Raw genomic sequence first — 57,671 nt, 5'->3', positions numbered from 1 at the left:
CAAGATTGAAGTAGGTTTTCCCGAATTTACCCTTTTCCAGAAACCGGCTGTCCGTAATCACCCCATTGTCATAGGTATTATACGTGTCTCCGCCCAGAATACTGAAAGTAGACAGCCTTAAACCGTAATTCACGGTCAGCTTATCTGAGGCTTTAAAATCATCATTGATATACACTGCATTTTCCCAGGACTTTCTCGGATTTCTCGGAAAGCTGCTCACACTCGTACCGGAAGCACTGCTTGGCGTGATCGTATGGTGAATAGACTGAAGTCCGAAACGTACCGAATGCTTATTTCCGGCAAACCACGTAAAATCCTGCTTAAGGTTCCAGTCTTCGATCTGTGAATCCAGGCCAAATGTATTATCATTGCTTTTCAGGCTGATTTTATAATTGTAATTGCTGTAAATTAACGAAGTATTGGAAAATAATTTACTGCTGATGATACTGTTCCATCGGAGTGTAGCCGTTGTATTTCCCCAGTTTGTTGAGAATGTATCGCCCAATCCCAGAACATCTCTTCCGAAATATCCGGAAAGGTAAAGACGGTTGTTGTCATTGATCTGATAATTGGCTTTCAGATTCAGGTCATAGAAATACAGTTTGCTGTCCTTATAATCATCACTCGTCTTAAGAAACAGATCGGCATACGTTCTTCTTCCGGAAACAATGAATGAAGATTTTTCCTTCTGAATAGGTCCTTCCACACTCAGCCTGCTGCTGATCAGCCCGATTCCTCCGTTCACATTATAATCCTTATTGTTCCCGTCTTTCATTTTAACGTCCATCACAGAAGAAAGACGGCCACCGTACTGGGCGGGACTGTTTCCTTTGATAATACTGGCATCTTTCAGTGCATCACTGTTGAAGGTACTGAAGAAGCCCAACAGATGCGAAGCATTATAAACAGGGGCTTCATCCAGTAAGATCAGGTTCTGGTCCGTGGCTCCGCCTCTTACACTGAATCCGCTGCTTCCTTCACCATTGCTTTTGATGCCCGGCAAAAGCTGTATCGTTTTCATGACATCCTTTTCCCCGAATAAAACCGGCAGCTTTTCTATATTTTTGATGCTTAACGTTTCAGTTCCCATCTGGGCTGAGGTAAGGTTTTTATTTTTTTTGACCCCGGAAATAACAACTTCATCAATTTTTCCCACCTTTTCATCTCCTTTTTCTTCCTGGTCGAGTGGCAGATCCAGCTTGGTATTCTGTTCCACCTTTACCGGCAGTTCAAAATCACGGTAACCCGGATAGGAAACAATCAGCGTATAACTTCCTTCGGGAAGCGACAGTGAATAAAAGCCATATTCGTTGGCAACCACAGAAACAGACGGATCTTCACTTACTTTTACCGTAACTCCAATCAGCAGCTCTCCATTCTTGTGATCCTTCACAGTACCGCTTACTGAATATTTCTGCTGTGCCAATGCCATAGAGCTGAAACAGACTACAGCGGCGGTGACGGCAGTTTTAAAAAACAATTTTTGCATTGAGTTTAAATTTTAATGTAGTAGAAATCCTGTCAAATAGTACGTTTAAGTTAATTGATGTTAAGTGAATTGCAGAAAAAAGAATGAGACGGATGAAACTTTTAATGTTAGGTGAAATGGTACATAGTTTACTGTCAAACGTAAAAATTCAAGCGATAGTACTGACATTGAAAAATATTCTGCCAGATGCTAAAGCCGGAATAATTATTCCTCAACCTTTTACAGCAGATTGTTTCCTGAATATTCCGAAGAGATGGGAAGGTGTTTTTGAGACTGAATTGATCTCTTTATGGTCTTTTTTTCCTGTATAGCCAACAGGCAGCATTTGATTTCGGTTCATAGTTTTTGGTGTGGTTATCCTGAAAAGGTAAAAATCTCTCTTCCGGGAGTACAAAAATAGCAAAATACCGCTACCAGCCTTATATTTTATTGTCATCTTAATGTTAAATGATCATTTCGGGATAAAAAATGAGCGTAATTCCAACAGACTGTGAATGAAATCAATATATTTGTTCAATTATTATTCAGCAAAGTAAGACCATACATTTTCTGTATTACTTACAATAAGTGAAACGGCTTTGTATATCTTAAAAATCAAATGAATGCTTTTTAAAGCTTCGTTTATCTTTGCGTTTAATCTAATCCTTGTCCGAATTCAGGTTAAATAAATAACTATATAAAAGATGATTCCACTTCACGAGCTTTTATTCTTTATCCTGGCTGCCCTTGTTTTAGTGATAAGCCCCGGCCCGAATATGATTTACCTCATTTCGAAATCAATTACACAGGGAAAAAAATCCGGGCTTATTTCTCTGGCAGGCGTAATATGCGGCTTTATGTTCCATATCGTCATGGTATCTTTCGGGCTTACAGCGGTATTACTGGCAGTTCCGGTTGCTTATACCGTTCTGAAAACGCTTGGAACCGTCTATCTTCTGTATTTGGCGTACCAGGCAGTAAAACCAAAAAGCAGGAATATATTTGAAGTAGATAAAAACAGTCCGCATGATGGCACCAAAAAGCTTTTTACCGTTGGCTTCCTGACAAGTGCGCTCAATCCGAAGGTCGCTGTATTTTACCTGTCTTTTTTTCCGCAGTTCATTAAACCTGAATATGGCTCTGTTTTAATGCAAAGTTTTGAACTGGGAATTGTCCAGGTTATTGTAAGCTTCAGTGTTAACTTTATCATTGTGCTTACAGCCGCAAGGGTGGCTGCATTTTTCTCCGATAATCCATTTTGGGTGAAGATTCAGAAATGGTTTATGGCGGGTATACTTACTTATTTAGCGGTAAAAATGGCTTTGTCAAAAGCCAGATAAACTGAATTATATAAGTTTTTAACTCGCAAGGTTATACAAAGATTTCAATAAGCTTGCTTTAAAGTTTTAATAAACCAAAACAAAGACTTATTTTCATTAGTCTTACTTTGCTGAATGAAATGCCTTTGTGTATCCTAAAAAACAGACAGAGAGAAATATTTCTTTGTTTATCTTTGCGATAAATAAATAAATAAATAAATAAATGCTTTCAGCTTAATAAATCAGAATAATATCTCATCATCAGCTATTTTTCAATGAAGCAGTCCATTCCCACCTACGATTTAAACAGCATTACGCAGCACGGTATTCTGATCGAAAGGATTGAAAAGAGGACCATGAGTACGGACGGTAATCTTTTTGATAAAGGAATTCATCGCGACAGTCATTATATTTTTACCTATCTGGAACGTGGCCGGGCGAAAATGATGGTCGATTTTAAAATGATAGAAGCTCAGGATACAGCTGTTTTCTTTCTGCTGCCGGGACAGGTGCATGAAGGAATTCTGATGGATGATGTCAGCGGATGGTTTATTGCGGTAAAAGCAGATCTGCTGCCCGATACCTTACGGTCGGTTTTTGAGGAATCGCTGATCGATATACAGCCTGTCGTCATTGACCGGATTACGGCAGAAAAGCTCAGTTCCTGTGCCGAAATGCTGCAGATGTCCTGTACCGAAGAAATGCTGGCTACCAAAGAAGGTTTTCTTGTTGTTCAGTCTCTGATGAATGCCTATGCCGGATTGTATGCCCTGATTTTTCTGAAAGAAAACAATCCCGAAGTTTCGACCGGAAGCCGTGCTGTTCAGCTCGCCAGAAAGTTCAGAATTCTTGTAAGGAGAGAATTTAAAACCCTGAAAAGTCCATCAGCCTATGCCGGACTTTTAAATATTTCACCCGGTTATCTTACCGAGGTTATTCGTGAAGTAACGGGTAAATCTGCACAGCACCTGATTCATCAGGAAGTGTTGATAGAAGCCAAAAGGCTCTTATCCTTCACTCAGCTGAGTGTAAAAGAAATTGCGTATGAGCTGGGCTATGGTGATCATACCTACTTTTCCCGTTTATTTTCTAAGGTTGAAGGCTGCCCGCCTACAGAATTCCGCGACAGATACCGAAGCAGGCAGTAAACCACGAATTGTCCAACTAATACCCTGATACGGCTATCGGTCTGCATTTATTTTGAAGCTTCCTTTGCATTAAAAATTATTTATGCCAAGCTTACCAAAATGGATGAATGACACGTTAGAAAACGTCATGTCCTCCAAATTTAAAGATTGCACCGTTATTCATACAGAAGCTGTTTCAGAAGATCTCCGCCTTATCCGTTTTGCTTCCGGTCTGGAAGATGTTCATTTTGAGCCGGCTTACGCTATAGGAATAAGAGTCAATGAAAGGGATTACCGAAATTATTCACCCTTCAGTTTTAATAAGCATGCAGGAACTTTTGATGTGATTTTCCATCTTCATGATACGGATGCTGTAGGAAGCAGTTTTGCCAGCCGTCTTTCAGTAGGCGAAACTACAAAAATACTGATGCCAAGGGGAAAGCGTTTTTTTGAACCCAATGCAGAAATTCATTTTTCCATAGGCGATGCAACTTCACTGGGAAGCTCTCTGTCCATCAAAGAAGCAGCGGAAGAGATCGGCGGTACATTTGTATGTCTTCATGAGCTGGAAGATCCTTCGGTGCTGAAAAAACTGGGACTGTACGGCTATTACACTCCCAAAAACGATATCCAGAACATCATGGAAGCTTTAAACGATTTTTTAAAAGAAGAAAAACAAGCCGTTTACAACAGCGAAGCCGTTTTCTATCTTACAGGAAACGGAAATACCATGTCTGTGATCCGGAAATTTCTTAAGGCGAAAGGTGTGGAGGGGAAGTGTATCAGGTCGCAGGCGTATTGGATGGAGGGGAAGAGGGGGTTGTAGAACTATTCGTATTTTTGCCTCGGACACATCATCCATAAAATTTGTAAAAGGTATTCTTTATGATGGAGATGTACGAAAAATTGGGTGTAAATTACGGTGAGTAGATATACTACGGCTTAATATAAAATAGTACATTTTATTTGGTTGACTTCCAGATTATTTTTTCGTGTGTTTATATTTTAGAATTCTAGTAATTTTTTATAAAATATTGATAACATTAAAGGAGTCATTGGTGCTGCAATTCAAGCGCTATTAAGTTTATCCAATGGGTAAGATTTTATTAAATTAATGTATCTTTGAAGATTAAACTATTATTATTACCTCATAATAATGACACGAGAAAACCATATAGAAGAAAGTTTGATTAAAAAGCTTTCTGATTTAAAATATACCTATAGAGCTGATATTCGTGATAAAATTAGCTTAGAAAAAAACTTTCGTGAGAAATTTGAAACTTTAAATCGAGTTAGGCTTAGTGAAGCAGAATTTGCAAGATTAAGAGATGAAATTGTAAAGCCTGATGTATTTGCAGCTTCCAAATTATTGCGTGAACAACAATATTTCCAGCGTGAAGATGGAACGCCACTCCATTACACTTTAGTAAATATTAAAGATTGGTGCAAAAATGAATTTGAAGTAATCAATCAACTGAAAATGAATACTGATAATAGTAACCATCGTTATGATGTTATTATTCTGATTAATGGTATTCCTGTAGTTCAGATTGAATTGAAAACTCTGGACATTACTCCTAGAAAGGCGATGCAGCAAATTGTGGATTATAAAAATGATTCGGGGAATGGCTATACCAATTCTCTCCTTTGTTTTATGCAATTATTCATTGTCAGTAATAAAACCAATACTTATTATTTTTCGAATAATAGAAATCAGCATTTTGCTTTTAATGCAGATGAACAGTTCCTTCCTGTATATCAGTTTGCTGACGAGAAAAACAAAAAAATCACGCATTTAGATGATTTCTCAGATAAGTTTCTTGCAAAATGTACGCTTGGAGAATTAATCAGCAAGTATATGGTTTTGGTAGAAAGTGAGCAAAAACTTCTGGTAATGCGCCCTTATCAAATTTATGCGGTTAGAGCAATTGTTGATTGTATTCATCAGAACCGAGGAAACGGATATATTTGGCATACGACGGGAAGTGGTAAAACGCTGACTTCTTTTAAAACTTCTACCTTGCTCAAAGATAATCCGGATATAGAAAAATGTCTTTTCGTGGTAGATAGAAAAGATCTCGATCGTCAAACCAGAGAAGAGTTTAATAAGTTTCAAGAAGGGAGTGTGGAAGAAAATACCAATACGGAAAGTTTGGTTAGAAGATTACTTTCTACTGATTATTCAGATAAAGTGATTGTTACGACCATTCAGAAACTAGGTTTGGCGTTAGATGGAAATTTCAGAAAAGAAAATAGTCAAACCTATAAAGAACGATTAGAGCCATTAAAAAATAAAAGAATTGTTTTTATTTTCGATGAATGTCATCGTTCGCAGTTTGGAGATAATCATAAAGCGATTAAAGAGTTTTTTCCTAATGCCCAACTTTTTGGTTTTACGGGGACACCGATTTTTGATGATAATTCTACTTATAAAAAAATAGACGGAGAAGAAGCATCCTATAAAACAACAGAGGATATCTTTCAAAAACTATTGCACGCTTACACAATAACTCACGCTATAGATGATAGAAATGTTTTGCGTTTCCATATTGATTTTTACAAAGGACAAGGAACGGCAAATGCTAAACCAGGCGAAGCCATTGCCCAACAAGCTGTAACAGAAGCTATCTTGGAAAAACACGATCTGGCTACTCATTATAAAAGATTTAATGCCGTTTTCGCAACTGCTTCTATCAATAATGCAATAGAATATTATAATTTATTCAAGACATTACAGAATAAAAAGAAAGCGGAAAATCCAGATTATATTCCTTTGAATATTACCTGTGTCTTTTCACCTCCTGCACAATTGATTGCACAAAATGGAGATCAGCAAAGCCAGAAAAATGCGGCGGACGTAAAACAACTACAGGATGATTTGGAACAGGAAAAAGCGGATAACCAAATCAATCCGGAAGAAAAGAAAAGAGCATTAATCCAGATTATTGCAGATTATAACAAACAGTATAATACCAACCATAATATTAATGAGTTTGACAGCTATTATCAAAACATACAAAAAAGAATAAAGGATCATCAATACAGCAATAAAGATTATCCTCACAAAAACAAAATAGATATTATTATTGTCGTAGATATGTTGCTTACAGGTTTTGATTCTAAGTATCTCAATACGCTGTATGTAGATAAAAATCTGAAATACCACGGATTGATACAGGCATTTTCAAGAACCAACAGAGTATTGAATGACACCAAACCGTATGGTAATATTTTAGATTTCCGCTCACAGCAACAGCCGGTGAATCGGGCGATTGAATTGTTTTCCGGTGAAGGTAATGAGAGCAAAGCCAGAGAAATATGGTTGGTAGAGCCTGCTCCTGCAATTATAGAGAAATATCAAAAAGCAGTAGAAGCAATGGGTATCTTTATGGAAACTCACGATTTGGTAAATGAACCTCAAGAAGTTTATAATCTGAGAGGTGATGCCGCTAAAATACAGTTTGTAAAAACCTTTAAGGAAGTACAGCGTTTAAAAACTCAGCTTGACCAATATACAGATCTGGATGCCGGACAAAAAGAATTGATTGAAAAGATTTTGCCGGAAGATAACCTGCGCTCTTTCCGAAGCTCTTATCTGGAAACAGCTAAACAGCTGAAAGAAATACAGGAGAAAAAAGGAGACGAAGCACCGGAGGGTTTACAGCAGTTGGATTTTGAATTTGTCCTGTTTGCTTCTGCATTGATTGATTATGATTACATTATGGGATTGATTGCAGATAATACCGATCCAAAATCCCAAAAGCAGAAAATGAGCAAGGAGCAATTAATAAAATTGCTAAGTTCAAGTGCTAATTTAATGGATGAAAAAGAAAATCTGACTGAATACATCAACGGATTAGACTGGAGCAAAGGACAGGACGAAAAGCAACTGAAGCAAGGTTACGAAATTTTTAAAATTGAAAAAAACGAAAAAGAATTAGCTACCATTGCAAACAGACACGGTTTAGCAACCCAAGCATTAAAGTCTTTTACCGACGACATTATGAGCCGGATGATTTTTGACGGTGAAAAACTAACCGATCTGTTAGAGTCTTTGGACTTAAGCTGGAAAGAAAGACGCGTAAAAGAATTGGCATTAATGGAAGATTTAGTACCCCAACTAAAAAAAATAGGAGAAGGAAGAGAAATCTCCGGTTTGGCAGCGTATGAATAATTATGTAACAATGGAGAAAACTAGTAAATTAATACCCGAACTGCGTTTTCCTGAATTTTTGAATGATGGAGAATGGTATCCTAAAGAACTTAATGAAATTCTTGATTATGAAAGACCTGATAATTATATAGTCACAGATACTAATTATCAGAATGAAGGTATGCCTGTACTAACTGCGAATAAAAGTTTTGTATTAGGTTATACTAAAGAGGACTTTGGAATTTATAATAATTTACCTGCAATTATATTTGATGATTTTACTGTTGATAACAAATATGTAGATTTTCCTTTTAAAGTTAAATCATCAGCAATCAAGATTCTAAAAAATAAAGGTGATGATAATCTAAAATTTATTTATGAGTTAATAGCTCAAATTAAATTTAATGCTACAGAGCACAAAAGATATTACATTTCTGAATATCAAAATTTAAGCGTAAATGTTCCAAATTCAAATGAACAACAAAAAATAGCAAATTGTTTAACCTCTTTAGATGAACTCATTACAGCGCATAACGATAAACTAGAGGCTCTTAAAAACCATAAAAAAGGATTATTACAAAATCTCTTTCCACAGGAAGGAGAAACTGTTCCTAAATTTCGTTTTCCCGAGTTTATAAATGATGGAGATTGGGAGGAAATAGCATTGGGAAAATTAGCAGAAAATTTGGATTCAAAAAGAATTCCAATTACATCAAATCAAAGAGAAAAAGGAAGTATTCCTTATTATGGAGCATCCGGCATAATTGATTATGTTAAAGATTATATTTTTAATGAAATTTTACTATGTGTATCTGAAGATGGCGCTAATTTAATTGACAGAAACTATCCGATTGCTTTTACAATAAAGAATAAGACTTGGGTAAACAATCATGCTCATGTTTTGAGATTTCAGAATTATTATACTCATGTTTTAGTAGAGAAATATATTAATTCAATTAATGTTCAAGATTTTCTAACTGGAATGGCTCAGCCTAAACTTAATAGAGGAAAACTGGATATTATTCCGATACCTTTACCACGAAATCCAAAAGAACAGCAAAAAATTGCAGAATGTTTAAAGGAAGTGGATAATCTAATCATCGCACAAACCAAAAAAATAGAACATCTAAAAAACCATAAAAAAGGATTAATGCAAGGATTGTTTCCTAAACTAAAAAACTAATGAAAAATATTAAAGAAATAGCGGAACAAATCACTAAAACTCCTGAAACAATATGTTTGATTTATGCCTTCAATGCAACTGGAAAAACAAAATTATCAGTCGCTTTTAAGGATTTAACAAAAGAAAATAATCAAGGTAAACATTCTGGGGTATATTATAATGCCTATAGTGAAGATTTATTTGTTTGGGATAATAATGAAAAAGATTTTAATAAAAATATAAAACTAGATGTTATTTACAGCTCACTTAATAGACATCACTCACTAATATTAGATACTGATTTACTTGAAGAAAAGCTATCTCTTTATAACCCAAGATATAAGTTTAAACTTAATTTGTACGAAGATGATGATAGAGAAAAAGGTATAAAATCAATTACTTTTTATATTGATGAAAAAACTCAAGATCCAATAAAAATTTCTAGAGGTGAAGAAAGAATATTTGTATGGTGTTTTTTCTTGACACTTTTTGAAACAGATTCTTGGTCGGAGGAACAGGATGCCCATTTTTTTATTGATGATCCTGTTTCATCTATGGATGAGCATAATATCTTTACCACTGCGGAGTCAATAACAAAACTAATTGATGATACTTACCCTAAGAAGAAAATCATTTTAACCACTCATCATATTGGCTTATTTTCAATTCTTGCTGACAGAATGATGAAAGGGCAAAAGAGTGATAAGTATAAATCTGACACAGCTGTTTTTCTACTAGAAAGAAAAGGTAGTGAAGATTTGATCTTAAATAAAAGGGGAGCGTTTTTATTTCATCTTCATCTATTGAAGACCTTAGATGAAGCAGCGAAATCAGAATTGTTTTCTTATCATTTTGTTTTATTAAGGCAATTACTTGAAAATATATCTTCCTTTTTAGGTAAAGGTGGTATTGGATATGCCTTAAGTCAAATAGAATTGGACGAAGATCCAAATATAGTGGGAGATAGGATACATTCATTATCTCATAAAGACAGCTATAAAACTCAATCTAATAAAATGTCAGAATCAGAGGAAACTCTTTTTAAGGATATTTTAGAGAAAATTATTCTTAAATATAAATTTAAGTTTTAAAAATGACACTACAAGAACAACAAAAATTAGGAAAGACACTTTGGGCAATTGCAGACGATTTACGTGGCGCAATGAATGCGGATGATTTTAGGGATTATATGCTTTCTTTTCTGTTTTTAAGATATTTATCAGATAATTACGAAACGGCTGCAAAAAAAGAACTGGGATCAGATTATCCTGATAATACTCCAAAGGATGTAATGGCGAAGCTAAAAGTTACCAATCCTTTGGAAATCTGGTACAGAGAAAATCCAGATGATATTGTAGATTTTGAAAAGCAAATGCGCCGAAAAGTTCATTATGTAATAGAGCCGGATTATTTGTGGAGTAATATTTCAGAACTCGCAAGAACACAAGATGAAGATTTGTTAAGAACTTTAGATAAAGGTTTTCGTTATATTGAGAATGAATCTTTTGAAAGTACTTTTCAAGGTTTATTTTCTGAAATTAATCTGAATTCTGAAAAATTAGGAAAAACCTACACCGACCGGAATAAAAAGCTTTGTACCATCATTACTAAAATATCTGAAGGTATTGCTAAATTCTCTACTACTTCTGATATTTTAGGAGATGCTTATGAATATCTGATTGGTCAGTTTGCAGCTGGTTCAGGCAAAAAAGCAGGAGAATTCTACACCCCCCAACAGGTTTCTACGATACTTTCGGGAATTGTTACTCTTGATAGCCAAGATCCGACAACAGGAAGAAAGAAAAAACTGGATAAAGTTTTAGATTTTGCTTGTGGTTCTGGTTCATTGCTTCTTAATGTAAGAAGACAGTTGGAAGATAACGATGGATACATTGGTAAAATCTACGGGCAGGAAAAAAATATTACGACCTACAACTTAGCAAGAATGAATATGCTCTTGCACGGTGTAAAAGACACCGAGTTTGAGATTCATCACGGCGACACTTTAGATAATGACTGGAATATTCTGAATGAAATGAATCCGGCAAAAAAAATGGAGTTTGATGCAATTGTTGCCAATCCGCCATTTAGTTTACGTTGGGACCCGACAGAAACTATGGCAGATGATTTCCGGTTCAAAAGTTACGGTCTTGCTCCCAAGTCTGCTGCTGATTTTTCTTTCTTATTACACGGGTTCCATTTCCTAAGCGGGGAGGGAACAATGGCTATTATTTTACCACATGGTGTATTGTTCAGAGGTGGTGCAGAAGAAAGAATCCGTACAAAGCTATTAAAAGATAACAGTATTGATACAGTGATTGGTTTACCTTCTAATTTATTTTTTTCTACTGGGATTCCTGTATGTATTTTGGTTCTTAAGAAGTGCAAAAAACACGATGATGTTCTTTTTATCAATGCCAGTGAACATTTCGCTAAGGGCAAACGTCAAAATACATTGAGAGAAGGAGATAATGGAGAACCAAACGATATTGAAAATATTGTAAAAACCTATCAGTTCAGAGAAGAAATTCCACGCTATTCCCGAAGAGTTTCAATGGAAGAGATAGAAAAGAATGGGTATAACCTTAATATTTCCAGGTATGTTAATACTTCGATAGAAGAAGAGAGAATTGACCTAAAAAAAGTAAATGATAATCTAATTGATATCAATAAAAAAATTAAAGAAGCTACAGAAAAGCATAATGCATTCTTGAAAGAATTAGGCTTACCACCATTATAAAGCTAATTTCAAAGTATTATCTGATGTTTTTAAAACTTAGGTAAGGTTTTATCACAAATGATGATTTTGAAGACTTCCTTCTCAAACATTTACTAAATGATAAGGCCTAATTTCTTCTACTGCTAACATTGATGATATTTTATCTTTAGCATTATTTTTTATAGAATAATCGAGTAATCAAAGTACCAAAAACCAATTTTTCTCTATATTTGCAAGAAACACACCACCACTATGGAAAAGCTAAGAAATCTAAGAAAGCAAAAAGGCTTCACTCAGGAATATATGTCTAATATTCTGGCAACAGACGTTTCCAACTATTCCCGAAAGGAGAGTGGTGGCGTAAAGATCTTTGACGATGAGTGGGAAAAGCTGGCCAAGGCATTAGATGTTAAAGTAGAAGAAATAAAAGAAGAAAGGGAGGCGAATGTTATACAGAATCTAACTTTTAATGATAGCAGTTCCAATACTCAATCTGGTAATTATAACCAATATTGTAACATCCCGGAATACATATTAGAAAACCAGCAGGAATACATTAAAATTCTGAAAGAACAGATAGATTCCCTGAAACGGGAGGTGAAAACCCTTAAATCCAAAAAATAAATTGGTCCTTTCAAAGGAAATTATATGATATAAAATACTGCTTTTATGAGGCAGTATTTTTTTGTTAAGGACTAAGCTCCTGTTTAATAACAAGGGACAAAGGAGATCAGGATATGGTTTTTCTGGGTTTTTAATTTTCCACATTAATTCATGATTTTTTTCACTAAACAACTGGAAAAGCAAAACCTTATTATTTGTTTTTTATAATCTGGTTAATGAGCCTTGTAAATTTGATAACTGCTTATTTTTAAACGGCTTATACTCGCTATATTTGATTCTGTTAACAACCAAAACACAACAATTATGGCACTAGACAATTTAATCAGTTTAAGTTTTTCCAATGAAGAATTAACGGCCATTGATCAGGCGATTCAGGCAATACATACCGCGCTTTCAGGAAAAACGATCAATCTTACCCCGGAGCAGAGACAGCAGTACGGGAGGATCGCAGAGCAAAATAAACTTTTTGTGAACAAAACGAAAAGCTATATGGAACAGTATCCCGGGTTTGTTCCCGGATTTCTGGACAAGGCAGAATTCGACAGGGATTTTGCAGCCCGGGAACAGATAGAACAGCGGCTGCAGCGATTGGACTCACTGAACGAACAGCTATCTGACACTAAAGTACTGCTGGATCATGATAACTACCATAACGCCATCAGCTTTTACCGGAATATCAGGTTCCTTTCAGAAGAGAATGTACCGGGTACCAACGTAATCTATGAAGATATGAAACAGTTCTTTATAACATCATCTCAGACACCGGTAGCCCAGACCCCGCCTCCGGACAGCAGCCAGCCCGGATAACTTTTTATAATATAGCATTAGCACGTGAAGACGTGCTTTTGTTATAAATACCCAGAATTTTCAGGATAAGAAGTAAACGCAAGGGTAAACAAAGCTTTAAAAAGCATTCCCTTTTTAAGATAAACAAAGCCGTTCACTTAGGGGTAAGCATCCGGGGGATATATGGTCTTACTTCGATGAATGAAATGCCCTTGCTTTCCTTATTAGCAGACCAAAAATCTACTTTATTTTCTTTGCGATAAAAAATCAATTGTTTTCACGTATTTTCTTATCCCGAACTCAAAATATAAAGCCAGAAGTGGCTGTATATCCTTTATAAGTCCCTCCAGCCCTTTGTGTAAGGGGTTCTATACTCTTATTCAACGGTCTCCTACCTCTTTTGAAGCCCGCGGAACCCGTTACCTAACAGGCTTTACCCCCTTACCTAAGGGGGTAAAGACCGTTCATCAACAGGGTGAAGGTCGTTCGGAAGCCCTTCTGGAGGCTTGTTGGAGAGGCTGGAGCCCCTTTTGTAAGGGTCTGGTGATGAGTAAATGGTTGGTTAGATCTATTTTTGTTAAAAATTACGTTTTCCCGTAATGGGGACTTGTATATTTTCCTTATACTTGTGGGCAAGAAATATTAACCATGATTATATTACTCCTACCGGATATTCTTTCGGCTCACCTATCATCAAAATCCGATAGAGTTACTTTTCATTGCAAAAAACATTAATACAAGATTGAAATGACATATTGGAAATTAGGATGCAGATGGGGGAAGAAGAATGATGGTCTCCCTCTTTTTTATGATGTACTGCTAAAGCATGATATTGTGATAAGCTGGGTTAATAAAGACTTTGGTAAGGGAAATCTTGTACTTCTTACTGATGGTTTTACACCTTTGGCCATTGCTAAAACAAAATCATTTCGCAAATCAATATATGAGTTGCCACATGCTGAAAATGAATTTGCAGATAAAGATGTGCCTTATGAAGATAATCTTTTCTATTATGATGCTGAAATAATTCCGATAGACAGTGATTTTACATTTGACTATATAAAAGGTATTGCTCAAATTCATAATAAAAAAATAATTCAGAATATTAATCTTTACTATAATAATTCTTTAAAATATAAAAAGATGGAGGAAATAAAAAAACTGCTTCAATATAAGAAACAAATTATCCTGCAAGGTCCTCCCGGGACAGGAAAAACAAAGTTAGCTCAAGAAATAGCAGAAATAATAACAGGTTCCAATAAAAATGAACTGACGGAAGAAGATATCAAAAGTCTAATGATTACAGGTGATAAGTTTCCAAGTACAATCGGCAGGGAGAATTATTATACAGTTGTCTATACAGATGATGTTAAAGTACATTTAAGCTCTTCGGGAACACAAGATACTAATCAGGTCACTTTCTCAAAAATTTTAGCGCGAATTAAAGAGATTGGAAACAATATTGAGCCACAAAATAAAAATAGTCAGGATCCTTATGAAATAGCTTCTGCAAAATTTATATTAAAAAAACTGTACAAAAGTACAAATGATATTAAGCTGATTCAATTTCATCCCTCATATACCTATGAAGATTTTGTAAGAGGAATTGTTTCCAAACCAAATGATGAAGGAGATGGCATATTATATAAAGTTGAAAATAAGATTTTAGGGAAATTTGCGGCTAGTGCTCTTCATAATTACGAAGCATCACAGAATAGTAAATATGAGGTTACTAATGATGAGAATGATATATTCGATGCATTTATTGAGACCGTAAAAGATGAGATGGCTCAGAATGCAGAGCATAAATATATAATTACTGATGCTGTATATCTATTTTCAGCTGATGAGACCCGTTTTAAATATAAAGGTGACAACTGGGCTGCGCATCAAAAAGGCCTGAATATGAAGTATACCGAACTCAGAAAAATTATAGAAACAGGTGCGGAGACAAGACAGGATATTAAAAGAATGTCTGATGTAGAAGAATTAACAAGACAACATTCTACTTATTTTATAAAAGTAGTTGAGAAATACATGGTTTTTAAGAAGACTTATCAACCTCAAATATCTAAGGCAGAAAAAACGTTTTTGAAAAAATATGTACTTATTATAGATGAGATTAACCGGGCTAATTTATCCTCTGTGCTGGGTGAGTTGATCTATGCCTTAGAATATAGGGGAAAAGAAGCAGAAAGCATGTACAGAATAGAAAATGAAGAAAACAGACTTATCCTGCCTCCTAACTTATATATTATTGGAACGATGAACACGGCAGACAGAAGCGTAGGACATATAGACTATGCCATCCGAAGAAGGTTTGCATTTGTTGATATACTTCCAAAAGATCTGACACCTGAATTGCAGGATAAATTTGATGTTGGATTATTTACAGAGGTTTCCCAATTATTTGTGAAAGATTATAATCCTGAAAAAGTGTATTCAGATGGAGGAATTTTACGGTCAGAATATCTTTCTTCTGACTTCGACCCCAAGGATGTTTGGTTGGGGCATTCATATTTTATAAAGCCGGAAAAACAGGATGCAAATATGGAGATGCGTTTGGCCTATGAAATTAAACCCATTCTTTTAGAATATGTAAGAGATGGTATATTAAAAGAATCTGCAATAGAAAAAATTAATAAATTGACGGGAAGTCTTTAAAATCATGCTTCATATTTCAGAACATTTTGAATACTATAATCAGGATCATTTAGAAGTTTTCCGCAGACTTAAAGACTGGAGAGGTTATTATGATCTGGGCATTCTTCAAGATAGAATCTATTTTGACAATCATCAGAAAAGACAGTGTATTGAGGTATCGCTGAGTAAAGAAAATGAAAATCATCAATATCTTTGCAATATTTCATCTTCATATTTTATAGGCCTGGACCGTTTGACTAAGCTTGGGTTTCCTGTCTATATAGAACCTAAACTCAATAATAAGAAACAGCAAATAAACTATATTGAAATGTTACTTGAGGCGCTAAAAGAACCTGAAAACTTTGAACATCTTGAGAATCTTGTCACGACTAAATTTGATGATGAATGGATTGAAATAGAAAATCATTTGCAGCCGATCTTAACACCGTTTTTAATTGCTCAGTTTCTTTCCGTAACTAAAGATATTGTGAAAAAGGGTCTTAAGAAGTCTTATTATGACGTTGAAGAAAACTTAAACAATAAAGTTAAGGGAAAAATTTTAGTACGACAACAGATCAGGCAAAACACACTGAAAAACAGATTTACGAAAACGGTGTGTAAATTTCAGAATTTCGGAAATGATATAGAAATAAATCAGTTTTTGAAATTTGTAATGAATCACATAGCTTCCTGTTTAAATGATTTTCTGCCTCATCAGCCTATTAAAGGCAGCTTAAATCAGATAATGAGGTATTGTATGGGAGGGTTTCAACAGGTTAGTCATAAATCTTTTACTAAGCTTAAATATAAAGAGAGAAATCCATTTTATAAGAATTATAATATTGCCGTTCAGCTCGGTAATCAGATACTTGCACTTCAAGATTATAATATATCGCGAAACTCAAATAGTGAAAAATGCATACATCCACCTTTTTGGATAGACATGAGTAAACTCTTTGAATTGTATGTTTTTAAAGAACTACGCAAAAAATTCCCAGGTATAAATGAAGTGAAATATCATAATAAATTCAATAAGCAGGAGCTGGATTTTATAATTAATACCCCTATTATAAAAGCTGTAGTTGATGCAAAATATAAACCTAGATATAAAGACGGCAATCCTTCTATGAATGATGCAAGACAGTTAGCCGGATATACGAGATTACATAAGGTGTACGATGAACTTGGTATCGGTGGTGATCGGTTGATTCCTGCTTATTTTATTTATCCTGAAAATCTGCCGGAACTTATTCATTATGAAGATCCCGATAATACTATTGAGGATATATTTGAAGACAGTATTTTGAATGTAGCGTTAATTGATGAGAAAACAGTAAGATCATCAACAACATATAGGCAAATGTATATGCAAGGAATTGATTTACCTTTTACCAGAAGTTCGGATATATAATAAGCAATAATAGTTAAAGCTTAAAAAATCAAAACAGCTGAAGGAAAATCCTTCAGCCGTCTTTTTTGAAAATATAATATCAAGAATTTAATCCCGGATAACCATTTTTTTAGAACCCGCCACTTTTCCGTCTGTCATCATGGTATACACATATGTTCCGGATTGCAGATCTGAACCTGATAAGGTGATGGTCCCGTTGCCTTTCTCATGGAGTGGGAGGGATTTCACCAGCTGACCGGAGATATTGTATACCTCAATAGAGGCTGTTTTTGCGCTTTTTGGAAGATAGTAGCTGATGCTCGTTCCGTTTTTGGTGGGGTTGGGAACATTCTGAGCTAATTTTGCCACATCTGAAGAAATATCAGTGGAGGAAACACCTTTGTTCAACAGCAGTTGTTTCAGCTCCTCTACCGTATTTTCAAGATTTTTTATGCGGTCTTCCAGCTGTTGGATAATTTCATCTGAGTCCGAAGCTGATTTGTTGAGCGGCGTATTCGAAACCATTACATTTCCAATCGCATCTACAACCAGGGCGCGGCCGCTTCCTGTGGGCAGATTTTCATGTCTTACCGTTCCCACCGTATGGAAATTGGCCGTAGGAGCGAGCGTAAGAATGCCGACACTTTTATCCTTGATCAGCATGGTTGATGTAGGAGATAATCCAAACATAATGGACAGCGGAATATTATTCGTCAGTTTTACTCCTCCCGTTCCTGACCCGATCACGAATGAACGGTTTCCGGTCGCCGCCAGATCAATTCCGAATCCCCCGGAATAGACATCTTTAAGATCAATTCCTACCCCTACTGCAAACTGGTTCTGGTTTCTGATGATGTTTTTCCAGCCAAGAGCTACCGATTTTCCGGCATTATTCAGAACAATATTGTCCTGTCCGCTCACGATATTGGCGCCTCCGCCGTTGGTGAGATCATTTCCCCAGCCGCTTACTATAGAACTGCTGGCCAATCCTCCAAGAATATTGGAGCTTCCGGTAACAATGCTTCCTTTTGCTTTGGCGGTATTGGAGTTGTTTACAGCATCTACGATAAATGAGCCTGCTTCATTCAGGATAGCCTGTCCCGGATTGGTAGAGGCTCCGTTCGTTCGTAGAAAAAAGGGTCTTGGATCAACCGTACCCGCGTAGTTTGCCACAGTAATTCCTGGGTTTCCGGTAATTTGCCACTGCTGGGCATTGGCTATTCCTGTCAAAAGAAACATAGCTGCTGCCAGGCCACTTTTCATGGATAATAATGATGTTTTCATAAATTTTGAATTTTGATGGTTTTAGTTATCACTAAAGTATGAAATATTATCATTGAAATTAAATATTTATCACTTTAATGTGATTTTAAAGGTCTGTTTACTGCTTTAAATTCAGTGATAAAGGGAAATGTATGTATTATAATTAATTTCTATGCATTTTATTTGTATCATCTAATTTGCTTGAAAACCTTTCCAATACAGGCATTTCTGGAGAAATAATAAACCATAATTCCGGAGATGTATCATCATGATGAATCTTTATGTTACTCAATAGAAATTCAAACCGGATTTGTAAATATTGGCTTCACTTTCAAAAATAAATTCAACTTTTTTAAACAACCGTTTAAATACTGTTGTCAGGTTAGTTAGGTGTTTTAACTCCAATAATTTCAGGTCAAATGATACCCTGAAATAAAATTTTGGTATGTAAATTGTTGAATAGAAGGCCAACTAAAATTTTATTTTTAACACATTAAATTATGTAAAAAACATTAATTTATTATAAAGTCATATGGATGATTCAAATTTTGGCGCCATTAATAGGAAATTCATTTTCTTGTTAATGGTTCTTTTTTACGGTATTGCGAACGCGCAATGCACAGCTTACACAGGTCAGGCAATGAATGCCGGGCAGACTTATTGTCTTACCGGGAACCTTACTTTGGTTAACGATATTACCATCCCGCAGGATGCACTTCTTATTATTGAGCCCGGAGGTGCACTTGTGGTAAAAGGTATTACGGTTAACGGTAACCTGGAGATCAGGGATGATGCCAGTGTGAAATCCGAGGGATCAATCATTATAGGTGTTTTCGGAAGCCAAAAGAACTCAAAAGTGAAGCTGGGAACAAAAGCTTATCTTTCTCTTACCGGTTCGGTTTCCCAGGGAGATCCTACATTTATGGGAACATTTCCCGGAACTACTTCAACCATTGATATGGGAACATACAGCGTTGTGGAAATATGCGGAACTTTCAGCCAGCAGTCTGTTACCTATCCTTTTATAAATTACACTGGAGCTCCTTTGGGAAAAGCCTATTGTATTGCCAAAGCCCAGGTAAACGGAGGGGGCAGCTCTATACTCAGTAACGACAGCCAGATTATAGCCATTGCAATGGATACGGTAACAGGGCTTTCGCCCGGAAATGCCAGCTTCTGCGGTCCAAATGCCACCCAGGCTTCATGCCCAAGTCTTTGGCCCGACGGGCTTCCCAGTGATAAATTAGCCTGCGGTTTTGCGGATGAAATCGTTCATGAATTAGATGATTACTGTACCAAGCCCGGAGCTTCGGGAACGCCTGACGGTTATACCAAAATGGGGATCACCATACAGCAGAAAACCAATAACTGGCCTGAAAATATCCCTAATGGTTTTCTCGCATTGGAGTCGAAAACTAAAGGCTTCGTTATCACCAGGGTACAGCATGTAAGCCTGACTCCTCAGCCGGGAGATGCTGTTGCAGAGCCGAAAGAGGGGATGCTTGTCTATGATATTCAGGACAGTTGTGTGAAACTCTACAACGGCTCTCAATGGAAATGTATCGAAAGAAGCTGTAATGATTAATCTAATATTGACATAATATGAAACCTATAAAAAAGATAAGTATAGCCCTGATATTGATGACTTTTAATTCTTTTTATGCTCAGGTGGCTATAGAAAAAGAAATCATTGACGGCAGGAGCACCATACTGGATTTCAATAATACCTCCACGAATACAAAAGGTCTTATTCTTCCGGCAACACAGGGAATTCCTGCAGGCAGCCCGGCAAACGGAACATTTGTATTTGATACATCAGATGACAAAGTAAAGGTGTACGAGAATAATACCTGGAAAGCGCTCAGTGATGTGGGAAATTCAGCATCGGTAATAGCTAACGGCTCGGATGAAGCCGGAAATGGAGTAGTGATCGGTACTGAAGAAGGAAGTGCAGACGGAATACTCGTTCTGGAATCACCTGACAAAGCTATGATTCTTCCCAAAATATCTTCGCCGCATCTTAATGTGAAAAGTCCGTACCCGGGAATGGTATGTTACGATACAGTCAGCAAAACCTTTGCTGTTTTTGACGGAACGGTCTGGAATTACTGGAAATAGTAATAAAGATTATTCAAAGCCCTGTACTCAATAAGAACAGGGCTTTTTTTATTTTTTCCTTCCATATAACAGGATTCTTTTGAAAGCATAAATAGCCGGAAGTTTTGGGAAATTCTTCCTGATGCGCTGTTTAAATTCTTCCGTAAACGTTTTTTGCTGTTCCTCATCAAGCTTTTCCAGATAAGGGATCAGGGCTGATCCTGAGATAAAGCTGAATAAAGTTTCATGATCTTCCGCAATAATAGGATATACCTTCTGTGAGAGATTCATATCCTGAATGCCGTTATCGAAAAGGATTTGTGCATATCCATCAATGGTAAGCACCGCGGAAGGGCGGTTCCATCCATTAAGCTGTGTGCGGAAAGGTTCTTCATCTGCAAGTTCAAATAGAATTTTATTCAATGTATTTCCCGGCTGATAAGGCATCTGTACCGCCAATTGACCATCGGTATTCAGTTTGGAGATCAGCTTCGGAAACAGCTCCTTATGGTTGTCGGACCATTGCAGGGCAGCGTTGCTGAACATAAGATCCCAGTTTTCATCAGCTCCCAGAACTTCTTCTGTTGTAGCGAGTCTGAAATGAAGCCGTTCATTTTCCAGAGTCTTGGATTTTTCGAGCATTTCGGGAGAAGAATCAATCCCTGTAAATACAGCATTGGGAAACTTGTCTGTAAGAATGGCAGTCTGTTCACCCGTTCCGCAGCCGAGATCTACTGCTTTCATATGTTTTTCATTCGTGATCAGCTCTGTAAGATCGTAGAATGGCTTGAAACGGATATTCTTAAACTGATTATAAATTTCAGGATTCCAGGGCATATTCTGTAATTTTAAATGAGAATACAATGTACTCAATCTGTAACAGATGGAAGAAATTTATGTATTAAAAGAATCTTAAATATGTTTTTTTACTTAATTGAGATGTATTCTCTTGCAGATTTGTAAGATTATGCAGATCTTTTATTATAAGTTGATATTTCTAAGTTTTAAAAGCAATTTAATAAAGAATAAAGAATAAAGAATAAAGAATAAAGAATAAAGAATAAAGAATAAAGAATAAAGAATAAAGAATAAAGAATAAAGAATAAAGAATAAAGAATAAAGAATAAAGAATAAAGAATAAAGATCTTATTAATATCCACAAACATCTGCGTAATCCGCTAAATCTGCGAGAGATAAAAACTCACGCTAGGTTTTAGATGTAAAACTTATAAAATCTGTACACTTTCCTTAATACTGTTCATTACAAAAATACTTTTCGTCTGCCCGATCCCCTCAATTTCAGAAAGCTTATTCACAAAAAACTCATGGAACTCATCCATATTCGGGGCAAGGATCTTCAGCATAAAATCAAAATCCCCGCTGATATTGTAAAACTCTACAACTTCTTTCAGCTTGCCAACTTCTTCAATGAATTTTCCGGCCGTTTTTTTATTGTGAACATTCAGGGCGATCATGCAGATCACCATCATGCCTTTATTAACTTTTTTACGGTCCAGTACAGCGGTGTATTCCTTGATGATTCCGAGTTTTTCCATTCGTTTAATGCGTTCATGAGTAGGAGTAGGGCTCAGATTGATTCTTGCTGAGATATCACGAACACTCATTTTGGAGTCTTTCTGCAGCAAACGCAGAATAGACAGGTCTTTTTCGTCAGGAGTATAATGTTCTGCAGTCATTTGTTCTGTTTTTAAGCTTGTTGTTGATGGTAATAGTGTATTTGTTCTTTTAAAATTAGTTAAAATACAAATTCGTTCCAAATTTACTATATAATTTTTACATATGTTCTTTTAAAATTAATTTTGCAGGAAATTTGAATACATGAGTACAAGGAAAAACTTAATATTAATATTAGCATCAGTAGGAACTTTTGTGGAGGCTTTGGATATTGCCATTATTAATTTAACGATTCCTTCTATTCAGGAGCAGTTTCATATAGGAGCGGAGACGGTACAGTGGCTGCAGACCCTTTATGTACTGTTTTTCGGAGGTTTTCTGATTATTGGCGGAAAGCTTTCCGATCAGATCGGGCGCAAAAAAGTATTCCTTATCGGAGGTCTTATTTTTATGCTGACTTCATTAGGTGCCGGACTCTCGCATAGCTTTGAATTTTTGGCCGTATTCCGTGCTCTTCAGGGGCTGGGAGCAGCTTTGATTATGCCTTCAGCTTTATCCATTGTGACGAATACGTTCAGAGGAGAGCAGGAACGTAACCGTGCCATTGGGATTTTCAGTTCTTTTGCGGCGATTGGTTCGGGAAGCGGGCTTTCTGTAGGTGGAATTATCAGTACTTATCTGAGCTGGCACTGGGTTTTCCTGATCAATGTGCCTGTTCTTTTCCTGACGCTAATTTTTGCCTATCAATATCTGCCTGCAGATGAAAAAAGTGAAACCGGTCAGAAAACAGACCTTATATCCGGAATACTGCTTGTTTTAGGACTGTTGAGTCTTACCTACGGAACTCATGAACTGGTTCATATAAAAGAAAATTCTTTCATGATTATAGGTTCTCTGGTACTTGCCGTTCTGCTTTTGGCTGGTGTATTTATGAGACTGAGATCTGTAGCCCAGCCTCTGATCGATTTGCAGTTGTTGAAACACAGGTCACTGAAGATTTCTAATGCGGTTTTCTTCATGTTGGGGGCATTTTTTATAGGGTTCTTGTTTCTTATTTCATTAATGCTTCAGAAAGATATGGGACACACTGCGGCTTCAGCCGGGCTGATGCTTGTACCTTTCAGTATCATGTCTGCACTGGCAGCAAAATTTGTCTTACCTCATATTTCCAGGAGATTAAATTCTTCGCAGATGGGCGTGTTCGGATGGAGTTTTATGCTGGCGGGAGCTTTAGCCTTACTGATTGCTGTGTATACGGGACATCCGCTGGCTGTTGTTCTACTGGGAGCTGCATGTATTTCAGGAATCGGGATGACATTCTGTTTTACAGCACTTTCGGTGATGGGAATTCAGGATGTGGAACCTTCACATTATGGTGTGGCATCCAGTCTGAGCTCTACAAGTTACTTCCTTGGGGCGGGCATCGGACTCTCGTTCATGACTTTGATGAGCCAGATCTTTCCTTCCCAATATGCAGTTGGAGATTTAAGTCTGATCATCCTGGTTGGATATGCTCTTCTGGCTCTTGGAATGCTGCTGTATTTCATTGTTAAAAGTTTAAAAACCAGACCGACTAGAATAGCTGTTTCGTAAATAAATCCATAATCTTAACGCAGGAGTTACTACTTCTTTCTGAATGAAAACAAGAAGACAGCTTGTTGTTGATCAGGAAGATAACTATAAAAATATCTGCGTTCTTTTTTTGTTGTGGGCGTTAATGCTGGCCTGGAAGCTGTAGCGTTAAGAAAATTATAATTTAATTCGTTAAAAAATTCCCAGTGTCTGAGTGTGGGAAGACTATTGAAACGAAGCAGTAGCAATAAATCCACACGAGTTTGGGAATTTTAGAAGCAAGTTTTAATTGTTAGCGAAAGATTTCAGCCTTGAATTTTTGGTTCCTTTGTTTCAAGATAAAAGAGCATATAAGTATAACAGTTATTTGTTTATAAATAAGTCCTGATACAATCAGTTTTTATTAAATAATCTGAATTCGGCAATGTCAGAAAACAACTGTATTCTTATCGCAAAGGCAAACAAAGTAGATTTTCTGCTATGTATAGTAAGGTAAACAAGGGCATTTCATTCAGCAAAGTAATACAATATAACTCCCTGTGTATTGCTTATCAATAAGCGAAACGGCTTTGTTTATCTTAAAACCAAATGAATGCTTAAAAACCTTGTTTATCATTGCGTTTAATTTTAATCTTTTCCCGGACTCAGGTAAAATATACAAACTATATGAAAAAGGATCGGTATTATAATGCCGGTTCTTTTTATTTTAGCAGAATGAAAATACAGATCATCAGTGATCTTCACCAGGAATTCGGATCAACTGATTTATTTTTTGACCATGCAGATATAGTCGTATTAGCCGGAGATATTAATCTGGGAACAAAAGGAATTGAATGGATCAAGTCGAAAATCATGAACAAACCTGTTGTGTATGTTCTGGGAAATCATGAATATTATAAAGGCTCCTATCCTAAAACATTAAACAAAATAAAGCAAGCTACCGAAGGTTCAAATATTTTTGTTCTTGAAAATGAAGCTGTAGATATTGACGGTATCCGATTTCACGGAGCCACACTGTGGACCGACTTTTCTATTTTTGGAAATCCCTTACATTACGGAATGATCTGTCAGCCGAAAATGAATGATTATAAAAAGATCAGGCGGGATCCTTCGTATTCAAAAATGAGGACCATTGATACGTTTAGAATTCATCAGTTTTCAAAGCTCTGGTTAAAAGAAAGTCTGGAAAACTCTGGAGGCTTACAAAATATTGTCGTTACCCACCATGCGCCGAGCATTCAATCTGTCCCGGAACAGTACAAAGAAGATCCCCTTACCGCTGCCTATGCTTCTGATATGGAAGATTTTATTACAAAGCATCAGCCATTATACTGGATTCATGGGCACATCCATACGCCATTCAGATACTCTATCGGGAAAACCGAAATTATTTGTAACCCGCATGGCTATATTGATGAAAAATATAATGGGTATGAAAAAGAGCTGATTATTGAAGTATAAAGAAAGTACTTTCTCTTCATTCTTCTGTCTTTTAGCTTATCTGCGTTTTGTCTCATTCATACAAATAGCCTAATTTCGTACTCTAATTCATTCTTAATGGCTAAAAAGTCCACCACAGACCCCGTAGAATTTGTGTCCTTATTTACTTTTGAAGAACTTCTTAATGAAGTAGAGTTTGATCTCAGGATAAAGGAATTTGTGGTGATGGAAATTGATAAGGCTAATTATGCCATAAAGCTCAATACCCCTTACCGTTCAGATTATTTCTGCATTTTTATGGTACAGCAGGGAGGAATCCGTTTCAGACTTGATGACAAGAGCTATGGTGTATCTGAAGGTGATATCATTTTCTGCCCTTTTTCAGAAATATTCTGGGTGGATATGATCTCAGAAGATTACAGGGCTAAATATATTTTCTTTTCCCTGGATTTTATTTCTGATGCGGGGTTTAACTATAAGTCGAATAATGTACTGAAAAGCCTTTCAGCAGATCCTACACACATTATCAGGAATGAACCCGATCTCTACAGAAGACTGAATTTCCACGTTGATGAACTGAAAGTACTGAACAATACAGAAAAAGAAAATTATTACTTCAATGAAATGATCTGGCATCACTTTTCTCTGGTGATCTATGAAATCGACAATTATTTTAAGAAAATTGAAAAACCGCATCAGGTAACCCATCGTGAGGATGAACTGACGACCAGCTTTTTTACCCTCGTCCGGGAACATTTTAAAGATGAGCATAATGTACAGTTTTATGCAGACAAACTATGTATCAGCCGTAAATATCTGACCAAAGTAATCAATAAAACGATGTTCAAATCACCACGTGATATCATTCATCAGGTATTGGCTGTAGAAGCCAGACTTCTTCTCAAAAATCCGAACCTCAATGTCAGTCATGTTGCTGTAGAGCTGAAGTTTTCTGATCAGGCATCTTTCAGTAAATTCTTTAAAAAGCATACAGGAAGGTCGCCATTGGAATATAAAAAAGATGATTTATATTGATAATCAATCCTTTAATGGGTTTAATACTTGATTTTGATGTCTTTTTGCTAAATTGTTAATATTTTTTGATGTAAAAAGTAGAATTATATTCTTTGTGTATTTTACTAAAAGGTATTAAATGATATTTCTCATGTTTTAAAGAATTAGGAGTCTTTTCGACAAAATAAGGAGTTTTTTGAATATTTCGGTTGAATTTTTTTAGGGCGAATTTTGCCGGGTAAATTTAAAGGAATATTGTTATGCAGAGATTTTTTATTCAAAAATCAACTATACTTTTCCTCGCGCTGATCGTCTTGGCAGGATGCAGGAAAAACAATCAAAATCAGTCTTATCAACAGCAGGCCCCCGAACTTCCGGTAGATAAAGTGAAGCAGGGAGACGCTTCTGTTTCCAGGGAATATGCAGCATCAGTGGAAGGAATCTCCAATGTAGAAATAAGACCGCAGGTTACGGGATATTTAAGTAAGATCTTTGTAGATGAAGGAGATTATGTAAGAGCGGGACAGCCGCTTTTCAAAATAGAAGACCAGATCTTCCGTGAGCAGATGAAAAGCGCTCAGGCAGTACTGATCACAGCGCAGGCCAATCTTTCCACTTCGAAAATTGATCTCGACAGGAAAAAGGAATTATTAAGAAATAAAATGGTTTCTGATATCCAGGTAAAAGAAGCGGAAGCAGCTTACAACGCAGCCAGAGGAGCCGTAAGTCAGTCGGTATCTGCCATTGAATCAGCAAAGATCAATCTTAATTTTTCTACCATTAAAGCTCCGGTAAGCGGATTTATCGGGAGATTCAATTACCGTCTGGGAAGTTTGATGACGCCCTCCAATCAGGAACCGATCACACTTTTATCTGATATTCACGAGGTTTATACTTATTTCAGCATGAGTGAAAATGATTTTAACAGCTTCCAGAAACAGCAGGCAGGAAGTAATATCAGTGAGATCATCAAAAATACGCCGGTTGTTTCCCTATTGCTTTCCGGAGGCGAGAAATATGCACAGACCGGAAAAATAGATGCTGTAGAAGGGCAGTTCAACAAAACTACAGGTTCCATCACGTTAAGAGCAAAATTTACCAATCCGGACAATCTTTTGAGAAGCGGGAATACCGGAAAAATTGTAATGAATCAGTTTTACAGTCATGTGGTTTTGCTTCCCATAGCTTCTACGAGAACCATTCAGGATAAGATCTTTGTGTTCTCTATCAAAGGCGGAAAAGCAGTAATGCTTCCGGTGGAAGTAACCGGAAAAGCTGGTGATAATTTCATCGTTTCAAAAGGACTGAAAGCCGGTGACGAGTATATTGTAGCTGGTTTCGACAGGCTGCAGCCGGGAACGCCGGTAGTTGCTCAGAAGAAGAATGCCCAACCGAAAAAATCGTAAGAAAAAATCATGTTAAAGACAATTATAAAAAGACCCGTACTGGCAACGGTAATCTCCGTGTTGCTTGTTATTCTGGGTATCGTCGGTATGGTCAGCCTTCCGATCACCAAATTTCCTGATATCGCTCCGCCTACCGTAATGGTAACTGCAGCGTATCCCGGAGCCAATGCAGAAACGATTGCCAGGTCCGTGGCGCCACCCTTGGAAAATGCCATCAACGGGGTGGAAAACATGGATTATATTACATCCACAGCCAGTAATGACGGTACTTTAAGTATTACCGTAATCTTTAAACTGGGTACGGATCCGGACCAGGCTGCGATTAACGTTCAGAATAGAGTGGCGCAGGTAACCAATCAGCTTCCGGCAGAAGTTATTCAGGCCGGAATCACAACGGTGAAAAGACAGAACAGTATGATCGCCATGGTTTCACTGACCAGTAAAGATGGTACAATGGATGATCTTTTCCTTGAGAACTATGCTAAAATCAATATCGTTCCCGAACTGAAAAGAGTAAAAGGAGTAGGAGATGCCATGGTATACGGAAACAAAGATTACTCCATGAGAGTATGGCTTGATCCCAATAAACTGACTTCCTACAACCTTACGCCTTCAGATGTTTCACGGGCGATCCAGACGCAGAACCTTGAGGCGGCTCCGGGAAGATTCGGGGAAAGAAGTAAGGAAGCGATGGAATATGTCCTTCGTTACAAAGGAAAATTCACTGAGCCAGAACAGTATGAGAATATTACAATTAAAGCATTGAACGATGGTTCTGTTTTAAAGCTAAAAGATGTTGCCAAAGTAGAATTTGGGGCATATAGTTATACCGTTTCTTCTAATTTCAACAAAAAACCGTCGGTAACGATGGCGATTTTCCAGATGGCCGGATCTAATGCCAACGAGGTACAGATCGCCCTTCAGGAGAGAATGAAGGAACTTGAAAAATCGTTCCCGGAGGGAATGAATTATGAAATTCCCTATGCTACAAAAGAAGCACTGGACCAGTCTATTGATCAGGTAATCCATACTTTGATCGAGGCATTTATCCTGGTATTCATCGTGGTATACATCTTCCTGCAGGATTTCCGCTCTACGCTAATCCCTGCTATTGCGGTTCCGGTGTCTATTGTGGGAACTTTCTTCTTTATGAATTTGTTTGGTTTTTCTATTAATATCCTGACGTTGTTCGCCCTGGTACTGGCCATTGGTATTGTGGTGGATGACGCCATTGTCGTCGTGGAAGCAGTCCATGCTAAAATGGAACATAAAAAGCTTAACCCAAGGGCTGCGACCATGTCGGCGATGAGTGAGATTACAGGAGCTATTGTCTCCATTACATTAGTGATGTCTGCGGTATTCGTCCCGGTAGCTTTTATGAGTGGTTCTACGGGATTGTTTTATCAGCAGTTTGCCCTGACATTAGCGATTGCCATTGTGATTTCAGCTATTAATGCATTGACGTTGAGCCCTGCTTTGTGTGCTATATTTTTGAAACAGCACCATCCGGGTACTCATGAGAAAATGAACTTTAAAGACCGTTTCTTTGCCGGGTTTAATGCAAGTTTTAATAAACTGACCTTCCGTTACGGAAAAGCAATTCTATTCCTATTAAAAAGAAAATGGGTAGCGGGGATCCTTATTCTTGTATTCGGAGGACTGTTTGTATGGATGTCTATGACAACGCCTAAAGGATTTATTCCTGATGAAGACCAGAGTTTTATCATCGTAACGGCCAATCTTGCTCCGGGAGCATCCAAAGACAGAACGACTAAAGTAGTTTCTGATACCGAAGACCTGTTAATGAAAAATCCGGCAGTGGAAAAAGTAATTTCTGTGGACGGGCTGAACTTATTCAGTGGGTCCATGTCATCTTCCGCGGCTTCTATTTTCGTTAAACTGAAAAAAACGGAGGAAAGAGGAAATGTAAGTAATATCAATGACATCATCGGTCAGGTGCAGGGAACACTTTCACAGGATAAAAGAGCAAATTTTCTTGTCATCAATACGCCTACAGTAGACGGTTTCGGAAATACCAGCGGAATGGAGCTTGTGCTTCAGGACCGTACGAACGGGGAACTTCAGAATCTTGGAAATATTTCTTACGGAATGATGGGTGCCTTGATGCAGAGACCGGAAGTGGCGGTTGCGTTTACAACTTTTGATGTAACCTATCCGCAGTTTGAAGTGCTGGTAGATGAGGTGAAAGCAGCGCAGCTTGGCGTGAATGTTTCCGATGTATTGGGTGTAATGCAGGGGTATTACGGGAGTATTCAGTCTTCGGATTTCAACCGGTTCGGGAAATACTACAGAGTTTTGGTTCAGTCTACTCCTGAAATGAGAGAAGATAAAGAATCACTGAACGGTATTTTCGTTAAAAATAATTTAGGAGAAATGGTTCCTATCAACACATTGGTTAGCTTAAAACAGGTAACAGGAGCAGAAGTAGTAGACCGTTTCAATCTGTTCAACTCTTCGAATCTAACGGTAATGCCGGCTCCCGGATTCAGTACGGGACAGGCAATGGCAGCTATTGACGAGGTAAGCAAGCAGGTACTTCCTCCGGGATATACTTACGATTATAAAGGGATGAGCCGTGAAGAGGTAAGTGCAGGTTCACAGTCGGTAATGATCTTCGGACTGTGTATTATCTTTGTTTTCTTTCTTTTATCGGCCCAGTATGAAAGTTATGTACTTCCATTGGCTGTGCTTATTGCCATTCCTGTAGGTTTATCAGGTGTATTTGTAGGAATTACGATGGCAGACCTGTCCAACAACATTTACGTACAGATCGCTTTGGTAATGCTCATTGGTTTATTAGCGAAAAACGGAATTCTGATTGTGGAATTTGCCATTCAGCGTAGAAGAGCAGGGAAAAGCCTTATTGCTTCTGCGGTAGAAGGAGCCAAAGCCCGTTTGCGTCCGATCCTGATGACCTCATTGGCATTTATTGCCGGACTTCTTCCCTTACTGTTTGTAATAGGACCTTCGGCTTTAGGAAACCATTCTATTGGATATGCTGCAGTTTCAGGGATGATTTTCGGAACTGTTTTAGGGATATTTGTGGTTCCTGTACTTTTTGTAGTCTTCCAGGCCTTACATGAAAGAATGAGCGGGAAAGTAGTGACAGCAGCAGACTGGGAATATTAATCCAAATGATTATTAAAATGAATTCAATTAAAAACATAGCATATTTCGCATTGATCTCAGGAGTTGCCGTTTCGTGCAAAGTTCAGAAGTATGAACAGCCTGAAATGAAAATACCTGAAGCCTTCAGAAATGACAGTATTGTTGCAGAAACTCAGGAAAACATAGCAAAAACCAGCTACAGAGATTTTTTTAAAGATCCTGTTCTGATCAACCTTATTGATAAAGCCATCGCACAGAATAATGACTTTCTTGTTGCATTGAAACAGATAGAATATGCCTCCCTTGCTTATAACCAAAGCAAGTGGGGGAATGTTCCCACGATCAGTGCAACCGTTGCGAATGCCAGTATCAGCCGCCCTTCGGACAACAGTATGAATGGAATAATGGCAGGGCAGTTTATGGGGAAAAAATATACGGAAGATTATACAACATCTGTGAACATTTCATGGGAAGCAGACATCTGGGGGAAGATCAAAGGAAGAAAAGAACAGGCTCTGACAGAATATCTGAAAACCCAGGAAGCAGCCAAGGCGGTTAAAACCCAGCTGGTAGCATCTGTTGTACAGGGATATTATAATTTACTGATGCTGGATACCCAACTTCAGATTACAAAATCCAATCTGGAATATTCTGATACAACACTGAAGTTTTTAACCAAGCAGCAGGAATTGGGCTTAACGACCGCTTTAGCTGTACAGCAACAGGAAATAGTGAAAGATCAGATTTTAAAAACGGTCCCTGCTATTGAAAGTTCTATTGCGGTTCAGGAAAATGCACTGAGTCTGCTTACAGGCTCCATGCCTGATAAGATTGAAAGAAGCGCAAGCCTCAATAATGTACAGTCGCCGGACAGAATTGCAGCAGGAATCCCGTCAGAATTATTAAGCTACCGGCCTGATATTAAAACTGCTGAACTTGAAGTAAGGAAAAGTGCAGCAGCTATTCATGTCGCAAAAATGAGTATGTACCCTTCCCTGAATATCACAGCTCAGGGCGGGCTGAATGCATTTCAGGCAAGCCACTGGTTCAGTGTTCCCGGTTCCCTTTTCGGAATGGCGGCGGGCATGATTGCACAGCCTATTTTAAACGGGAAACAGCTGAAAACACAGTATGAGCAGTCTAAAGTGCTGGCAGATCAGGCTGAAATTAATTTTAAGCAGTCCGTTTTAAAAGCGGTTGGAGAAGTTTCTGATGCACTGGTCCAGATTCAGAAGCTGGAAGAACAGCAGAAAATTGCAGAAGGGCTGGCCGTGAAATCCGGTGAGGCCGTGAAAAAAGCTGATATTTTATTTAAATACAATTCAGCGACTTATGTGGAGGTGATCATTGCGCAAAGCAATAAGCTTCAGGCAGAACTGGATCTGGCTTCCCTGAAAGCACAACGATTGAATGCCATCACTTCTCTGTACAGAGCGGTTGGCGGCGGCTGGCAGTAAAGTAAAATGAAACCTGCTTCGTCTATCATAATGCAGCAGGTTTTTAAACTAAATCATTATGAAGAATACAAATATACATGAGGGTATCATTCTTATTCCTGATTTCAGCGGGTTTACTGAATTTGTGTTCAATACCAAACTTTATACAGGAGAATATATTGTAAGACAACTCCTATCTACGCTGATTGATATGAATGATCAGTATTTTGAGATTTCAGAAATCGAGGGCGACGCCATTTTATTTTACAGGTACGACAATCATCCGTCTTATGAGCGTATTTCAAAAATGCTCTGGAACATGCGGAATGCATTTAACCAAAAGATTAAAGAGTTAAGCCAGGAACTCAGTACAGCCATCGACATGTCGCTGAAATTCATTGTCCACTATGGAAAATTTTCACAGTATACGATCGGGAATTTTAAAAAGCTTTATGGCAAAACAATAGTAGAAGCTCATCAGATGTTGAAAAATGAATTTGCCGAGCAGCCATCTTATGCTCTTTTCAGCAATTCCTTTTTGGAAAACAGTGGTAATGAAGAGTCAGAAATTAATACACAGAAATATCATCTTCCTGAAGGCGGGATGATCCATTATTTTGAGAGTGCCAACTAGCATATCTGTTTTTTAATCCTTGTAAATTTGCGATGTCCGGAGAGATCCGGGCATTTTTTTGTGGATGAAGTGATTAAGGTTCTTGATAGTATCATTTGATACTATCAATCCGGATAAAATTATGACTTTTAATATAGAGTAATTCTGCAAGAGTTTTTAGAGAACAAATTTCATTTTTAGCGGAAAGTTCTAGGTCTTGAATTTTTCGTTCTTTTGTTTAGAATGCAGAATGGTTTTACAGAAAAAGCAGATCCCGTAGAACCTGCTTTGATATTAAATATATTAATAATGATTACTTCAGCGTAAACTTCACCTTTGTCTTAATTCCATCTGAAGAATTCCCGATCTGCGCTTCAAAATCTCCAGGTTCAGCTGTCCATTCGTGCTTGTCTGCATCAAAATAGCTTAATGCTGTTTTATCAATTGTGAAAATCACTTCTTTCTGTTCACCAGGATTTAAATAAACCTTTTCAAAACCTTTCAGTTCCTTTGCAGGGCGCGGGACAGAAGCTTTGATATCACTGATATAAAGTTGTGCAACTTCAGCACCTGCTTTCTTTCCTGTATTTTTTACTGTCACAGTGAATGTAATTTTATCGTCCTGAGACATCACTGTTTTATCAGCAGAAGCCTTTCCAAACTCAAATGTGGTATAGCTCAATCCATGTCCGAAACTGAATAAAGGTTTGATCTTTTTTGTGTCGTGCCAGCGGTAACCCACAAAAACACCTTCGTTATAGGTAATATTGATCGGATTTTTCTGGTCTTTTCCTTTTCCTGCAGCCAGTTCATCTTTCTGTCCGGGATATTCTCCCAGTTTATGCGCCGAATTTTCTTCCAGCTTCACAGGAAAAGTAAACGGAAGTTTTCCTGACGGATTTGCATCACCAGCCAATACAGAAGCAATAGAATTTCCGGCCTCGGAACCAAGATACCACGACTGTACAACAGAAGGAACTTCTTTAATCCAAGGCATAGCCACTGCATTTCCGGAAACCAGAACCACTGCAAGATTTTTATTTGCTTTCGCTAATGCAGAAATCAAATTGTCCTGATTATAGGGTAGTCCATAACTTTTTCTGTCGTTACCTTCACTGTCCTGGAAATCAGATTTATTCAGTCCTCCAACGAAAATCACATAGTCGGACTTCCTGGCCAATTCTACAGCTTCGTTCAGTAATTCAGATGCAGAACGGTCGTCTTTCAGGTTCTGTCCGGATTTCACCCCGTTATATTCACCCCCGATGTCCCCTACATAACCTCTTGCATACTGCACGTCGGCCTGCTTTCCAAATCTGGACTTGATTCCGTCCAGCGGAAGTGTTTCATATTTTACCTTTAAAGAGGAAGAACCTCCGCCGACGGTCATGATCTTGATGGCATTTTCACCGATCACCGCAATTTTTTTAGCTTTATTAAGATCGATAGGAAGTACATTTCCCTGATTTTTCAGCAATACAATTCCTTCTTCCCCGATCTCTTTGGCTACGGCTTTATGCTCTTCAGAAGCGATATTCCCGAAAGGTTTGTTCCTGTTCATCGTAGTTTTGTAGGCTAAACGAAGTAGTCTGGTCACTTTATCGTCAAGCTCCTGTGTTCCTACTTTTCCGGCTTTGATAAGATCCAAATAAGGTTTTGCCAAATAATAATTGTCGTAGGCATTTTTTGTCCCTGCAGAAAGTCCGTTCGTCCAGCTTCCGAATTCAAGGTCTAATCCGTTGTGGATTGCCTGTTCCGTATTGTTTACCGCTCCCCAGTCTGATACCACAACGCCTTTGTAGCCCCATTCCTTTTTCAGAATGTCATTTAAAAGATACTGGTTTTGGCTGGCATACTGGTTTTTGTACATATCATAAGCGCCCATGATCGTCCATGAGTCTCCTTCAGTTACCGCCGCTTTAAAAGGGGGAAGGTAGATCTCATATAACGTTCTGTCATCAATATTTACGTTGCTTGTATGTCGGAACATTTCCTGGTTATTTAAAGCAAAATGCTTTACAGAAGTGGCCACACCATTGGATTGTACTCCTTTGATATACGGAACCACCATTTTTGAAGTCAGGTAAGGGTCTTCACCCATATATTCGAAGTTTCTTCCGTTCAAAGGTGTTCTGTAGATATTAACACCGGGTCCCAGAAGAATATCTTTTTTTCTGTATCGGGCTTCTTCCCCTAAGGCTTTCCCGTAATTCCAGGACATTTTCTTGTTCCATGTTGCAGAAAGTGCTGTCAGGGCAGGGTAGGCAATGATGGAGTCGTTCGTCCATCCGGCCTGGTCCCATTCGTCCCACATCACTTCCGGACGTACTCCGTGAGGACCGTCTGTGGTCCAGAATTCAGGAATTCCCAGTCTTGGAACGCCGGGCGAACTGAACTTGGACTGTGCATGCAGCATAGCCACTTTTTCTTCCACGGTCATTCTCGAAAGAGCATCCTGAATACGCTGCTCTACAGGTTTTGATTCATCTAAATAAACGGGTTGGGTATGAGTCTGGGCCATATATGAAGCAGCAATAAAAGTGAATAAACTTACAATGGCGGTTTTCTTGAACATAAAATGCCTTTTTATTGATTAACAACAAAAGTAAGTAAAATTTTTATTATCTCAAATTGAGAAAATAATTTTTAACCAATAAATTTTTTTGATCTCGAGTCTCAAAGTTTGAGAGTATAGGGGTTTGAGAGTTGGAGTGTATAGTTTCGTGCTCCGGAGGTTTGAGTTCTCTGTTACGATATACTCTGCACTCCGAAATTCTAAAACTCTAAAACTCTCCGACTCTCAAACCTCTATACCTGCAAAAGCATATTACTCATGATTTTCCCATCCCTTCACTGCCCCTCCTTTGAAGATTTCCTCAGCTTTTTTAGCCACTTCATCAGACTGGTAGGCTTTTACAAAGTTTTTGACTTTAGCGGAATTTTTATTGTCATGGGTCGCAACGATTACATTGACGTATGGTGAATCTTTATCCTCACTGAATACCCCCTGTTTAGCAGCATCCAAACCAGCCTGGGATGCAAAATTGTTATTGATAACAGCAATAACCACTTCTTTATCATCCAGTACTCTCGGAAGCTGTGGCGCTTCAATCTCAAGAATTCTCAGCTGTTTTGGATTTTCAGTAATATCTGTGACTTTGGGAAGAAGTCCGATTCCTTCTTTTAATTTTAAAAGCCCGTTTTTCTGAAGCAAAAGAAGTGAGCGTCCGCCGTTGGTCGGATCATTCGGAATGACGACGGTGCTTCCGTTCTGAAGTTGGCTGATTGTTCGGATTTTCTTAGAATAGGCTACAATAGGATAAACGAAAGTATTTCCTACCACAGCCAGTTTGTAGCCTCTCTGCTTCGACTGTTCGTTCAGGTAAGGAACATGCTGGAAAGCATTGGCTTCAATATCTCCGTTGTTCAAAGCCTCGTTTGGGACTACATAATCATTGAAAGGAATCAGCTCCACATCAAGATTGTATTTTTCTTTGGCTACTTTTTTAGCTGCTTCGGCAATTTCCAGTTCCGGACCGTAGGTAATTCCTACTACAATATGGTTCGGGTCATCTTTCTTTCCGGAACATGCATTGAATAGGAAAAGCCCAGCCATTAAAAGGGCTATTGTTTTTATCTTTTTCATTAGATTATTTATGATTAAAAGGTGGCTGAGACTCTCGAAACCACCTGTCGTTATTTTAATTGAATATTTGCTGGTAAAGAGAAATTCACCTTAATGCTTTCTCCCTTTTACTTACCTGTGATCAAACTTCTTTGCCAATCTGTCTCCTGCAAACTGTATGATAAATACCAGTGCCACCAACAGTACGAGTACCACATTCATAATCACCGCATCATACCCGATATACCCGTACTGATAACCAATCTGTCCTAATCCGCCGGCTCCCAGTGCTCCACCCATCGCAGAATAACCTACCAGAGTGATCAGGGTAATAGCGGCATTGTTGATCAGGGAAGGAAGCGCTTCCGGAAGCAGTACCTTCTGGATGATCTGTAAAGGAGATGCCCCTAACGCTCTTGCAGTTTCTATCAAGCCATGTGGAACCTCAAGAAGGCTGTTTTCCACCAGTCTGGCGATAAACGGAGCTGCTCCTACACTCAGTGGAACTAAGGCTGCATTCATTCCTATTGAAGTTCCTATGATCACTCTCGTAAAAGGGATCATCCAGACAATTAAAATAATAAAAGGAATAGACCGGAAAATATTAACCAGAATAGAGATGACTCTGTAATACACTGCATTTTCCAACAGCTGCCCTTTCCTAGTTAAAAATAATAGAATCCCGACCGGTAGACCTAAAACAAATCCAAAAAATCCTGAAACAAATGTCATATAAACCGTTTCCCAAAGTCCCTTTCCTAAAAGAGAGATTACCGCATCACTAAGCATATCCTTTTACTGTATTTTGAATTTTATTCTGGTTAAAATAGTAGATTGCTTTCTGGTTTTCCTCGGTTTCTCCCTGCAGTTGAAGCAGAAGTTTTCCGAAGTTTGAATTACCGAGATATTCTACATCAGCTTTCAGAAGCCGGTAAGGTATTTTATATTGGTCATAAAGCGTTGAAAGCAGTTTTTCAACACTGATATTTTCGTTGAGTTCTATTTCAACCAGCGGAAATAAACCGTCCTGTGGCTCTTTCTGCAGTTTTTTATTGAGTTCCTGAGGAATCGTCATGATATCTGAATTTATAAATTGTCGGATCACCGGATTTTCTTTATCCGAAATGATCTCGCTTAATGTTCCTTTTGCTAATAATTTTCCTTTGTCAATAACAGCCACATGATTGCAGACCGCCTTGATAACTTCCATTTCGTGGGTAATCAGCAGAATAGTGATGCCGAGCCTTTGGTTAATATCCCTTAAAAGCTGCAGAATAGACTGTGTAGTTGCGGGATCCAGCGCGCTCGTAGCTTCGTCACATAGAAGAAGATAGGGATCATTGGCTAATGCTCTTGCAATGGCTACCCTCTGTTTCTGTCCACCCGAAAGGCTCCTTGGATAATCATTGGCTTTTTCTTCCAGTCCAACGATCTTCAGCAGTTCATTTACTTTTCTGTTGATCTCATTCTTACTGACATGATCCAGTTCTAATGAAAGGGCTACATTATCAAAAACAGTTCTTGATGAAAGCAGGTTAAAATGCTGGAAGATCATCCCGATTTTTTTCCGCTCACCCGCAAGCTGTTTTGAGCTTAGCTTAGTAAAGTCTCTTCCATTGATGATAATCTGGCCTTCATCAGGTCTTTCCAGAAGATTCACGGTACGGATCAAAGTGCTTTTTCCAGCTCCGGAAAATCCGATGATTCCAACAATATCTCCCTTTTCTATGCTCAGGCTTACCTGATCCAGTGCTTTGAAGGACTGCTTCTTCTGATGAAATGTTTTTGAAATGTTTTTGATTTCTATCATTTTTAATGTATAGTTTTAATTTTAAATGGGCTGATACGGTCGTGCGGTCTTATTGAAAAAACGTTTCAGTCTTCTTATCTTCACTTTTGACCTTTTTGAAAGTCTGAAATACCTGGTGGCGTTGGTAAGAAGAACTCCCAGTAATATAACGGACAATCCGTACAGCTGGCTGCCGTTAATGGTCTGTCCGGCTACAATCCAACCTGCCAATACGGTAACAATAGGATTGATGTAAGTATGTGTACTCACCAAAGCTGCAGGTTTTACAGAAAGCAGCCATATATAAGATAAATAAGCGACAATCGATCCGAAGAATATCAGGAAAAGTACACCTGTCCATGCCGATACCGGAACATTGGAGAATGAAAAGCTGTGCCATTCTTTTCTGAATGCAGCAATAATAAAAGCGGCGACACCTGCTGTGATTAGCTGCTGGGCAATATTCATAAACGTTGAATGCGAGGACGGATTTTTCTTTGAATATAAAGATCCCAGAACCCATGCTACAGAACTTAATGCCAGCACAATGAAAGCGGTGATACGAAGGCGGCTGCCTGTCGCTGCATGGTGTGCACCGGAAACGCTTCCGTTCAGGAATAAGATCAAGCCTGCAAAACCTATGATCAGACCGATCGGGATAAATTTGTCTGAAAAATAATATTTCCAGTTCTTCCTGTCAATAGCAATAAACCAGAATGGCCCTGTAGCAATGGCAATCGCAGCTTCAGAAGCCGATACATATTGCTCACCCCAGGCTACAAGACCTGTTCCACCCGTAAGGATAAGTATTCCTGTGATGGCATTTTTCTTCCAGTTGATCAGAGAATTGGCTTTTTCACCCTTAGCCAGCAGCCAGCCGATCATCAAAAGTCCTGCTGCCAAAAAGCGGAATCCGGAAAGAATAAAAGGAGGAAACCCTTTCAGACCAAATGAAATGGCAAGAAATGTAATTCCCCAAATCACGTAAATATTGATAAATGCTACTGGTACCAGCCAGCTGTTTTTAGAAGTGCTCATCTCTATATTTTGTATAATGTGCATTAAAATAAAAAGGCCCTACAACGTGGTAAGGCCTTTAGAATATGGTAATTTAATTTAAGGTCAGCCACGGGATTTCTGATGCATAGGCATACAGTTGCACATCATCATAGTTTTGATGGTCTGTTTCTTTACTGACCGATGTTTAAATCCTTGTATCATTTTATTTCTTTTCCTGAATACGGTTGCAAATATAGAACATATATTTTTATTAGTCCACTAAAACAATAGACTTTTTGATATTTTTTATTTTTAAAACTTTTAATTAGTTGTTTTTCAGTGGATTATTTTGTTTTAATTTTTGTTAATATTTCTGTTCAGATTAATTTACGGACCTCTTTGTAACGCATGTGTCTGCAATTTATCAAACACCAACTCCCGAACTAAATTAGCAAAATCCAAAAAAAATCCCGACTTTTGTCCCCCTTCAATAATTCCGAAATTCATGAAACTTTGTATTGCCGAAAAGCCCAGTGTTGCCAGAGATATCGCCAAAGTATTAGGTGCTACAACGCCTAAACAGGGCTATATGGAAGGTAACGGATACTGTGTGACATGGACGTTCGGGCATCTTTGTACCCTAAAAGAACCTCATGATTACGGTCCCCAGTATAAATCCTGGAATTTGTTTTTGTTACCCATCATCCCCGCCAGTTTTGGAATCAAATTAATTCCCAATAAAGGGGTTGAAAACCAATTCAAGGTCATCGAAAGATTAGTGGAAGATTGTGATGAGGTCATTAACTGTGGTGATGCCGGACAGGAGGGCGAACTGATCCAGCGATGGGTTCTGCAGAAAGCAAAATGCAATAAACCCATTCAGCGTTTATGGATCTCGTCCCTTACTGAAGAAGCAATTAAAGAAGGTTTTGAAAATCTGAAACCTGCTGAAGACTATAAAAATCTGTATCTGGCAGGAAATGCAAGAGCGATTGGCGACTGGTTGCTGGGAATAAATGCAACAAGATTATTCACCAAGAAATTTGGCGGTAATAAAGCCGTTCTTTCCATCGGAAGGGTACAGACACCCACATTGGCGATGCTGGTGCAGCGTCAGAAAGAGATTGATGCATTCAATACCGAAGAATATTGGGAACTTAAAACCAAATACCGTGACGTAATTTTCAATGCAGCGATTGACCGTTTAAAAACCTTAGACCGTGCTGAAAAAGGGCTTGAATATCTTAAACTGAATCCTTTTGAGATCGTTTCTTTTGAGATAAAAGAAGGAAAAGAAAAAAATCTGAGACTTTTTGATTTAACAGGACTTCAGGTAGAAGCCAATAAAAAATATGGCTACTCTGCAGAAAATACCTTAAATTATATCCAAAGCCTGTACGAAAAAAAGCATGTCACTTATCCGCGTGTGGACACCACTTATCTATCCGAAAGTCTGTATCCGAAAATAGAGGGCATTCTTCGGAAAATGCATTTTTATCAGGATCTGATTTCCCCGCTATTAGAAGCACCCATTCCTAAGTCAAAAGCTGTTTTTGACGATACGAAAGTAACTGATCACCATGCGATTATCCCTACGGAGGTTCCGCCTTCCCAAAACCTGAGCAGGGAGGAAAAGCTGGTTTATGACCTGATTGCAAAACGTTTTATTTCTGTTTTTTATCCTGAATGTAAAATTTCCAATACACTGGTGGAAGGAAAAGTGGGAACTATTCCCTTCAAAACAAGCGGAAGACAGGTCCTGGAACCGGGGTGGAGAGCGGTATATGCCAAAGAGCCCAAAGAAGAATCTGCAGATAAAGAAAAAGAGAAGGAAGAAGAACAGACTATTCCTGAATTTACCGTTGGAGAAACCGGGCCGCACGACCCGATGATCCACCAGGGAAAAACAACACCACCCAAACCATACACCGAGGCAACTCTGCTGAGAGCGATGGAAACTGCCGGAAAACAAGTGGAGGATGAGGAATTACGTGAGCTTCTGAAGAATAACGGAATCGGAAGACCGTCTACCCGTGCCAATATCATTGAAACCCTTTTCAAAAGGAAATATATTGAAAAGAAAAGGAAAAATCTGATTGCTACCCAAACCGGAATTCAGTTAATTGATACCATTGAAGACGAACTGCTGAAAAGCCCCGAGCTAACCGGAGAATGGGAATCAAAACTCCGTAAAATTGAAAAAGGAGAATATGAAGCCAACCAGTTCAAAGAAGAACTGATTCAGATGGTAACGGAACTCACCGAAAAAGTGGTGTATGGAAAAGGAAAAGTAATTACACTGTACGAAGAAAAGGAAGAGGTTATAGAAAAGAAAAAACGCGAGCCTGCCGTAAAAAAAGAGCTTCAGTCCTGGGAAGAAACCCAATGTCCGAAATGTAAAGAACATCACCTGATCAAAGGGAAAGCAGCTGTAGGATGCTCTGATTTCAAGAACTGTGGTTTTAAAATTACTTTTGATATTTTCGGAAAAAAATTATCAGATAAACAGCTTCTAGATCTTGTTTTAAAAGGAAAAACTTCAAAGCTGAAAGGATTTACAACACATTCTGAAGCCTTAACAGAAGGCGTTTTAGCACTGGGAGAAGATTTCCAGGTACAGCTTTCGTAAATTTAACGGAATAGTTTATCGTACCATCCACTGATGTCTTTTTTGATGACCTCATGGTATTTGCATAAGATCTGCGCCAATTCCAGCTCTGATCTTTCGGATTTATAGGTGTTTAAAGTAAGGTAACCGAAAAAATTGCCATCCTGATCAACAATTGCCGGAGGATAAGACGCATAGCTGCTCCACGGAGAATAGGTGCTGTATGAGCTTCCGTAGTTTCCATAACCGTTCCAAATGGATTTTGAGCTGAGCACATTTCCGTAATCACCGAAAGAATTCCAGATAGAATCTTTATCAAATGTATCACAGTTTAAGCAGCCAAGATATTGATCCTGGTTGGAGCCGCCGTACAGATGCAGGGTCTGAGCCTGAAAAATACAGCAAACCAGCAGGCTTAAAAAGGTGAAGATCTTTGTTGTGATCATATGGATACTGTTTACTGCAAAGCTACTATTTTTTGTAAGTGTTTTTGGAAACCACCCCGTCAAAAATTCTTTGAATTTTCGCCACCCCTCCAGAGGATGGGAATAATTGTCCAATAAACAACAGGTGTCGTGAAAATCAAAGATTTCATAGAAACTTAAGTGTCCTTTTTATACGCAATATATTTAACTTAAAAATACTTAAGTGTTCAATAAGCTTTTGTGACTTTTGTGGTTGAAAAACTAACTGTATTATTTGAAATTCAGCGCTAAGAAGTAAACTTGTTTTGAATTTTCTGGTATTTCTGAAAAACATTTGTGTACTTTGTATTTAGATTCAGATTAAAATACTATTCATGACTCCAGAAAAAAAGAAACTCATCACAGACAGCTTCGGCCGCTCAGAAACATTGAAATTTTACAATGCCGAATTGCTGGAAGTAGATACTGATTTTGTCTCGATCAAAATTCCCAAAATGGAAATGATGACCCGTAAAGCCGGAATGTTCAATGGGGCTATGATCGCTTCTCTGGTGGACGTTTCTTCAGGATATGCCTCAGTAAGTCATTACAAAGATGATTGCTATGTAGTGACCGTTGAGTTGAAAGTCAACTACCTTCGTCCCGCATTGGGAGATGCCCTAATATCGAGGTCTTATGTTATAAAAGGTGGCGCAAAAATTATCGTGGTAAGAACTGAAATTTATGTTCTTGATGAAAGTACCGGTTCAGAAAGTCATGTAGCGACTTCATTGGTAACTATGATGAGGATCAAATAAATAGAACCGCAGCCAAAAATATTCGGTAAATACAGGGATTACCGGCTTTTTTTAAGAGTAATTGGAACAGGATTTGCAACGTAAATACCATAACATTAAAAAATAATAATATGAACTTAATTATCAGGCTGTTCATTACAGCGATCATTGCCTACCTTTTGACTAAGGTGCTTCCGGGTGTACATTTCGAAGGATTTTCTTCGGCCATTATTTTTGCCATCGTATTGGGAGTATTAAATATTTTTGTAAAACCTATTTTGGGCCTTTTTGGGCTGCCGCTTACAATTATTACTTTAGGATTGTTTGCATTAGTGATCAACGCGGTGATCATTTTGATTGCAGATTATTTTATAGACAGTATGGTGGTAGACGGCTTCTGGTGGGCATTAATCTTCAGTGTGCTGCTGTCCTTTGTGACTTCACTGGCCAATTCCATGTTTTCAGACGGAGATTAATTGATCCAATATAATACAATCATAGGTCTGCTGTTTCTACGGCAGACTTTTTTATTGCTTTAAACCGGGAAATATCATTTCAGAAATATTTGTACTGAATACAGGATAAATCAAAACTTTAATGTTAATTCTTTCGCTTCTTTTTATTTTAAATATTAACTTTGGCCATCTTTGAATTAATTAAAAGGGATTGATGAAATCAGAACGATTCTATAATTCCGTTAAAAATGTATATCAACATATGAAACTTAAGTACAGTCTGCTGGCTTTGGCAGCTCCGCTCTTAATGAATGCACAACAGTTAATGACACCTGAAATTCTTTGGACTTTGAAAAAAGTAGGAGTGCAGGCCGTTTCACCGGATCAGTCTTCACTGATCTATAAAGTGGGACAGGTAGATCTGAAAACAGAAAAAACAAAAAATGAGAATTATTTTCTCAATGTTCTCAATAACCAGTCTTCCAAAATAGATTTCGGTAAAAAAGCCCTTATTCAGTGGGATAAAAACGGGATTTATGCACAGGAAGGAGATAAGATTTTCCTTTCAAAAGACAACGGAAAATCCTGGACTGAATTTTACACCATCGGGGAAGCAGATAATATTGTGATCTCTCCGGACGGTAAAAAAATTGCATTCAGCAAACAGGTTCTCGTAGAAAAATTAATGGGGAAAGACAAATACAGCGATACTCCTAAAACGACAGCTCAGGTATATACAGACCTGAACCACAGACACTGGGATTATTTCAATGAAGGGAAATATAACCATGTATTTGTAGTGAATACCACGGATAAAGCAGAATCTGCAAAAGACCTGTTGGAAGGTAAAACATGGGATTCTCCTCAAAGACCTTTCGGAGGAACAGAAGATTTTATCTGGAGTCCGGATTCTTCACATCTTTTATATGTTACAAAACCTAAAAGCGGGAAGGAATACTCTACAAGCACCAACACAGATATTTTTGCCTACGATCTGGCTTCAGGGACAACAAAGAATTTAACAGAATCGAATCCAGGATATGATGTTAATCCAAAATTTAGTCCGGACGGGAAATCACTTGTTTGGCAAAGTATGGCCAGAGACGGGTATGAAGCCGACAAAAATGATGTGAAAATCATGGACTGGAAGTCCGGGAAAACAACGAATCTTACTGCTGGCTGGGATGAAAGTGTTTCAGGAGATGTATTCTGGAGCGGAGATTCAAAATCCATCTATTTTACGGCAGCATTCAGAGGAACAAAACAGCTTTTTTCTTTAGATCCTAAGGCTGCAAAAGTACAGCAGATCACAAAAGGTGATTTTGATGTGAATGAGATTTTCACTGACAATAAATCCTCACTTTTAGTAGGAAAAACAGATATAAACCATGCAACGGAATTATTTTCTGTCAACCTGAAAAACGGTGAAATGAAGCAGGTGACCGAAGTCAATAAAGATGCTTACGCCAAGCTGGCTCAGGGGAAATCTGAGCTGAAGATGGTGAAAACATCGGACGGAAAAGAAATGGGGGTATGGTTCCATTATCCACCGAACTTTGATCCAAGTAAAAAATATCCTACACTGGTCTATTGCCAGGGAGGCCCACAATCTGCACTTACACAGTATTTCAGCACAAGATGGAATTTCTCTTTAATGGCAGCTAACGGATATATCATTGTTGCTCCCAACAGAAGAGGAATGCCGGGATGGGGAACAAAATGGAACGAAGAAATTTCTAAAGACTGGGGTGGACAGCCGATGAGAGATTACCTGGCAGCAACAGATTTCGCAAAAACTTTACCTTACGTAGACGGTGAAAGAGTAGCCGCAGTAGGAGCAAGTTATGGAGGATACAGTGTATTCATGTTAGCAGGGATCCACGAAAACAGATTCAAAACATTCATTGCACATGATGGCTTGTTCGACATGAAATCATGGTACCTTACTACAGAAGAGCTTTGGTTTGCGAACTGGGACCTTGGTTCTCCATGGGAAAAACCGCTTCCGAAGGCATATACAGAATTCAATCCAAGCAATTTCGTTGAAAAATGGAACAAACCTATCATGATTGTTCAGGGAGGAATCGATTTCCGTGTACCTTACGAGCAGGGACAGGAGGCTTTCCAGGCAGCGAAGTTAAGAGGACTGAAATCTAAATTAGTTTATTTCCCGAACGAAAACCACTGGGTACTTCATCCTCAAAACGGATTGGTATGGCAGAGAGAATTCTTCGACTGGCTAAAGGAAACTTTGTAATTAAAAATGTAAATAAGTATAAGGAAATATTAATTTCCAAATTTTCAAAAATCAATAGGAGCGGGCTTTAGCCCGCTTTTTGTTTTCAAATTTGAAAGGCTTTAGCCAAATTTTATATATTTGAATATGCAAAACAGAATTTCCTCGTTTCCGCCAATAATCGATGATCAGTCTGAAATTTTAATTTTAGGTTCAATTCCCGGAGTAAAATCTTTGGAAAAACAGCAGTATTATGCACATCCTCAAAATAAATTCTGGACTATTATTTTTGAACTGTTCAATGAGAAATTTACTGAAGATTATGCTGAACGGATAAATATTTTAAAGAAACATCACATAGCTGTCTGGGACGTTATCGATTCCTGCGAAAGAAAAGGAAGCCTGGATTCGGAGATCAGAAATGAAGAAGCCAACCGGATTGATGAGCTTCTAGAGGAGCATCCCAATATCAAAGCTATTTTTTGCAACGGAGGAAAATCATACAAAAACCTGCAGAAAATTTTAGGAAAGAACTTTAGATTACCCATTTTTCAGCTTCCTTCCACAAGCCCTCTTCATACCGTATCTTTTGAAAAGAAACTGGAAGAATGGAAAAAGATTTTGGAGTTCCTGATTTAAATTTTTAACCACAAAAAAGGCACAGAATATTATGTGTTTCTTAAAAATTTTAGATCAGTTAATTAGATCAGTTAAAAGGTGAAAATTAGAGATTTTCAAAAGCTTAAGTTTCGGCGCGGCGAGCGTAGCTCCCCGCGCCGAAACTTTCCCCTGTCATTGCGAGCGAAGCGAAGCAATCTCAGTTTAAAAACAGTTACTATTACGGATAGAGACTATAAAAATTTTCCTATGAGATTGCTTCGCTTCGCTCGCAATGACAGCATTGTGTAGCAATTCGTGAGATCAGTGGGGAAGCTAATCAATACGCAGGTATTTTCTCAGACCTTTCAGCAACTCCAGCTGATTTCTTGTCCTGTCCAGATTGTGTTCAGTATATCTTGTTGAATAATATTTATTTCCGGTCAGATAATCGGTGAGAAAACGGATTGCCTGAATATAAATGACAGTCTGCGCTGCATAGTCAAGGTTTTCAAGCTCTTCAAAAGTCAGTTTATCTTTTAAATATAACAGAAATCCATCTTTTACGGTTCTGTAAATATGGGGATTAAAATTATGATCCGCATATCCATTATCCTCATCCAAAGTATTGGTATAAGATCTCGCCATATCACCGAAATCGTACAGAATTGTAGATACCGTTACCGTATCCAGGTCAATAACAGCCAGGGGCCTCGAATTCTCATCAAAAAGAATATTTCTTACATTGGGATCCCCATGTATAATTCTTTTGGGCAACAGGCCGTTTTTTTCCATTTCTATCCATTTTTGAGGAAGAAAAAGCAGTCCGTTCATTGTTTCGATTTCCGGTCCGGCATCCTTCAGCAGATCTTCATTCGCATATCGTAAAGATGACTGGTAATCCAGGATCCTTTTTTCAAAATTAATGAAATCAGGAATTGGGGACTGAATGTCCGGAAGATGTTCAGGATTTACCGTATTTAAAAAGCATCCCACAGCCTTTGCTGATTCATAGGCGGTTTTTATGTCCGGAATCTTAAAGAAAGTTCTTGTATCTTCAATAAAGCTAAGCATTCTCCACGATTCCCCGTGTTCATCTTTCAGAATATAGTGACCCGATAAAGATTCTTTCGGTTTTACAAGCTGCAGCGGATAGTTTCCGTTTTCCAGCATTCTGTTGATCAGGATATGATTCCGGGTAATGACTTCCGGAAACTGAAAAACCTGGGTGTTGAATTTTTGAAGGATAAATTTTTCCTCAGAATCAGGGTCTTCCACTAAATAGGTCGTATTGATCAGCCCATTAGCGATAGGAGTGACCGTACAGTCTTCAGTTCCGGTATATCCGGCCACAATTTGTTTTAATTCCATAAATCTTCAGGATATCTGTTTTTTTTGATCTCTGATGTCAGAAAATCTTTAATACTGCTTTTATCATCTGCATAGGTAACACCCATCCATTGCGAAGGAGAAGCTTTTACCAATACCTTTGCCTTTTTCTCATCAATCATTCTCTGTACGGCTGAAGGAATATAAAATTCCTCTGATAATTCCGGGTCCGACTTTATAAAATCATTAAAATAAGTTTCAAGAGCATTAAAAATATTCGGATGAAAAATAAAAAAATTCATAGATATAAGTGCATCGGGATCTATTTCCGTATCCTTTCCTTTTTCAGTATACATAATCAGATTTCCTTCCTTTCGGATAGAAGTCTGTTCTTCTATTTTTACGAGATAATTTTCAGCATCTAAAGTACATATTCCCCGGGCTACATTTCCATTTCCACTCAAAGTAGTGCCCACTGGGTAGGCAGCCATTCCGAACTGCGCTCCTGAAATATGCATATCAATTTCTTCAGCTGCCAGCTGATAGGCTTCTTTTCCATAAAAATCATCGGCATTGATCATAACAAAAGGTTCCTGCACAACATTTTTTGCACAGAGAACAGCATGGCCGGTTCCCCATGGTTTCTCCCGCTGTGAGAAATCAAAATCCGGTGGCAGGAAATTTTCTTTTTCCTGATACACCCAGTGAAGCTCAAAATCTGCTTTTCCGGATATGATATTCAATCGGTCAATATAGCTTTGAGGAATTAGCCTGTTCACTACCACCACCATTTTGCTGAAACCTGCTTCCAATGCGTCATATAGGGAATATTCCATGATTGGTGAGCCGTTATCCAATATTCCGTCTATCTGTTTCAGGCCTTTATAACGGCTTCCCAGGCCGCCTGCCAATATGAGTAATGTTTTTTTAGAATTCATCGGTCATTCCAAATACAGGTTTACGGGTTTTCCATTTTCCGTTGGTGAAATCCGGAATATCAACAGCCTGGCCTCCTTTAGCAATAGATTCCTCGCTGAGTGGTGTAATAGAATACCATAGAGCAAGATCATATACATCCATCGGGAATTCTATATTTCGTTTGATACATTCGATGAAGGTATTCATAACGAAGAAATCCATTCCGCCGTGTCCTGCACCTGCAGCCGTACTTTCAAATTTTTTCCACATAGGATGATCAAATTCTTTCATCCATTTTTCTGTATTCTCCCATCGGTGGCTGTGATTCATTGTTTTTTCAAAATAAATATGCCCCTGGTTGAAATCTCCCCAGCCGAAATCCTGCCACAGACCTTCCGTTCCCTGTACCCTGAACCCAAGATCATAAGGTCTCTGCAAACTTGTATCATGGGTTAAAAGGATGGTCTCACCGTTGGCACAGGCAATCTGTGTGGTGACAATATCACCCTGATTGAATTTTGCTTTGGTATTCGGATGATTTTCACCGCCCTTAGGATGTTCCACGATATATTTGTGCAGTCCAACAGACTTTGAAGAGAATGATGAAAGCCTCGTCAGGCGGTTCCCACGGTTAATATCCATCATCACTGCCACAGGGCCCAATCCGTGTGTTGGATAAAGCTCTCCGTTGCGTTTTACATAATGCTCCGTTCTCCAGTGGGCCTCGCTGAACCCTTTCTCTCCGAATTCAGCACCGGAATTGTAAGGCGTAACTCCGTCATTGAAAAGGACTCCTCTTAAATCATGCTGATAGCCGCCTCTTCCATGAACCAGCTCTCCGAACATCCCCTTACGGACCATATTCAGAACAGCCATGATATCTCTTCGGTAACAAACATTCTCCATCATAAAAATAGGAACCTTCGTTTCTTCATATACCTTAACAAACTCCCAACAATCCTGAAGCTTTATTGCCCCGGAAACCTCCATTCCTACAATCTTTCTGGCTCTCATCGCTTCCGTTCCCTGTGGAAGATGCCATTCCCATGGAGTAGCAATGACAACAGCATCAATGGTTTTTAATTTTAAAAGATTCCGGTAATCATATTCACCGTTTGAAAATTCCTGGGCGGCAGATTTATTATTGTCTTTCAGTATTTTCTGAGAAGCAAGAAGCATTCGCTTATCAGGATCTGCAAAAGCTACAATTTCTACGTCATTACGTTTTGCCAGCAGCTTTACATGCTCTTGTCCGCGGAGACCTACACCGATAAAACCGACACGGATTTTTTTATCTGATTTAAAATCATTGGAATAGGCAAATAAAGAATTAGGTAAAACCAATGCTCCAAAGCTTGCCAGGGCAGCGGTTTTAATAAAATTTCTGCGTGAAGAGGTGGTGTCCATTAAAAATTTTTTTATTAAATATATTAAAAAGTTGCGAGGTGGCGGGCATGGGATTCAGGTTTGGGGGTTGGAGTAGGAGAGTTTTAGCGTTTGGAGATGTGATTTCGGGGTTCAGTCTTAACGGTAAATAAAAAATGGCTGCCTCCGGATAGGAAGAGCAGCCGTTTTACAATCATCTGTTTCTATATATTATTTTTCTGTGAAATATACTTCTTCGTATGGCTGGATCAGTACCCATCCGTTTCCGGAAAACTTCATCTGGAATTCTTCACCGCTTCCTCTTCCGATAAGGCTTTTAAAAGAAACATTGGTTTTCAGATCAGGGCTTAAATTACCGGACCATGCTACTGTCGCATTAGGATCTGTGAAAACAGGATTGTCCGGGGTTACCATAAGAGTTAATGGTTCACCATGAGTCGTTATGGCAATATGCCCGGTTCCGGAAAGTTTTACCTGGAAAAGGCCGCCGGCCATCATTCCGGCAACACTTTTAAGCATCGTGATGTCGCTTTTTACAGTCTGTTCGTGAGCGAGAACATCATTTCCATTCACACATACCGATTCATTATCCAGATAAAGGATACGCACTTTCTTTCCGGCATCTGCCACATACAGTTTGCCGTTTCCTTCGGCTTTCATCAGTTTGGTTCCTTCACCGCTGATCGCTTTCTTTAAAAGATTACCAATACCTCCTGCCAGCATTCCCTGTCTTTCGAAGTTGATGCCTCCTACATAGCCTACCATACTTCCTCTTTTGGTCCAAACCGCCTGATTGTTGAGGTTAATTTCCAGCATATGGGGCGTTTCAAGCTCAAAATAATCTCTCTGTTGTGGATTTTCTTTAGTTTCGTTGACGAAAGCTTCCAATGAATATTTGCTCATAGTGTAATTTTTTTTAAATATTTCCAAAAATAATCTTTTTTTCCTTCATAGATCACCGTAAAATCACGGTTTTATATTTGATTTTAAATAATACTTGACAAAGGGGTATTGAATGTCGTATATTTGCACACCGAAAATTACACTTGTAATTTTAATAATTTTTAAACCGTAATTTAAAAAAATGAAAACATCAGATTTTAATTTTGATCTTCCTGCGGAATTATTAGCAGAACACCCATCTGAACACAGAGACGAAGCCAAATTAATGGTTCTTAACAGAAAAACAGAAACCATTGAGCATAAGCTGTTTAAAGATGTTGTGGATTATTTCGACGAGAAAGATCTGTTCATTTTCAACAATACTAAGGTTTTTCCTGCACGTCTTTATGGAAATAAAGAAAAAACAGGTGCTAAAATTGAAGTTTTCCTTTTAAGAGAGCTGGATAAAGAAACCAGAGTATGGGACGTTCTTGTAGATCCTGCGAGAAAAATCAGAATCGGTAACAAATTATTCTTTACTGAAGATGAATCTTTGGTAGCTGAAGTAATTGATAACACAACTTCAAGAGGAAGAACATTAAGATTCTTATTCGATGGTTCTTATGACGAATTCAGAACAAAACTGAAGGAATTAGGAGAAACTCCACTTCCGAAATATATCAAAAGAGCAGTAGAGCCGGAAGATGCAGAAAGGTATCAAACAATCTATGCAAAAATAGAAGGAGCCGTAGCTGCACCTACAGCAGGTCTTCACTTCTCCAAGCATCTGATGAAGAAATTGGAGATCAAAGGAATTGATTTCGCTGAAGTAACGCTTCACGTTGGTTTGGGAACTTTCAACCCGATCGAGGTGGAAGATCTTTCCAAGCACAAAATGGAGTCTGAAGAAATTATTATCGACGAGAAAAATGCTGACATTATCAATAAAGCGGTAGAAGCTCACAGAAGAGTCTGTGCGGTAGGTACTACAACGATGAGAGCATTGGAAACTTCTGTTTCTTCAAACAGAAAGATCTCTGCATTCAACGGTTGGACGAATAAATTCATTTATCCGCCTCACGATTTTGGAGTTGCCAACTCAATGATCACCAATTTCCACACGCCGAAATCAACATTATTGATGATGATTGCTGCGTTTGCCGGAAAAGATTTTATCATGCATGCTTATGAAGAAGCCGTAAAAGAAAAGTATAAATTCTATTCTTACGGTGACGCCATGTTAATCCTATAAAAAGATAATAGGAATTAGGATTTAGGGCTTAGTTTGTTCCCTAAATCCTAAACCCTAATACCTACAACCTATAATGAAAGATATCCGAGTTTTATCACTAGATCAGCTTAAAGACTATTTTTTGACTTTAGGGGAAAAACCGTTTCGTGCGAAACAGGTTTATGACTGGTTATGGAGTAAAAATCTCCATTCGATTGATGAAATGACGAATCTTTCGAAATCTCTTCGCGAAAAAATTTCCGAGGAATACACCATTAACCCAGTTTCTGTAGATCAGCTTCAGAGAAGCAAAGACGGAACTATCAAAAACGGTGTGAAGCTTCACGACGGACTGCTGGTGGAATCTGTTCTTATTCCTACAGAAACAAGAACCACAGCCTGCGTTTCTTCACAGGTAGGATGTTCATTAAACTGCGAATTCTGTGCAACGGCAAGGCTCAAAAGAATGAGAAACCTTGAAGTAGCCGAAATCGTAGACCAGGTGGCCCTGATCGACAGCCAAAGCAAAATGTATTTTGACAGACCGCTTTCCAATATCGTTTTTATGGGTATGGGAGAACCGATGATGAATTACAAAAATGTAGTGGAAGCCATCAGAAAAATTACCCAGCCGGAAGGTTTGGGAATGTCGCCAAGAAGAATTACCGTTTCTACATCCGGAATTCCAAAGATGATCAAAATGCTGGCAGACGATGAGCTTCGTGTAAAGCTGGCCCTTTCGCTTCACTCTGCTATTGAGTCTAAACGGAATGAGATTATGCCTTTTTCGGATAAATTTCCATTGACGGATATTATGGAGGCACTTCAGTACTGGTACCAAAAAACAGGCTCTGTCATTACTTTCGAATACTGTGTATGGAAAGGGATCAATGACGGGGATGAAGATATCAAAGCTCTGATCAGATATTGTAAACAGGTTCCTTCCAAAGTAAATCTTATTCAGTATAACCCTATCGGAGACGGAAAATATGATCAGTGCAATAAGCAGGCGGAAGATAATTATGTACGCCAGCTGGAAAATGCCGGGATTACTGTAATGATCAGAAAAAGCCGCGGCGGAGACATTGATGCAGCGTGTGGGCAGTTGGCGAATAAAACCACCGATTAAAATTTCCTTAAAAAATTCAAAATTTTCCCTGATAATTTCCTAAAATCCTACCTTTACGTAAAGTAGAAAGTTTACTATGGACTTCTTTATGAGCGAAGACGGTTTGGAGAACGTTTACGCATGGGCTATTCCGTTTCATGCTGCCGTTATTTTGACTGAAATGATCTACAGTCACGTTTCTGAGGCTAAACTGTACAACGGGAAAGATGTTGCCACAAGTGTTTATCTTGCTTTAATGAATTTCGGGCTGGACCTGATCATGAAGGCTTTTGCCATGGGCGTCATGTTTTTCTTTTATAATCACAGGCTTTTCACATGGGATTTTACGGTCTGGTACTGGCTCATCTGTTTTGTGATTACAGATTTTGCCTATTATGTACTGCATTATGTAGATCATCATTCCAGGGCGTTCTGGGCAGTTCACATTACCCACCACAATTCAGAGTATTTCAATCTTACAACAGGCTTTAGAAGTCCCGTACTGCAACCCCTGTACAGGTATCTTTATTTTTCCCCGCTTGCTTTTTTAGGCTTTAATCCGTGGCATATTATGGTGGTTTATGCCATTGGACAAGTGTACGGGACCTGGGTACATACACAGACTGTAAAGAAACTGGGGATTCTGGAATATATTCTGGTAACTCCTTCACATCATAGAGTACATCATGCCTGCAACATCAAATATCTCGATAGAAATATGGGCATGTGCCTCATCATCTGGGATAAAATATTCGGAACTTTTGAAAAGGAAGATCCGGATGTACCCGTGAAATATGGAATTTATCCAAAAATGCCTGACCATAAGCCTGGCACTGTTCTTCTCTATGAGTGGAGAAAAATCTGGAAAGATATCAGGCAGCCTGGACTGAAGTTTTCCGATAGGATCAATTATATTTTTAATTCTCCCGGGTGGAGACATGACGGTACGGGAAAAACGGTAAGACAATATCAGAAAGATTATGTAAAGAAGCAGGAGCAAAAGCAAAAATAAATCTGACTGATACTCTCGAAAAAGTTCTCCAGTTCTCCTTAAACGCTTATTTTTGTTCTATGAAAAAATTCATTCTTCTCGTTGCTGTTATTATTTTTCAAACTTCATTTTCGCAGCAGACAGAATTTTTAAAAATTAGAAAATACAGAGTCGGTTATCTGGATGATAAAATCCGGGAAACATCAGGACTGAATATTATGAATGGTAAGCTGTATACATTCAATGACAGCGGCAATGCTCCGGAAATTTTTGAACTGGATCAAACTTCCGGCACTCTTAAAAATACATTCACAATCAATGCTAAAAACAAAGACTGGGAGGCTTTGACTAATGACGGAAGGAATTTCTACATTGGAGATATTGGAAATAATGGAGGAATAAGAAGAGATCTGGAAATCTATAAACTGCCTTTTGAAAACGGTGATGTAAAGAATGATTCTATTACTAAAATATCATACTATTATCCGGAGCAGACAGAATTCATCCCCAAATATACTGATAATGATTTTGATGCTGAAGCGATGATTTACCTGAACGGAAAGCTGCATCTGTTTACCAAAGAATGGAAATCAAAATCAACCTCTCATTATATTATTGATCCTAAGATATCTGAAAAGCAGAAAGCAGAGAAAACGGAATCTTACAAAACCAATTTTGTAGTAACGGATGCTGCTTATTTTGACGGAAAGCTTTATCTGGTAGGCTATACCAAGAAAACGGAAGTTTTTCTTAATGTTTTTAAGGAAACAGAACCCGGCATCTTTTTTAAAGAAAAACCGAAACATTATTATCTGGGGAGTGCTTTGGCAATAGGGCAGATTGAAGGCATTGCTGTTAATGAATCAGGAATCTATATTTCAGGGGAAAAATTCAGGTCAGGATTGGGAAGTGCACAGCCGTCACTTTATTTTATTCCAAATGGAGAACTCAAAGATTAATTTTGTCCTGAAATTGCGTGAAAAAAATTATCTTTGTGAGAATTAATAAGTATTTACCTTTCATTCACAGATTTTGGCAAACATCGTAGAAGAAATCAAACGACCGATCAATGAGGAAATGAAACTTTTCGAGCAGAAGTTTTATGAATCGATGCAGAGCAAAGTGCCTTTATTGGATAAAGTAACCCGTTTTATTGTTACTACCAAAGGAAAGCAGATGCGTCCTATGTTCGTATTCCTTTGCGCAAAGCTGATAGGTGATGTTAATGAAAAAACCTACCGCGGAGCTTCCATGATCGAGCTGATCCATACCGCAACTCTTGTGCACGATGATGTGGTAGATGAAAGCTTTAAACGCCGTAATTTCTTTTCAATCAATGCTTTATGGAAGAATAAAATTGCGGTTTTAGTAGGAGATTATCTTTTGTCAAAATCCGTATTGCTTTCCACAGATCATAAAGATTATGACCTTTTGGGAGTGATTTCCAGAACGATCCGTGAAATGTCCGAAGGTGAGCTTTTACAGCTTGAAAAGGCCAGAAAGCTGGATATTACCGAAGATGTTTATTATGAAATTATCCGTCAGAAAACAGCTACTTTAATTGCTGCCTGTTGTGAAATAGGGGTTCTGTCCAATAATGCAGATGAAGCTCTGGCTAAAAAAATGATGAACTTCGGAACCTATACGGGAATGGCTTTCCAGATCAAGGATGATCTTTTCGATTATCTGAGTTCCAATGTCATCGGGAAGCCTGTAGGTATTGATATTAAGGAGCAAAAAATGACCCTTCCTTTAATTCATACTTTAAAAATAGCTGGTGAAAAAGAACGTAAATATTACTTCAATACCATCAAACGTTACAATAATGATCCGAAACGCGTTAAGGAGCTTATAGACTTTGTCAAAAATTCCGGAGGTATGGATTATGCCATAAAAGTGATGAAAGATTTCCAGCAGAAAGCCAAAGATATTCTCAACGAATTTCCTGACTCGGAAGCCAAAAAATCATTGCACAGTATGCTTGATTATGTAATTGAAAGAAAGTTTTAAGAAGTGAAATCATAAATAAAAAAATCGGAATGGGATCAGCATTCCGATTTTTGTTTTTTTATATTTTCTGAACCGTTACATTGGTCACGTTACCGCTTCCGGTACTTCCGGTTTCAGTAGCTAAAACAGTAGCATTTTGATTGGGAGCAGCCGTAAAACGAACCTGATAGCCTGCTGTAGGGATAATCAGTAATGTAGTGTAATTCATTAATTCTCCCACATTTCCTGAATTAGCAGCAGCATTGTAATGGCTCCCTCTTCCCAGATAATCTGCATCCGGAACAGGTCTTATCCCCAGCAGTAACTGGGTTCCTGCTGCCATATTTGTAAAACTGGCCTGTAGAGTTACCAGATAATTCCCCGCCTGATTAAACGTTAAAACACCTGTTGAGGTACTATAACTGTAATAAGGAGAAGTAGCCAGCGGCGCGGAAAATAATAAAGTAGTAATGGTAGAAGTTGACAAACTTTGATTAGCTGTAAGGCGGGCATGAAATAAAGAATAAGAATTGAAATTTATAGTCTTCAAAACACCTGTAGCATCAGCTACTACAACTCTGTCTGTTCCTCCGATCCCAATGTTTGAATTGATGTTCCGGATTCGTGCATTTCCTGAAGCTACATCCAGTTTCTCTGTTGGGCTTGTAGTTCCAATACCTACGTTAGCAGTACTTGTTACAACAAAATCATTAACCTGCTGTGCGGCAGAAGGTGCACCTGACGTTGGATTGTCTTTTGCTGCATCAACATGAAAACTGGCTTGTGGATTGTTTGTGTTTATACCTATTTGTGCATAGATAATACCTGACGTTAAGAAAACGCCAATAAACGAAATAGTTTTTTTTCTCATCGATATAATTTTTTTCTTTTTGTATGTTAGAATTACCAACATTCCAATTCTGCTTATCAATTGTATCCAGAAAGAATGATTGATAATATGGTAGATTTTGATTTTTAAATTTTTTGTATAGTAACATTGGTGACATTTCCACTTCCTGTACTTCCCGTTTCAGTTGCCAGAACGGTGCAGTTTTGATTAGGAGCAGCCGTGAACCGCACTTGATAACCGGCAGTTGGAATGATCAGCAATGTAGTATAGTTCATTAATTCTCCGATGCTGGCTCCTGTAGCTACAGCATTGTAGTGACTTCCTCTGCCTAAATAATTTGCATCCGGAACTGGTCTTATTCCTATTAATAATTGTGTGCCAACCGGAGCACTGGCAAAACTAGCCTGTAGAGTTACCAGATAATTGCCCGCCTGATTAAACGTTAAAACACCTGTTGAGGGACTATAACTGTAATAGGGAG

General features: G+C 38.2%; 47 protein-coding genes (2 of these 47 cut by a window edge). 30 read left to right on the top strand and 17 right to left on the bottom strand.

The features are described from left to right. Together J4Q03_RS13930 and J4Q03_RS13925 are read right to left on the bottom strand one after the other, a co-directional pair. Window positions 1–1,489, bottom strand: partial view of a TonB-dependent receptor gene (locus tag J4Q03_RS13930; RefSeq protein ID WP_426048742.1) — the 5' portion only. The gene continues 851 nt to the left of window position 1, outside the view; only the first 1,489 of its 2,340 coding nucleotides appear in the window; it begins with the start codon at window positions 1,487–1,489; its stop codon lies off the left edge, out of view. Window positions 1,490–1,700: 211 nt separating this feature from the next. Then, window positions 1,701–1,829, bottom strand: coding sequence for a hypothetical protein (locus tag J4Q03_RS13925; RefSeq protein ID WP_426048741.1), 129 nt, complete (start codon window positions 1,827–1,829; stop codon window positions 1,701–1,703). A 343-nt stretch (window positions 1,830–2,172) separates the two neighbouring features. Here J4Q03_RS13925 and J4Q03_RS13920 point away from each other — a divergent pair, with 343 nt between their 5' ends. The 11 genes from J4Q03_RS13920 to J4Q03_RS13870 all read left to right on the top strand — a co-directional run bounded on the left by J4Q03_RS13920 (window position 2,173) and on the right by J4Q03_RS13870 (window position 17,412). Next, a complete protein-coding gene (locus tag J4Q03_RS13920; RefSeq protein WP_426048740.1) occupies window positions 2,173–2,808 on the top strand; it encodes a LysE family translocator in 636 nt (211 codons plus the stop codon). A 254-nt stretch (window positions 2,809–3,062) separates the two neighbouring features. Beyond that, the gene (locus tag J4Q03_RS13915; protein ID WP_426048739.1) at window positions 3,063–3,935 is read left to right on the top strand and encodes a helix-turn-helix domain-containing protein; all 873 of its coding nucleotides are present in this window, start codon (window positions 3,063–3,065) and stop codon (window positions 3,933–3,935) included. An 82-nt stretch (window positions 3,936–4,017) separates the two neighbouring features. Next, window positions 4,018–4,740: a siderophore-interacting protein gene (locus J4Q03_RS13910; protein ID WP_426048738.1), complete on the top strand. Its 723-nt coding sequence runs from the start codon at window positions 4,018–4,020 to the stop codon at window positions 4,738–4,740. 330 nt (window positions 4,741–5,070) lie between these two features. Next, window positions 5,071–8,088: a type I restriction endonuclease subunit R gene (locus J4Q03_RS13905; RefSeq protein WP_426048737.1), complete on the top strand. Its 3,018-nt coding sequence runs from the start codon at window positions 5,071–5,073 to the stop codon at window positions 8,086–8,088. A 10-nt stretch (window positions 8,089–8,098) separates the two neighbouring features. Continuing rightward, window positions 8,099–9,250, top strand: coding sequence for a restriction endonuclease subunit S (locus J4Q03_RS13900; protein WP_426048736.1), 1,152 nt, complete (start codon window positions 8,099–8,101; stop codon window positions 9,248–9,250). Beyond that, on the top strand, window positions 9,250–10,320 hold the full coding sequence (locus J4Q03_RS13895) for an AAA family ATPase (protein WP_426048735.1): 1,071 nt from the start codon (window positions 9,250–9,252) through the stop codon (window positions 10,318–10,320). The genes J4Q03_RS13900 and J4Q03_RS13895 overlap by 1 nt, the downstream gene beginning before the upstream one ends. A 2-nt stretch (window positions 10,321–10,322) precedes the next feature. Continuing rightward, on the top strand, window positions 10,323–11,969 hold the full coding sequence (locus J4Q03_RS13890) for a type I restriction-modification system subunit M (RefSeq protein ID WP_426048734.1): 1,647 nt from the start codon (window positions 10,323–10,325) through the stop codon (window positions 11,967–11,969). A gap of 231 nt (window positions 11,970–12,200) precedes the next feature. Then, window positions 12,201–12,572, top strand: coding sequence for a helix-turn-helix domain-containing protein (locus tag J4Q03_RS13885; protein WP_426048733.1), 372 nt, complete (start codon window positions 12,201–12,203; stop codon window positions 12,570–12,572). A gap of 303 nt (window positions 12,573–12,875) precedes the next feature. Further along, complete coding sequence (locus J4Q03_RS13880; RefSeq protein WP_426048732.1) at window positions 12,876–13,379, top strand: hypothetical protein; 504 nt, start codon at window positions 12,876–12,878, stop codon at window positions 13,377–13,379. A gap of 882 nt (window positions 13,380–14,261) precedes the next feature. Further along, window positions 14,262–16,022, top strand: a complete 1,761-nt coding sequence (locus J4Q03_RS13875; RefSeq protein WP_426048731.1) for an AAA family ATPase — start codon at window positions 14,262–14,264, stop codon at window positions 16,020–16,022. A 4-nt stretch (window positions 16,023–16,026) separates the two neighbouring features. Continuing rightward, window positions 16,027–17,412 (top strand): 5-methylcytosine restriction system specificity protein McrC, encoded by a 1,386-nt coding sequence (locus J4Q03_RS13870; protein ID WP_426048730.1) that lies wholly within the window; start codon window positions 16,027–16,029, stop codon window positions 17,410–17,412. Between the two features lie 87 nt (window positions 17,413–17,499). On the opposite strand, the gene J4Q03_RS13865 is transcribed toward J4Q03_RS13870, so the two are convergent. Beyond that, window positions 17,500–18,675 (bottom strand): T9SS type A sorting domain-containing protein, encoded by a 1,176-nt coding sequence (locus J4Q03_RS13865; RefSeq protein WP_426048729.1) that lies wholly within the window; start codon window positions 18,673–18,675, stop codon window positions 17,500–17,502. 562 nt (window positions 18,676–19,237) lie between these two features. Between J4Q03_RS13865 and J4Q03_RS13860 the strand changes: the two genes are divergently transcribed. Together J4Q03_RS13860 and J4Q03_RS13855 are read left to right on the top strand one after the other, a co-directional pair. After that, entirely contained in the window at window positions 19,238–20,239 is a 1,002-nt protein-coding gene (locus J4Q03_RS13860) for a hypothetical protein (RefSeq protein ID WP_426048728.1), read from the top strand. A gap of 17 nt (window positions 20,240–20,256) precedes the next feature. Next, window positions 20,257–20,772 carry a hypothetical protein gene (locus J4Q03_RS13855; RefSeq protein ID WP_426048727.1) on the top strand — a complete coding sequence of 172 codons (516 nt, stop codon included), beginning with the start codon at window positions 20,257–20,259 and terminating at the stop codon, window positions 20,770–20,772. A 48-nt stretch (window positions 20,773–20,820) separates the two neighbouring features. Here the strand turns inward: J4Q03_RS13855 and J4Q03_RS13850 are convergent, their stop codons facing one another. Together J4Q03_RS13850 and J4Q03_RS13845 are read right to left on the bottom strand one after the other, a co-directional pair. Then, window positions 20,821–21,588, bottom strand: a complete 768-nt coding sequence (locus tag J4Q03_RS13850) for a methyltransferase domain-containing protein (protein ID WP_426048726.1) — start codon at window positions 21,586–21,588, stop codon at window positions 20,821–20,823. A 389-nt stretch (window positions 21,589–21,977) separates the two neighbouring features. Further along, a complete protein-coding gene (locus J4Q03_RS13845; RefSeq protein WP_426048725.1) occupies window positions 21,978–22,448 on the bottom strand; it encodes an Lrp/AsnC family transcriptional regulator in 471 nt (156 codons plus the stop codon). Window positions 22,449–22,590: 142 nt separating this feature from the next. Between J4Q03_RS13845 and J4Q03_RS13840 the strand changes: the two genes are divergently transcribed. The 7 genes from J4Q03_RS13840 to J4Q03_RS13810 all read left to right on the top strand — a co-directional run bounded on the left by J4Q03_RS13840 (window position 22,591) and on the right by J4Q03_RS13810 (window position 33,017). Next, a complete protein-coding gene (locus J4Q03_RS13840; RefSeq protein ID WP_426048724.1) occupies window positions 22,591–23,979 on the top strand; it encodes an MFS transporter in 1,389 nt (462 codons plus the stop codon). Between the two features lie 645 nt (window positions 23,980–24,624). Beyond that, window positions 24,625–25,419 carry a metallophosphoesterase gene (locus J4Q03_RS13835; protein WP_426048723.1) on the top strand — a complete coding sequence of 265 codons (795 nt, stop codon included), beginning with the start codon at window positions 24,625–24,627 and terminating at the stop codon, window positions 25,417–25,419. A gap of 96 nt (window positions 25,420–25,515) precedes the next feature. Next, window positions 25,516–26,433, top strand: a complete 918-nt coding sequence (locus J4Q03_RS13830; protein WP_426048722.1) for a helix-turn-helix domain-containing protein — start codon at window positions 25,516–25,518, stop codon at window positions 26,431–26,433. A 239-nt stretch (window positions 26,434–26,672) separates the two neighbouring features. Then, complete coding sequence (locus J4Q03_RS13825) at window positions 26,673–27,818, top strand: efflux RND transporter periplasmic adaptor subunit (RefSeq protein ID WP_426048721.1); 1,146 nt, start codon at window positions 26,673–26,675, stop codon at window positions 27,816–27,818. Between the two features lie 9 nt (window positions 27,819–27,827). Then, window positions 27,828–30,968: an efflux RND transporter permease subunit gene (locus J4Q03_RS13820; RefSeq protein WP_426048720.1), complete on the top strand. Its 3,141-nt coding sequence runs from the start codon at window positions 27,828–27,830 to the stop codon at window positions 30,966–30,968. Window positions 30,969–30,985: 17 nt separating this feature from the next. Continuing rightward, the gene (locus tag J4Q03_RS13815) at window positions 30,986–32,404 is read left to right on the top strand and encodes an efflux transporter outer membrane subunit (RefSeq protein ID WP_426048719.1); all 1,419 of its coding nucleotides are present in this window, start codon (window positions 30,986–30,988) and stop codon (window positions 32,402–32,404) included. A 58-nt stretch (window positions 32,405–32,462) separates the two neighbouring features. Then, on the top strand, window positions 32,463–33,017 hold the full coding sequence (locus tag J4Q03_RS13810) for a DUF2652 domain-containing protein (protein WP_426048718.1): 555 nt from the start codon (window positions 32,463–32,465) through the stop codon (window positions 33,015–33,017). A gap of 292 nt (window positions 33,018–33,309) precedes the next feature. Here J4Q03_RS13810 and J4Q03_RS13805 read toward each other — a convergent pair whose 3' ends face one another. From J4Q03_RS13805 to J4Q03_RS13785, 5 genes are all read right to left on the bottom strand, one after another. Further along, entirely contained in the window at window positions 33,310–35,571 is a 2,262-nt protein-coding gene (locus tag J4Q03_RS13805) for a glycoside hydrolase family 3 C-terminal domain-containing protein (protein ID WP_426048717.1), read from the bottom strand. A gap of 252 nt (window positions 35,572–35,823) precedes the next feature. Continuing rightward, on the bottom strand, window positions 35,824–36,642 hold the full coding sequence (gene metQ, locus J4Q03_RS13800) for a methionine ABC transporter substrate-binding lipoprotein MetQ (RefSeq protein ID WP_426048716.1): 819 nt from the start codon (window positions 36,640–36,642) through the stop codon (window positions 35,824–35,826). 111 nt (window positions 36,643–36,753) lie between these two features. Continuing rightward, window positions 36,754–37,410: a methionine ABC transporter permease MetI gene (metI, locus tag J4Q03_RS13795; RefSeq protein ID WP_426048715.1), complete on the bottom strand. Its 657-nt coding sequence runs from the start codon at window positions 37,408–37,410 to the stop codon at window positions 36,754–36,756. Beyond that, window positions 37,403–38,431 (bottom strand): methionine ABC transporter ATP-binding protein, encoded by a 1,029-nt coding sequence (locus J4Q03_RS13790; protein WP_426048714.1) that lies wholly within the window; start codon window positions 38,429–38,431, stop codon window positions 37,403–37,405. The genes metI and J4Q03_RS13790 overlap by 8 nt, the downstream gene beginning before the upstream one ends. A 21-nt stretch (window positions 38,432–38,452) precedes the next feature. Continuing rightward, window positions 38,453–39,448 (bottom strand): EamA family transporter, encoded by a 996-nt coding sequence (locus J4Q03_RS13785; RefSeq protein ID WP_426048713.1) that lies wholly within the window; start codon window positions 39,446–39,448, stop codon window positions 38,453–38,455. A gap of 466 nt (window positions 39,449–39,914) precedes the next feature. Here J4Q03_RS13785 and J4Q03_RS13780 point away from each other — a divergent pair, with 466 nt between their 5' ends. Next, entirely contained in the window at window positions 39,915–42,038 is a 2,124-nt protein-coding gene (locus tag J4Q03_RS13780; protein WP_426048712.1) for a DNA topoisomerase 3, read from the top strand. Window positions 42,039–42,040: 2 nt separating this feature from the next. On the opposite strand, the gene J4Q03_RS13775 is transcribed toward J4Q03_RS13780, so the two are convergent. Then, window positions 42,041–42,463, bottom strand: a complete 423-nt coding sequence (locus tag J4Q03_RS13775) for a hypothetical protein (RefSeq protein ID WP_426048711.1) — start codon at window positions 42,461–42,463, stop codon at window positions 42,041–42,043. A 353-nt stretch (window positions 42,464–42,816) separates the two neighbouring features. Between J4Q03_RS13775 and J4Q03_RS13770 the strand changes: the two genes are divergently transcribed. From J4Q03_RS13770 to J4Q03_RS13755, 4 genes are all read left to right on the top strand, one after another. After that, window positions 42,817–43,239: a PaaI family thioesterase gene (locus tag J4Q03_RS13770; RefSeq protein ID WP_034750279.1), complete on the top strand. Its 423-nt coding sequence runs from the start codon at window positions 42,817–42,819 to the stop codon at window positions 43,237–43,239. A gap of 110 nt (window positions 43,240–43,349) precedes the next feature. Further along, window positions 43,350–43,694, top strand: a complete 345-nt coding sequence (locus J4Q03_RS13765) for a phage holin family protein (protein WP_116011194.1) — start codon at window positions 43,350–43,352, stop codon at window positions 43,692–43,694. A gap of 241 nt (window positions 43,695–43,935) precedes the next feature. Then, window positions 43,936–45,930, top strand: coding sequence for an alpha/beta fold hydrolase (locus J4Q03_RS13760; protein ID WP_426048710.1), 1,995 nt, complete (start codon window positions 43,936–43,938; stop codon window positions 45,928–45,930). Window positions 45,931–46,056: 126 nt separating this feature from the next. Continuing rightward, window positions 46,057–46,548 (top strand): DNA-deoxyinosine glycosylase, encoded by a 492-nt coding sequence (locus tag J4Q03_RS13755; RefSeq protein WP_426048709.1) that lies wholly within the window; start codon window positions 46,057–46,059, stop codon window positions 46,546–46,548. A 294-nt stretch (window positions 46,549–46,842) separates the two neighbouring features. Here the strand turns inward: J4Q03_RS13755 and J4Q03_RS13750 are convergent, their stop codons facing one another. The 4 genes from J4Q03_RS13750 to J4Q03_RS13735 form a co-directional block, all read right to left on the bottom strand. After that, the gene (locus tag J4Q03_RS13750; RefSeq protein ID WP_426048708.1) at window positions 46,843–47,877 is read right to left on the bottom strand and encodes a phosphotransferase enzyme family protein; all 1,035 of its coding nucleotides are present in this window, start codon (window positions 47,875–47,877) and stop codon (window positions 46,843–46,845) included. Further along, a complete protein-coding gene (locus tag J4Q03_RS13745; RefSeq protein WP_426048707.1) occupies window positions 47,868–48,773 on the bottom strand; it encodes a sugar phosphate nucleotidyltransferase in 906 nt (301 codons plus the stop codon). Before J4Q03_RS13745 ends, J4Q03_RS13750 begins: the two co-directional genes overlap by 10 nt. Further along, a complete protein-coding gene (locus tag J4Q03_RS13740; protein WP_426048706.1) occupies window positions 48,763–50,160 on the bottom strand; it encodes a Gfo/Idh/MocA family protein in 1,398 nt (465 codons plus the stop codon). The genes J4Q03_RS13745 and J4Q03_RS13740 overlap by 11 nt, the downstream gene beginning before the upstream one ends. 189 nt (window positions 50,161–50,349) lie before the next feature. After that, the gene (locus tag J4Q03_RS13735; RefSeq protein ID WP_426048705.1) at window positions 50,350–51,042 is read right to left on the bottom strand and encodes an AIM24 family protein; all 693 of its coding nucleotides are present in this window, start codon (window positions 51,040–51,042) and stop codon (window positions 50,350–50,352) included. Window positions 51,043–51,223: 181 nt separating this feature from the next. On the opposite strand from J4Q03_RS13735, the gene queA reads away from it, so the two are divergent. The 5 genes from queA to J4Q03_RS13710 all read left to right on the top strand — a co-directional run bounded on the left by queA (window position 51,224) and on the right by J4Q03_RS13710 (window position 56,361). After that, the gene (queA, locus tag J4Q03_RS13730) at window positions 51,224–52,273 is read left to right on the top strand and encodes a tRNA preQ1(34) S-adenosylmethionine ribosyltransferase-isomerase QueA (protein WP_426048704.1); all 1,050 of its coding nucleotides are present in this window, start codon (window positions 51,224–51,226) and stop codon (window positions 52,271–52,273) included. Between the two features lie 73 nt (window positions 52,274–52,346). Continuing rightward, on the top strand, window positions 52,347–53,381 hold the full coding sequence (rlmN, locus tag J4Q03_RS13725; RefSeq protein WP_116011186.1) for a 23S rRNA (adenine(2503)-C(2))-methyltransferase RlmN: 1,035 nt from the start codon (window positions 52,347–52,349) through the stop codon (window positions 53,379–53,381). A 76-nt stretch (window positions 53,382–53,457) separates the two neighbouring features. Further along, window positions 53,458–54,372, top strand: a complete 915-nt coding sequence (locus J4Q03_RS13720; RefSeq protein WP_426048703.1) for a sterol desaturase family protein — start codon at window positions 53,458–53,460, stop codon at window positions 54,370–54,372. A 59-nt stretch (window positions 54,373–54,431) separates the two neighbouring features. Continuing rightward, complete coding sequence (locus J4Q03_RS13715; RefSeq protein ID WP_426048702.1) at window positions 54,432–55,310, top strand: hypothetical protein; 879 nt, start codon at window positions 54,432–54,434, stop codon at window positions 55,308–55,310. 73 nt (window positions 55,311–55,383) lie between these two features. Further along, complete coding sequence (locus J4Q03_RS13710; RefSeq protein ID WP_426048701.1) at window positions 55,384–56,361, top strand: polyprenyl synthetase family protein; 978 nt, start codon at window positions 55,384–55,386, stop codon at window positions 56,359–56,361. A gap of 58 nt (window positions 56,362–56,419) precedes the next feature. On the opposite strand, the gene J4Q03_RS13705 is transcribed toward J4Q03_RS13710, so the two are convergent. Both J4Q03_RS13705 and J4Q03_RS13700 read right to left on the bottom strand, forming a co-directional pair. Beyond that, window positions 56,420–57,211: a hypothetical protein gene (locus tag J4Q03_RS13705; RefSeq protein WP_426048700.1), complete on the bottom strand. Its 792-nt coding sequence runs from the start codon at window positions 57,209–57,211 to the stop codon at window positions 56,420–56,422. 104 nt (window positions 57,212–57,315) lie between these two features. Continuing rightward, window positions 57,316–57,671, bottom strand: partial view of a hypothetical protein gene (locus J4Q03_RS13700; RefSeq protein ID WP_426048699.1) — the final stretch only. It continues 433 nt past the right edge of the window; 356 of the gene's 789 nt are visible here — the last part of the coding sequence; its start codon lies off the right edge, out of view; its stop codon occupies window positions 57,316–57,318.

The organism is Chryseobacterium sp. NFX27 (assembly GCF_049887855.1).
In the GTDB taxonomy this organism is placed as follows: Bacteria; Bacteroidota; Bacteroidia; order Flavobacteriales; family Weeksellaceae; genus Chryseobacterium.
The sequence above is the reverse complement of the archived record's forward strand: the minus strand, read 5'-3'. Positions and strand labels throughout refer to the sequence as shown.

What these genes read in the sequence shown, in the direction of transcription:
- J4Q03_RS13925 (WP_426048741.1), bottom strand. Translation starts at nt 1,829, where the DNA reads ATGAACCGAAATCAAATGCTGCCTGTTGGCTATACAGGAAAAAAAGAC.
- J4Q03_RS13920 (WP_426048740.1), top strand. Translation starts at nt 2,173, where the DNA reads ATGATTCCACTTCACGAGCTTTTATTCTTTATCCTGGCTGCCCTTGTT.
- J4Q03_RS13915 (WP_426048739.1), top strand. Translation starts at nt 3,063, where the DNA reads ATGAAGCAGTCCATTCCCACCTACGATTTAAACAGCATTACGCAGCAC.
- J4Q03_RS13910 (WP_426048738.1), top strand. Translation starts at nt 4,018, where the DNA reads ATGCCAAGCTTACCAAAATGGATGAATGACACGTTAGAAAACGTCATG.
- J4Q03_RS13905 (WP_426048737.1), top strand. Translation starts at nt 5,071, where the DNA reads ATGACACGAGAAAACCATATAGAAGAAAGTTTGATTAAAAAGCTTTCT.
- J4Q03_RS13900 (WP_426048736.1), top strand. Translation starts at nt 8,099, where the DNA reads ATGGAGAAAACTAGTAAATTAATACCCGAACTGCGTTTTCCTGAATTT.
- J4Q03_RS13895 (WP_426048735.1), top strand. Translation starts at nt 9,250, where the DNA reads ATGAAAAATATTAAAGAAATAGCGGAACAAATCACTAAAACTCCTGAA.
- J4Q03_RS13890 (WP_426048734.1), top strand. Translation starts at nt 10,323, where the DNA reads ATGACACTACAAGAACAACAAAAATTAGGAAAGACACTTTGGGCAATT.
- J4Q03_RS13885 (WP_426048733.1), top strand. Translation starts at nt 12,201, where the DNA reads ATGGAAAAGCTAAGAAATCTAAGAAAGCAAAAAGGCTTCACTCAGGAA.
- J4Q03_RS13880 (WP_426048732.1), top strand. Translation starts at nt 12,876, where the DNA reads ATGGCACTAGACAATTTAATCAGTTTAAGTTTTTCCAATGAAGAATTA.
- J4Q03_RS13870 (WP_426048730.1), top strand. Translation starts at nt 16,027, where the DNA reads ATGCTTCATATTTCAGAACATTTTGAATACTATAATCAGGATCATTTA.
- J4Q03_RS13865 (WP_426048729.1), bottom strand. Translation starts at nt 18,675, where the DNA reads ATGAAAACATCATTATTATCCATGAAAAGTGGCCTGGCAGCAGCTATG.
- J4Q03_RS13860 (WP_426048728.1), top strand. Translation starts at nt 19,238, where the DNA reads ATGGTTCTTTTTTACGGTATTGCGAACGCGCAATGCACAGCTTACACA.
- J4Q03_RS13855 (WP_426048727.1), top strand. Translation starts at nt 20,257, where the DNA reads ATGAAACCTATAAAAAAGATAAGTATAGCCCTGATATTGATGACTTTT.
- J4Q03_RS13850 (WP_426048726.1), bottom strand. Translation starts at nt 21,588, where the DNA reads ATGCCCTGGAATCCTGAAATTTATAATCAGTTTAAGAATATCCGTTTC.
- J4Q03_RS13845 (WP_426048725.1), bottom strand. Translation starts at nt 22,448, where the DNA reads ATGACTGCAGAACATTATACTCCTGACGAAAAAGACCTGTCTATTCTG.
- J4Q03_RS13840 (WP_426048724.1), top strand. Translation starts at nt 22,591, where the DNA reads ATGAGTACAAGGAAAAACTTAATATTAATATTAGCATCAGTAGGAACT.
- J4Q03_RS13835 (WP_426048723.1), top strand. Translation starts at nt 24,625, where the DNA reads ATGAAAAAGGATCGGTATTATAATGCCGGTTCTTTTTATTTTAGCAGA.
- J4Q03_RS13830 (WP_426048722.1), top strand. Translation starts at nt 25,516, where the DNA reads ATGGCTAAAAAGTCCACCACAGACCCCGTAGAATTTGTGTCCTTATTT.
- J4Q03_RS13825 (WP_426048721.1), top strand. Translation starts at nt 26,673, where the DNA reads ATGCAGAGATTTTTTATTCAAAAATCAACTATACTTTTCCTCGCGCTG.
- J4Q03_RS13820 (WP_426048720.1), top strand. Translation starts at nt 27,828, where the DNA reads ATGTTAAAGACAATTATAAAAAGACCCGTACTGGCAACGGTAATCTCC.
- J4Q03_RS13815 (WP_426048719.1), top strand. Translation starts at nt 30,986, where the DNA reads ATGAATTCAATTAAAAACATAGCATATTTCGCATTGATCTCAGGAGTT.
- J4Q03_RS13810 (WP_426048718.1), top strand. Translation starts at nt 32,463, where the DNA reads ATGAAGAATACAAATATACATGAGGGTATCATTCTTATTCCTGATTTC.
- J4Q03_RS13805 (WP_426048717.1), bottom strand. Translation starts at nt 35,571, where the DNA reads ATGTTCAAGAAAACCGCCATTGTAAGTTTATTCACTTTTATTGCTGCT.
- metQ (WP_426048716.1), bottom strand. Translation starts at nt 36,642, where the DNA reads ATGAAAAAGATAAAAACAATAGCCCTTTTAATGGCTGGGCTTTTCCTA.
- metI (WP_426048715.1), bottom strand. Translation starts at nt 37,410, where the DNA reads ATGCTTAGTGATGCGGTAATCTCTCTTTTAGGAAAGGGACTTTGGGAA.
- J4Q03_RS13790 (WP_426048714.1), bottom strand. Translation starts at nt 38,431, where the DNA reads ATGATAGAAATCAAAAACATTTCAAAAACATTTCATCAGAAGAAGCAG.
- J4Q03_RS13785 (WP_426048713.1), bottom strand. Translation starts at nt 39,448, where the DNA reads ATGAGCACTTCTAAAAACAGCTGGCTGGTACCAGTAGCATTTATCAAT.
- J4Q03_RS13780 (WP_426048712.1), top strand. Translation starts at nt 39,915, where the DNA reads ATGAAACTTTGTATTGCCGAAAAGCCCAGTGTTGCCAGAGATATCGCC.
- J4Q03_RS13775 (WP_426048711.1), bottom strand. Translation starts at nt 42,463, where the DNA reads ATGATCACAACAAAGATCTTCACCTTTTTAAGCCTGCTGGTTTGCTGT.
- J4Q03_RS13770 (WP_034750279.1), top strand. Translation starts at nt 42,817, where the DNA reads ATGACTCCAGAAAAAAAGAAACTCATCACAGACAGCTTCGGCCGCTCA.
- J4Q03_RS13765 (WP_116011194.1), top strand. Translation starts at nt 43,350, where the DNA reads ATGAACTTAATTATCAGGCTGTTCATTACAGCGATCATTGCCTACCTT.
- J4Q03_RS13760 (WP_426048710.1), top strand. Translation starts at nt 43,936, where the DNA reads ATGAAACTTAAGTACAGTCTGCTGGCTTTGGCAGCTCCGCTCTTAATG.
- J4Q03_RS13755 (WP_426048709.1), top strand. Translation starts at nt 46,057, where the DNA reads ATGCAAAACAGAATTTCCTCGTTTCCGCCAATAATCGATGATCAGTCT.
- J4Q03_RS13750 (WP_426048708.1), bottom strand. Translation starts at nt 47,877, where the DNA reads ATGGAATTAAAACAAATTGTGGCCGGATATACCGGAACTGAAGACTGT.
- J4Q03_RS13745 (WP_426048707.1), bottom strand. Translation starts at nt 48,773, where the DNA reads ATGAATTCTAAAAAAACATTACTCATATTGGCAGGCGGCCTGGGAAGC.
- J4Q03_RS13740 (WP_426048706.1), bottom strand. Translation starts at nt 50,160, where the DNA reads ATGGACACCACCTCTTCACGCAGAAATTTTATTAAAACCGCTGCCCTG.
- J4Q03_RS13735 (WP_426048705.1), bottom strand. Translation starts at nt 51,042, where the DNA reads ATGAGCAAATATTCATTGGAAGCTTTCGTCAACGAAACTAAAGAAAAT.
- queA (WP_426048704.1), top strand. Translation starts at nt 51,224, where the DNA reads ATGAAAACATCAGATTTTAATTTTGATCTTCCTGCGGAATTATTAGCA.
- rlmN (WP_116011186.1), top strand. Translation starts at nt 52,347, where the DNA reads ATGAAAGATATCCGAGTTTTATCACTAGATCAGCTTAAAGACTATTTT.
- J4Q03_RS13720 (WP_426048703.1), top strand. Translation starts at nt 53,458, where the DNA reads ATGGACTTCTTTATGAGCGAAGACGGTTTGGAGAACGTTTACGCATGG.
- J4Q03_RS13715 (WP_426048702.1), top strand. Translation starts at nt 54,432, where the DNA reads ATGAAAAAATTCATTCTTCTCGTTGCTGTTATTATTTTTCAAACTTCA.
- J4Q03_RS13705 (WP_426048700.1), bottom strand. Translation starts at nt 57,211, where the DNA reads ATGAGAAAAAAAACTATTTCGTTTATTGGCGTTTTCTTAACGTCAGGT.